The sequence below is a fragment of the Streptomyces sp. NPDC090499 genome, from assembly GCF_044769305.1.
GTDB lineage: Bacteria > Actinomycetota > Actinomycetes > Streptomycetales > Streptomycetaceae > Streptomyces.
The window spans coordinates 1-56,585 of sequence record NZ_JBIVXP010000027.1 but is presented as its reverse complement, the minus strand read 5'-3'; the positions used below and the strand labels follow the sequence as shown (position 1 = coordinate 56,585).

General features: G+C 68.3%; 54 protein-coding genes and 3 pseudogenes (1 of these 57 running past the window's edge). 30 read left to right on the top strand and 27 right to left on the bottom strand.

The window, feature by feature from the left end; translation table 11 throughout:
• Positions 1–94: the end of a hypothetical protein gene (locus ACIQVL_RS47250; protein WP_403478682.1), read on the top strand. 383 nt of this gene lie to the left of the window's left edge; 94 of the gene's 477 nt are visible here — the last part of the coding sequence; the start codon falls outside the window, past its left edge; its stop codon occupies positions 92–94.
• The gene (locus ACIQVL_RS47245; RefSeq protein WP_403478681.1) at positions 91–1,539 is read left to right on the top strand and encodes a UvrD-helicase domain-containing protein; all 1,449 of its coding nucleotides are present in this window, start codon (positions 91–93) and stop codon (positions 1,537–1,539) included. Before ACIQVL_RS47250 ends, ACIQVL_RS47245 begins: the two co-directional genes overlap by 4 nt.
• Before the next feature lie 153 nt (positions 1,540–1,692).
• On the opposite strand, the gene ACIQVL_RS47240 is transcribed toward ACIQVL_RS47245, so the two are convergent.
• The 4 genes from ACIQVL_RS47240 to ACIQVL_RS47225 form a co-directional block, all read right to left on the bottom strand.
• Entirely contained in the window at positions 1,693–2,877 is a 1,185-nt protein-coding gene (locus ACIQVL_RS47240) for an amidohydrolase family protein (protein WP_403478680.1), read from the bottom strand.
• Entirely contained in the window at positions 2,874–4,013 is a 1,140-nt protein-coding gene (locus tag ACIQVL_RS47235) for an MAB_1171c family putative transporter (protein WP_403478712.1), read from the bottom strand. The genes ACIQVL_RS47240 and ACIQVL_RS47235 overlap by 4 nt, the downstream gene beginning before the upstream one ends.
• Before the next feature lie 410 nt (positions 4,014–4,423).
• A complete protein-coding gene (locus ACIQVL_RS47230) occupies positions 4,424–4,936 on the bottom strand; it encodes an ImmA/IrrE family metallo-endopeptidase (protein WP_403478679.1) in 513 nt (170 codons plus the stop codon).
• Positions 4,937–5,181: 245 nt separating this feature from the next.
• Positions 5,182–5,718 carry a helix-turn-helix domain-containing protein gene (locus ACIQVL_RS47225; RefSeq protein ID WP_403478678.1) on the bottom strand — a complete coding sequence of 179 codons (537 nt, stop codon included), beginning with the start codon at positions 5,716–5,718 and terminating at the stop codon, positions 5,182–5,184.
• Between the two features lie 620 nt (positions 5,719–6,338).
• On the opposite strand from ACIQVL_RS47225, the gene ACIQVL_RS47220 reads away from it, so the two are divergent.
• Entirely contained in the window at positions 6,339–7,181 is an 843-nt protein-coding gene (locus ACIQVL_RS47220; RefSeq protein WP_403478677.1) for a hypothetical protein, read from the top strand.
• Positions 7,182–7,189: 8 nt separating this feature from the next.
• On the opposite strand, the gene ACIQVL_RS47215 is transcribed toward ACIQVL_RS47220, so the two are convergent.
• The 7 genes from ACIQVL_RS47215 to ACIQVL_RS47185 form a co-directional block, all read right to left on the bottom strand.
• Positions 7,190–8,584: an aldehyde dehydrogenase family protein gene (locus ACIQVL_RS47215; RefSeq protein WP_403478676.1), complete on the bottom strand. Its 1,395-nt coding sequence runs from the start codon at positions 8,582–8,584 to the stop codon at positions 7,190–7,192.
• Complete coding sequence (locus tag ACIQVL_RS47210) at positions 8,584–9,684, bottom strand: phenazine antibiotic biosynthesis protein (RefSeq protein WP_403478675.1); 1,101 nt, start codon at positions 9,682–9,684, stop codon at positions 8,584–8,586. Before ACIQVL_RS47210 ends, ACIQVL_RS47215 begins: the two co-directional genes overlap by 1 nt.
• Position 9,685: 1 nt before the next feature.
• On the bottom strand, positions 9,686–10,786 hold the full coding sequence (locus ACIQVL_RS47205; RefSeq protein WP_403478674.1) for a LysR family transcriptional regulator: 1,101 nt from the start codon (positions 10,784–10,786) through the stop codon (positions 9,686–9,688).
• A gap of 51 nt (positions 10,787–10,837) precedes the next feature.
• Positions 10,838–11,479 carry a phenazine biosynthesis FMN-dependent oxidase PhzG gene (phzG, locus tag ACIQVL_RS47200; RefSeq protein ID WP_403478673.1) on the bottom strand — a complete coding sequence of 214 codons (642 nt, stop codon included), beginning with the start codon at positions 11,477–11,479 and terminating at the stop codon, positions 10,838–10,840.
• A 68-nt stretch (positions 11,480–11,547) separates the two neighbouring features.
• Complete coding sequence (locus ACIQVL_RS47195; RefSeq protein WP_403478672.1) at positions 11,548–12,357, bottom strand: PhzF family phenazine biosynthesis protein; 810 nt, start codon at positions 12,355–12,357, stop codon at positions 11,548–11,550.
• A gap of 14 nt (positions 12,358–12,371) precedes the next feature.
• Complete coding sequence (locus tag ACIQVL_RS47190; protein WP_403478671.1) at positions 12,372–12,707, bottom strand: hypothetical protein; 336 nt, start codon at positions 12,705–12,707, stop codon at positions 12,372–12,374.
• Entirely contained in the window at positions 12,704–14,392 is a 1,689-nt protein-coding gene (locus ACIQVL_RS47185; RefSeq protein ID WP_403478670.1) for an anthranilate synthase family protein, read from the bottom strand. Before ACIQVL_RS47185 ends, ACIQVL_RS47190 begins: the two co-directional genes overlap by 4 nt.
• Positions 14,393–14,407: 15 nt before the next feature.
• On the opposite strand from ACIQVL_RS47185, the gene ACIQVL_RS47180 reads away from it, so the two are divergent.
• Complete coding sequence (locus ACIQVL_RS47180; protein WP_403478669.1) at positions 14,408–14,587, top strand: hypothetical protein; 180 nt, start codon at positions 14,408–14,410, stop codon at positions 14,585–14,587.
• Between the two features lie 11 nt (positions 14,588–14,598).
• Here ACIQVL_RS47180 and ACIQVL_RS47175 read toward each other — a convergent pair whose 3' ends face one another.
• The 3 genes from ACIQVL_RS47175 to ACIQVL_RS47165 are packed head-to-tail and all read right to left on the bottom strand — an operon-like array spanning position 14,599 to position 16,968.
• Positions 14,599–15,222: an isochorismatase family protein gene (locus tag ACIQVL_RS47175; protein WP_403478668.1), complete on the bottom strand. Its 624-nt coding sequence runs from the start codon at positions 15,220–15,222 to the stop codon at positions 14,599–14,601.
• 38 nt (positions 15,223–15,260) lie between these two features.
• On the bottom strand, positions 15,261–16,424 hold the full coding sequence (locus ACIQVL_RS47170) for a 3-deoxy-7-phosphoheptulonate synthase (RefSeq protein ID WP_403478667.1): 1,164 nt from the start codon (positions 16,422–16,424) through the stop codon (positions 15,261–15,263).
• A gap of 55 nt (positions 16,425–16,479) precedes the next feature.
• Positions 16,480–16,968, bottom strand: coding sequence for a PhzA/PhzB family protein (locus ACIQVL_RS47165; protein ID WP_403478666.1), 489 nt, complete (start codon positions 16,966–16,968; stop codon positions 16,480–16,482).
• A gap of 396 nt (positions 16,969–17,364) precedes the next feature.
• On the opposite strand from ACIQVL_RS47165, the gene ACIQVL_RS47160 reads away from it, so the two are divergent.
• From ACIQVL_RS47160 to ACIQVL_RS47105, 12 genes and pseudogenes are all read left to right on the top strand, one after another.
• A complete protein-coding gene (locus tag ACIQVL_RS47160) occupies positions 17,365–18,006 on the top strand; it encodes a cysteine hydrolase family protein (protein ID WP_403478665.1) in 642 nt (213 codons plus the stop codon).
• Between the two features lie 75 nt (positions 18,007–18,081).
• Positions 18,082–18,963: a diiron oxygenase gene (locus tag ACIQVL_RS47155; RefSeq protein WP_403478664.1), complete on the top strand. Its 882-nt coding sequence runs from the start codon at positions 18,082–18,084 to the stop codon at positions 18,961–18,963.
• On the top strand, positions 18,960–19,205 hold the full coding sequence (locus ACIQVL_RS47150) for an acyl carrier protein (RefSeq protein ID WP_403478663.1): 246 nt from the start codon (positions 18,960–18,962) through the stop codon (positions 19,203–19,205). Before ACIQVL_RS47155 ends, ACIQVL_RS47150 begins: the two co-directional genes overlap by 4 nt.
• Positions 19,202–20,041 carry a hypothetical protein gene (locus tag ACIQVL_RS47145; protein WP_403478662.1) on the top strand — a complete coding sequence of 280 codons (840 nt, stop codon included), beginning with the start codon at positions 19,202–19,204 and terminating at the stop codon, positions 20,039–20,041. Before ACIQVL_RS47150 ends, ACIQVL_RS47145 begins: the two co-directional genes overlap by 4 nt.
• Entirely contained in the window at positions 20,038–20,976 is a 939-nt protein-coding gene (locus ACIQVL_RS47140; protein WP_403478661.1) for a nitronate monooxygenase, read from the top strand. Before ACIQVL_RS47145 ends, ACIQVL_RS47140 begins: the two co-directional genes overlap by 4 nt.
• Before the next feature lie 30 nt (positions 20,977–21,006).
• Positions 21,007–22,008, top strand: coding sequence for a methyltransferase (locus ACIQVL_RS47135; RefSeq protein WP_403478660.1), 1,002 nt, complete (start codon positions 21,007–21,009; stop codon positions 22,006–22,008).
• Complete coding sequence (locus ACIQVL_RS47130) at positions 22,005–22,850, top strand: alpha/beta fold hydrolase (protein ID WP_403478659.1); 846 nt, start codon at positions 22,005–22,007, stop codon at positions 22,848–22,850. The genes ACIQVL_RS47135 and ACIQVL_RS47130 overlap by 4 nt, the downstream gene beginning before the upstream one ends.
• The gene (locus ACIQVL_RS47125) at positions 22,843–23,145 is read left to right on the top strand and encodes a phosphopantetheine-binding protein (RefSeq protein ID WP_403478658.1); all 303 of its coding nucleotides are present in this window, start codon (positions 22,843–22,845) and stop codon (positions 23,143–23,145) included. The genes ACIQVL_RS47130 and ACIQVL_RS47125 overlap by 8 nt, the downstream gene beginning before the upstream one ends.
• Positions 23,073–23,348: pseudogene (locus ACIQVL_RS47120) on the top strand (hypothetical protein); the annotation flags it as partial. The gene ACIQVL_RS47125 and the pseudogene ACIQVL_RS47120, both read left to right, overlap by 73 nt.
• 9 nt (positions 23,349–23,357) lie before the next feature.
• A complete protein-coding gene (locus tag ACIQVL_RS47115) occupies positions 23,358–23,708 on the top strand; it encodes a 4'-phosphopantetheinyl transferase superfamily protein (protein WP_403478714.1) in 351 nt (116 codons plus the stop codon).
• 100 nt (positions 23,709–23,808) lie between these two features.
• Positions 23,809–25,185 (top strand): FAD-binding oxidoreductase, encoded by a 1,377-nt coding sequence (locus ACIQVL_RS47110; RefSeq protein WP_403478657.1) that lies wholly within the window; start codon positions 23,809–23,811, stop codon positions 25,183–25,185.
• A gap of 55 nt (positions 25,186–25,240) precedes the next feature.
• Positions 25,241–26,764 (top strand): MFS transporter, encoded by a 1,524-nt coding sequence (locus ACIQVL_RS47105; protein WP_403478656.1) that lies wholly within the window; start codon positions 25,241–25,243, stop codon positions 26,762–26,764.
• A gap of 29 nt (positions 26,765–26,793) precedes the next feature.
• On the opposite strand, the gene ACIQVL_RS47100 is transcribed toward ACIQVL_RS47105, so the two are convergent.
• Positions 26,794–27,690 (bottom strand): LysR family transcriptional regulator, encoded by an 897-nt coding sequence (locus ACIQVL_RS47100; protein WP_403478655.1) that lies wholly within the window; start codon positions 27,688–27,690, stop codon positions 26,794–26,796.
• 98 nt (positions 27,691–27,788) lie between these two features.
• Between ACIQVL_RS47100 and ACIQVL_RS47095 the strand changes: the two genes are divergently transcribed.
• The 7 genes from ACIQVL_RS47095 to ACIQVL_RS47065 all read left to right on the top strand — a co-directional run bounded on the left by ACIQVL_RS47095 (position 27,789) and on the right by ACIQVL_RS47065 (position 33,447).
• Positions 27,789–28,154 (top strand): YybH family protein, encoded by a 366-nt coding sequence (locus tag ACIQVL_RS47095; RefSeq protein WP_403478654.1) that lies wholly within the window; start codon positions 27,789–27,791, stop codon positions 28,152–28,154.
• 482 nt (positions 28,155–28,636) lie between these two features.
• On the top strand, positions 28,637–28,906 hold the full coding sequence (locus tag ACIQVL_RS47090) for a hypothetical protein (protein WP_403478653.1): 270 nt from the start codon (positions 28,637–28,639) through the stop codon (positions 28,904–28,906).
• A 150-nt stretch (positions 28,907–29,056) separates the two neighbouring features.
• Positions 29,057–29,329, top strand: a complete 273-nt coding sequence (locus tag ACIQVL_RS47085; protein ID WP_403478652.1) for a hypothetical protein — start codon at positions 29,057–29,059, stop codon at positions 29,327–29,329.
• Positions 29,326–30,219, top strand: a complete 894-nt coding sequence (locus tag ACIQVL_RS47080; protein WP_403478651.1) for an IS3 family transposase — start codon at positions 29,326–29,328, stop codon at positions 30,217–30,219. The genes ACIQVL_RS47085 and ACIQVL_RS47080 overlap by 4 nt, the downstream gene beginning before the upstream one ends.
• A gap of 154 nt (positions 30,220–30,373) precedes the next feature.
• Positions 30,374–31,255, top strand: coding sequence for a hypothetical protein (locus ACIQVL_RS47075; RefSeq protein WP_403478650.1), 882 nt, complete (start codon positions 30,374–30,376; stop codon positions 31,253–31,255).
• A 308-nt stretch (positions 31,256–31,563) separates the two neighbouring features.
• On the top strand, positions 31,564–32,505 hold the full coding sequence (locus tag ACIQVL_RS47070) for a HEAT repeat domain-containing protein (RefSeq protein ID WP_403478649.1): 942 nt from the start codon (positions 31,564–31,566) through the stop codon (positions 32,503–32,505).
• 18 nt (positions 32,506–32,523) lie between these two features.
• On the top strand, positions 32,524–33,447 hold the full coding sequence (locus tag ACIQVL_RS47065) for a DUF6924 domain-containing protein (protein ID WP_403478648.1): 924 nt from the start codon (positions 32,524–32,526) through the stop codon (positions 33,445–33,447).
• Between the two features lie 509 nt (positions 33,448–33,956).
• Here the strand turns inward: ACIQVL_RS47065 and ACIQVL_RS47060 are convergent.
• The 3 genes from ACIQVL_RS47060 to ACIQVL_RS47050 form a co-directional block, all read right to left on the bottom strand.
• The gene (locus ACIQVL_RS47060; RefSeq protein WP_403478647.1) at positions 33,957–35,843 is read right to left on the bottom strand and encodes a diguanylate cyclase domain-containing protein; all 1,887 of its coding nucleotides are present in this window, start codon (positions 35,841–35,843) and stop codon (positions 33,957–33,959) included.
• Positions 35,840–36,463, bottom strand: a complete 624-nt coding sequence (locus ACIQVL_RS47055; protein ID WP_403478646.1) for an RNA polymerase sigma factor — start codon at positions 36,461–36,463, stop codon at positions 35,840–35,842. The genes ACIQVL_RS47060 and ACIQVL_RS47055 overlap by 4 nt, the downstream gene beginning before the upstream one ends.
• Before the next feature lie 272 nt (positions 36,464–36,735).
• On the bottom strand, positions 36,736–37,167 hold the full coding sequence (locus ACIQVL_RS47050) for an ATP-binding protein (RefSeq protein WP_403478645.1): 432 nt from the start codon (positions 37,165–37,167) through the stop codon (positions 36,736–36,738).
• A 355-nt stretch (positions 37,168–37,522) separates the two neighbouring features.
• Here ACIQVL_RS47050 and ACIQVL_RS47045 point away from each other — a divergent pair, with 355 nt between their 5' ends.
• Positions 37,523–37,714 (top strand): DUF397 domain-containing protein, encoded by a 192-nt coding sequence (locus tag ACIQVL_RS47045; protein ID WP_403478644.1) that lies wholly within the window; start codon positions 37,523–37,525, stop codon positions 37,712–37,714.
• An 87-nt stretch (positions 37,715–37,801) separates the two neighbouring features.
• A complete protein-coding gene (locus tag ACIQVL_RS47040) occupies positions 37,802–38,236 on the top strand; it encodes a helix-turn-helix domain-containing protein (RefSeq protein ID WP_403478643.1) in 435 nt (144 codons plus the stop codon).
• Between the two features lie 37 nt (positions 38,237–38,273).
• Here the strand turns inward: ACIQVL_RS47040 and istB are convergent, their stop codons facing one another.
• The gene (istB, locus tag ACIQVL_RS47035; RefSeq protein WP_403478642.1) at positions 38,274–39,047 is read right to left on the bottom strand and encodes an IS21-like element helper ATPase IstB; all 774 of its coding nucleotides are present in this window, start codon (positions 39,045–39,047) and stop codon (positions 38,274–38,276) included.
• Positions 39,044–40,237 (bottom strand): annotated as a pseudogene (istA, locus tag ACIQVL_RS47030) (IS21 family transposase); the annotation flags it as partial. The pseudogene istA and the gene istB, both read right to left, overlap by 4 nt.
• Positions 40,238–40,296: 59 nt before the next feature.
• Here istA and ACIQVL_RS47025 point away from each other — a divergent pair.
• The 3 genes from ACIQVL_RS47025 to ACIQVL_RS47015 are packed head-to-tail and all read left to right on the top strand — an operon-like array spanning position 40,297 to position 42,984.
• Positions 40,297–41,256 carry a cupin domain-containing protein gene (locus ACIQVL_RS47025; protein ID WP_403478641.1) on the top strand — a complete coding sequence of 320 codons (960 nt, stop codon included), beginning with the start codon at positions 40,297–40,299 and terminating at the stop codon, positions 41,254–41,256.
• A complete protein-coding gene (locus ACIQVL_RS47020; protein ID WP_403478640.1) occupies positions 41,253–42,167 on the top strand; it encodes an aldo/keto reductase in 915 nt (304 codons plus the stop codon). Before ACIQVL_RS47025 ends, ACIQVL_RS47020 begins: the two co-directional genes overlap by 4 nt.
• Positions 42,148–42,984 (top strand): hypothetical protein, encoded by an 837-nt coding sequence (locus ACIQVL_RS47015; RefSeq protein ID WP_403478639.1) that lies wholly within the window; start codon positions 42,148–42,150, stop codon positions 42,982–42,984. Before ACIQVL_RS47020 ends, ACIQVL_RS47015 begins: the two co-directional genes overlap by 20 nt.
• Before the next feature lie 302 nt (positions 42,985–43,286).
• On the opposite strand, the gene ACIQVL_RS47010 is transcribed toward ACIQVL_RS47015, so the two are convergent.
• From ACIQVL_RS47010 to ACIQVL_RS47000, 3 genes are all read right to left on the bottom strand, one after another.
• Positions 43,287–44,138 carry a hypothetical protein gene (locus ACIQVL_RS47010; protein WP_403478638.1) on the bottom strand — a complete coding sequence of 284 codons (852 nt, stop codon included), beginning with the start codon at positions 44,136–44,138 and terminating at the stop codon, positions 43,287–43,289.
• A gap of 494 nt (positions 44,139–44,632) precedes the next feature.
• Positions 44,633–45,133: a hypothetical protein gene (locus ACIQVL_RS47005; protein ID WP_403478637.1), complete on the bottom strand. Its 501-nt coding sequence runs from the start codon at positions 45,131–45,133 to the stop codon at positions 44,633–44,635.
• Between the two features lie 881 nt (positions 45,134–46,014).
• Positions 46,015–46,203: a hypothetical protein gene (locus tag ACIQVL_RS47000; protein WP_403478636.1), complete on the bottom strand. Its 189-nt coding sequence runs from the start codon at positions 46,201–46,203 to the stop codon at positions 46,015–46,017.
• Between the two features lie 220 nt (positions 46,204–46,423).
• Between ACIQVL_RS47000 and ACIQVL_RS46995 the strand changes: the two genes are divergently transcribed.
• Together ACIQVL_RS46995 and ACIQVL_RS46990 are read left to right on the top strand one after the other, a co-directional pair.
• On the top strand, positions 46,424–47,251 hold the full coding sequence (locus ACIQVL_RS46995; RefSeq protein ID WP_403478635.1) for a hypothetical protein: 828 nt from the start codon (positions 46,424–46,426) through the stop codon (positions 47,249–47,251).
• Positions 47,252–47,271: 20 nt separating this feature from the next.
• Positions 47,272–49,281, top strand: coding sequence for a hypothetical protein (locus ACIQVL_RS46990; protein WP_403478634.1), 2,010 nt, complete (start codon positions 47,272–47,274; stop codon positions 49,279–49,281).
• 196 nt (positions 49,282–49,477) lie between these two features.
• On the opposite strand, the gene ACIQVL_RS46985 is transcribed toward ACIQVL_RS46990, so the two are convergent.
• From ACIQVL_RS46985 to ACIQVL_RS46970, 4 genes and pseudogenes are all read right to left on the bottom strand, one after another.
• A complete protein-coding gene (locus tag ACIQVL_RS46985; RefSeq protein ID WP_403478633.1) occupies positions 49,478–52,738 on the bottom strand; it encodes a hypothetical protein in 3,261 nt (1,086 codons plus the stop codon).
• Between the two features lie 662 nt (positions 52,739–53,400).
• Positions 53,401–53,641 (bottom strand): annotated as a pseudogene (locus ACIQVL_RS46980) (hypothetical protein); the annotation flags it as partial.
• Between the two features lie 26 nt (positions 53,642–53,667).
• Positions 53,668–53,985, bottom strand: a complete 318-nt coding sequence (locus ACIQVL_RS46975; RefSeq protein WP_403478632.1) for a PadR family transcriptional regulator — start codon at positions 53,983–53,985, stop codon at positions 53,668–53,670.
• 339 nt (positions 53,986–54,324) lie between these two features.
• Positions 54,325–56,049 (bottom strand): SIR2 family protein, encoded by a 1,725-nt coding sequence (locus ACIQVL_RS46970; protein WP_403478631.1) that lies wholly within the window; start codon positions 56,047–56,049, stop codon positions 54,325–54,327.
• Positions 56,050–56,585 lie beyond the last annotated feature (536 nt).

Below are 56,585 nucleotides of genomic sequence, written 5' to 3'. Positions count from 1 at the left end.
CGTACGCCAACTCCTCGCCAATACCACCCCCGCGCACCTGCTGTCCGCCGTCGGGCACGCCCTCACCCGCCCCGAAATTGGACCCACCCCATGAACCCCACCGACGAACAGACCGCAGCCGCCGACGCCTTCCACGCCGGCAACCACTTGGCGCTGCAGGCCGGCGCCGGCACCGGCAAGACCACCACCCTCACCCTCCTCGCCCGCACCACCACACGCCGCGGCCGCTACTTCGCCTACAACAGGGCCATCGCCCGCGACGCCATCGCCCGCTTCCCCGGCAACGTCCAGTGCAAGACCACCCACGCCCTCGCCTACGCAGCCCTCGGCCACCGCTACCGCAGCCGCCTCAACGCACCCCGCCGCCCCGCCTGGCAGACCGGACAAGCCCTCGGCATCACCAAATCCGTCCGCATCGACGAACGCGACATCTCCCAACGCGCCCTGTCCAACACCGTCCTGCGCACCGTCACCCGCTTCTGCCACACCGCCGACGAGAAGATCACCCACCACCACGTCCCGAAACTACGCGGCCTCGACGACACCGACCTGCACCGCGAACTCGCCACCCACATCGTGCCTTTCGCCCGCAAAGCCTGGGACGACCTGCAACACCGCGACGACGGCTGCGTCCGCTTCGACCACGACCACTACCTGAAAATGTGGGCCCTCACCCGGCCGGTCCTGCCCGCCGACTTCCTGCTCCTGGACGAAGCCCAGGACACCAACCCCGTCGTCGAACAGATCTTCCTCAACCAACGCAGCCACGCCCAACTCGTCATGGTCGGCGACTCCGCCCAGGCCATCTACCACTGGCGCGGCGCCAAAGACGTCATGACCGGCTTCGACGGCACCCGCCTCACCCTCTCCCAGTCTTTCCGCTTCGGACCCCACCTCGCCGAAGAAGCCAACCACTGGCTCACCCTTGCCGACGCACCCCTGCGCCTGCGCGGCACCGACACCCTCCACACCGAACTCGGTCACCTCACCCAACCCGACGCCGTGCTCTGCCGCACCAACGTCGGCGCCATGGCCCAAGTCATGGAACTGATGACAGCTGGACACCGCGTCGCCCTCGTCGGAGGAGGCGACAGCCTGAGCGCCCTCGCTCACGCCGCCCGCGACCTCAAAGAAGGACGCCGCACCCACCACCCCGAACTGATCCTGTTCCCCTCCTGGGGCGAATTGCAGGACTATGCCGCCCACGACCCGGCCGGACGCGACCTGCAGCCTCTCGTCGGCCTCGTCGACACCCACGGCACTGACGCCATCCTGGCCGCCGTCGCCCAACTCGTCGACGAACAGCACGCCCAGACCACCGTCTCCACCGCCCACAAAGCCAAAGGACGTGAATGGCCCCGCGTGAAAATCGCCGACGACTTCACCCCACCCAGCCACAACGACCAGCCAGAGACTGCGTCGGCACCTACACTCCAGCCAATCAGCGACAGCGAGGCCCGCCTCGCCTACGTAGCCGTCACCCGCACCCGCCGACGCCTCGACATTGGCGGACTGGCATGGGCACACAACAAGGAGTGAGACTAACCGCCCCATCCTGAACCGGACCCCGGAATAAGCCCTGAACCTTGCTGGTTAGCGCCGCAGGTTCCACGATGAGGCGACGGAGGGTGTCACAACACGACGCCACCTTGTGCTGGGCACGGGGCCCGTCGCATGGTCAACCGCCGCCCTTCAATTCTTGACAGGGCGGCCCGCCGCGAACACGTGCTTGATCCGCCGGAGGGCGTCCAACTCGGTCAAGGGGTTGCCGTCGACGACGATGACGTCGGCGCGCATGCCCTTGGCGAGGACACCCGTGTCGGTCAGGTCTAGGGCATGGGCGGGATTGACGGTGGCCATGTCGAGGATCTCGGTGTGGTCGAAACCAAGCGAGGAGAAGAATTCGAGCATGCCGACGTAGTCGCCGAACTGCGCTCCCGGTACGCCCGCGTCGGTGCCGGCGATGAAGCGAACACCTGCCTTCCGCATTTCTTGGATGACTTCAACCATTGCCTTTGCACGTTCAGGCCCCATTTGATCGAGGAACAACTGCCAGTCCCCGGAGACACAGCGGCAGACAGCTATGTCGCTTTCGACGATGCGACGGCTGATCTCGGGGTCGTAGACGATGCCCTCCGGAGTACGCCAGGAGCAGTGTTCGAGGGTTCGGACGCCGGCGGCCACGCAATGTGCAATGGTCTCGGTTCCATGCGCGTGTGCGGCCACCCCGAGCCCATGGCGTTCGGCCTCCTCGACGATCAGGTGCAGTTGGTCGGGGGTGAACTGCGCCTCCCACATGCGGGGTCCGCTCGGGGTGAGCGCGCCGCCTGAGGCCATCACCTTGATCAGGTCGGCTCCGGCCGCGGCGTTGCGGGCTACCTGTGTCCGGATATCGTCATCCGACGTGACTTCACCGCCGAGAAAGCCGCAATGACCGCCGTGTGAGGTCAGCGGTGCAGTCGCGGCAACAATACGCGGCCCGATCACCGCACCGGATTCGATGGATGCGCGCAACGCCACGGTCAGTGCGTCACGGTCGCCGAGGTCTCGTACGGTCGTCACGCCGGCGGTCAGTAACTGTGCGGCGTGCTCGGCCATAGCGGTAGCCAACTCGTCCTGTTTGGCCGTGGTTACTGCGCCGACCGGGTCCGGACCTGCGTCGAAGGCGAGGTGGACATGGCAGTCGATCATTCCGGGCATGGCTGTAGTCCCGGGGCATCGGAGCCGTGGCACCTCTGCGTCGACCGATGCGTCCAACTCGGCAGCGGCACCCACTGCGGCGACAGTGCCGGAATCGATGAGCACGGCTCCGTCAGCGATCACCTGATCTGCGGGTCCGACGATGATACGGTCCGCGGTGATCAGTACCTTGTTCACGATTTCCTCTCGCGTAGGGCATGGGATACAGCGATGAGCTCACGAGCGTCGGCGTCGAGACTGTTACTGGTGGGCGACGCGATGCGAGCGGGGGGACGATCAGTGTCGGGGGAAAGCGGCCCTGCGTTCAGCTGTAGTGCCTTGGCGATGTGCCCTGCGAGTCGTTCTGCCGGGCCACGGGCGAGGTCAGCATCGGGTGCGACACGTATCAGATAGGGACTCAGCCTCATCAGCCCGTCCCGGCACTCGATGAGCCGACGATAGAACTGCTGCTCGTAGCTACGGCGTACTCGGAGTCGATGGCATTTGGAACCGGCGGGTGACCGGACCAGGACGATCTCCGGGTAGGCGGTTACCAGGGCTGTCCACAAGGGGGTGAGCTCGTGATACATGCGGCGGTGGCGCACGGCGGAGCGCATGCGGGTGATCAGATGGACGCCAGCCGAGTAGCACAGTCCGAAGAGAACGATACCCATAGCCCAGTCGGAGATCGACCAGTTCACCGTGTTGAACGTTTCATGGGACCCGGGTTCGCGGATACGTAGAACTACCAGGATTATTCTGTTCACAGAAGTGACTGTCAGTCCGAGAAGTCCCAGAGCCATAGCCTGCAGGCCGAGTCCGAGATGCCTGGAAACCTTCCGCGTGAATCGCAGGGCCCATAGTCCGGAAGTCGGGTACGCGTAGACGAAATAGGCATTTCCGACAAGATAGAAGGAGGCGATGGACGGCTCCGCCATGTCTGGGGTGCTCAATGAATGGCCGCGCATCGCCGGAGGTGTAGCGATCATGGTGATGGTCAGAGCGGCCAGGATGCCGGCGAGGATACCGGCATTGATGCGCTGATACCTACGATATCCGGCATCTTCCCCACGGGCGCAGGACGCGAAGAACAGGATGAGTGTGAACAGGCCGGACATATAGATTCCGTTGAAAACGACCTTGCCGAGGCCGACTGCTGTGGCCGCATCGATCGCACTGTCCGCTTCGGGGAAGCTGAGTATTTCACCGGCCATCAGCATGAGCAGGCAGGCGACAAGGAGGCGTAACACCTGGTCGTGCGGGGTGCGTGCCAGGTCGAGGCCCTTCCATAGCACCCCGATGCCCAACAAGATGATCAGAGGAACTTGGAACATCACACCCACCCTCGATGGGTATGCCAAATCAAGCGCCCGAGCGCGAGATCTAGGATCTCACGAGTGCTGGGGAGGCGTAATCGCGGCCCGCTCTCTGCCGCCTGCGTGATTGGCGTCATTGGTTTTTCTTTCTTTCGGGAAATCGTAGAGGTAAGTGCGATGAGAGTCGCATGAGATTAGAAAGGGGGTGGTTATCGTCGTGAAAAGGACGCGTTCTTGGATTGATGCTGGAGGAGGCACCTAAGGTGTTGGCCGGAGGATTTTCTGTGATGCCTACAGGGCTTGCTGATGGGGGAATGTGCGTACAGTGAGAGGTGAGTGTAAAAAATCCATCCGAAGGAGAGGGTGTGGGCTGCCGGATCTTCTGCATGTAGGGAAAAATCGGGCCAGGGCGGCGGTTTATCGCACGCTCAAATCCATTCTTGCAGGCCGCCGAGAGCTGTTCCCAGGCGATGCGCCGGGCTGTCCTCAGGGTGTCTATTTCGGCCGTCAAAGGCCCAGATTAGCTCCATGATGGTCGCGGCGACCAACTCCGCTTCGCACTCCTCGCTTTCCTCGTAGACAGTTCGCTGGAGCGCATTGCGTACGGCAGCGGCTGACAGGTGAGGCATCATCCCCTCAAAGAGCTCTCCGTCCAACTTGCTGCCGTGATGTTCTGCAAGGATGTGTCCCAGCTCATGTGCGATTATGTGATTCTGGTGGGTTGTGCTGGTTTCCTGCTGGTAAAAGATGTAGTCGGTCTCGCCGGTGGCAACCCATAAACCGGAGGGGCCGAGAGTGGGGAATCGATGAGCGAACAAGCGGATAGAGCGGCCGCGGTGATCCCCGATGAGCCTGCAAAGACTCACTACCTCCAGAGGGGGGCGAGCCCCGAGAGTCCGAAGTTCCCGCTTGCACCATCTGCGTAACTGCCGTTCGTTCACCGCGCTCACCTCCTTGCGTGCCTATGACATCGAACAATGAGATACGTGAGTAGACCAGGGGTGTTTAGGTCATGATCGGCGTTGAGGCTGTCCGGCATGCGGACTCTCGTGGCTTCGGGCGTCTTCGATGTGCCGCCTGCTGCCAGACCGAAGAGTGCGCCTTCGGGGTCTGAGAGACAGAAGGAGCCCGTCCCGGGTTCACGCCTGTAGCACGGACGCCTGCCTGGCGGCGCGCGGCACATGAGTCATGTGAGGTGTGGTCTTCGCGCGCTGGCCTCTGCCTCGTCTGTCCAGGGCTCCGGTGATGCCGGTCGAGATTCCTTGGGCGATGCAGCCCTTTGCTCGGGGGGGCTGTCCGTTGGGTCCGTGGGCAGCCCTTCAAGTTCGCGCACCCGCTCGATGACTTCACCGATCGACTTAAGGCTCTTGGCCGAGAGTCCGGCAGTGCGTAGGGCGATCTGCTGCACTTGCGCGTTGCGCAGGGCGGTGAGCAGGGACAACTCGGCGTTCACCATCTCGGTGACCTGATCGTCGAAGAAGTACGCCGGAGGCACGCCGAAGAACTTGGCGAGGCCCTCCAGGTGCCGGAGGGTCGGATTGTCACGCTGCCCTCTGCGCAGGAGCCAGATGTAGCTTCCCGAGATCGGAACTCCGGTAGCCGTGATGGCGCGCGCCACCTCTTCGACGCTGTAGGGGGCGCCGCCGGCCGCCTTCATCTTGTCGAACAGGTGATTGAGCTTGTGGCCCAGGTTGTTGCTGGGGTCGTGCTCGCGGTCGGTCATGGGTGGCCTCCCTTACTGGAGGCATACCTTACGTCACACCGGTGTGCTATGTGATCGATCGTCAGATCCAACACTAGTTGACCGAGTGAAGAAGGGAGGCTAGCGTTGGCCGGAAGTTTGACTGGTATGTGCTCGGTTGGGTCGGCCGTCCAACGACAGTAGGTCGAAGGTGACGGCCTGATGGGTTTGTCGAGCAATCGGTGAAGGCACGGAGGGGTCGTGAAGTCTGATCCGGCAGCATGGCTGACGCCCGCGGGATCTGCGCTTCTGCTGCACTCGGCCGATTTCTGTGAATGCGCTGTGTTTCCCTCCCTGGATTCATAAATCTTGCGTTCGTGATTTCATGCGAAAGAGTGGAAATTTTCCCTGAAAGGGCACCTTGTTTCATGAAAGACACGGCAATCGGGAAGACGGACTCCAGTATACGAGAAAGCGCTAGGCCTGCGGGAAAGGTAAAACCCTGGGAGATCCTCCAGGATTCGTTACCCGTCGAACGTGTACCAATCGAAAAGCTCCTCCCCGCCGACTCGCCAAGGCTGTTCGGGGAGAGCGTCGAGCACACGCGGCTACTCTCACAGTCCGACGCTGATCTCCCTCCGATCCTCGTCCACCGCTCTACCATGCGGGTTATCGACGGGATGCATCGAATGCATGCGGCGGCACTCCGGGGAGAGAACGACATCGCCGTTCGTTTCCTCGACGGAAGCACATCCGATGTCTTCGTCGTTGCTGTTCAGATGAACACCAAGCACGGGCTGCCACTCACCAGAGCCGAGCGCAATTCGGCGGCAACGCGCATCATCCAATCGCATCCGAACTGGTCAGACCGCATGATCGCCGCGTTCGCAGGCCTTTCGCCAAAGACGGTAGGTGCCATTCGGCGCCGACTCGGTGACCATCTTCCGCAATCGTCCGTACGGATCGGGCACGATGGCCGGGTCAGGCCGGTTGACACTGTGCATGTGCGAGCCTCCGTCGAGGAGTTCATGAGGGCTGATCCCCAGGCGGCGCTGAGTCGGGTAGCCGAAGAACTAGGAGTCTCGCGCGCTACCGCCCGTGATGTGCGCAGGCGCATGGCCGAGAGCGCGGCGCGTCGGGAGTTGGAGACGGCGGCCCCCGACCAGCCCGGCCTGGAAACAGACAAGGCCGTCGGCCAGCCCGACCAATCCAAGGGCAGGACCACAGACAGCGCCAGGGGCAAAGAGCATGCACAGACGCCCGCGAACTTCGCGGCGGACTTGCTGCCTGCCCTGAGACGGGACCCCTCCATCCGCTTCACCGACCAGGGACGGCTGTTGCTGCGGCTGTTGGGGGCGGCGACTCTCGGCCCGGACGAATGGGAACAGCTCATCGAAGGCGTACCGGCCCACTGCGTCGGCATGGTGGCGAGCGTCGCGCGTGCATGCGGCGAGGCCTGGCTCAGCGTGGCCCAACGGATGGACGGGCGCTCTAGCCGGCCGTGAGCCGGGGCTCAGCCATCACGCACGACGGCTTTAGTCCGCATCAGGAAGTCCGCCAGATAACCGTCGTGCGGCAGCCCTGGGCGCATCCAGTGTGTCGCCACATCGCCGGTGTACAGGTTGGCGACGGTCGGCTCCGCTAGGAGCTGGTCGAGCAGATCGTCCCGGCGGGTGAGGGCAGTTAGCACCAAGCTGTCGCGCAGAGGGACCACGCCCTCTTCCGCCCGCCACGGCGCCACCCACACACAGGGGAACGGCAGCTCAGCACCGAGCTCAGGTGCCCCCGAGCTGTCCAGTTGGTGCACCGCGGGGCGCAGCACCGCACCGCCGTCGCTCAGTTCGTCCACCACCGTGTCGGCGCCGAGCCAGGGCCGGGCCCCGCCCGCGCGGCCGCGCAGATAATCGGCGATCGCCCGTGCGGTGCTCACTGGCTGCACAGGCAGCACCGCTCGCGGATGCTCCGGTGGCAGGCTCGGCAGCGCGGCGAGCCGCTCGGTCAACGCCTCGCACAGCGGCGCCGGATCGCCCTCGATCAGCACAGCCGTTGCGTTCACGCAGCCGACACCCGCTCGGCCGGCCACCGAGTCGACGATGGTGTCGAGGTGGTCGCGCCAGTCGACGTCGGCGGTGATCAGCACTTTGGAGCGGCCGGGCCCCTGTAGTAGGACGTGACGATCGTTGCCGTAGGCGCGCACCACATCGTCCCCGCCGTACACCAGGGCGAGATCAGCGCCGCGTACCAGAGCGCTGGCGCGCTCGTGGTCGGTGGGCAGAAACACCACGTCATCGCCGAAGCCCGCCCTGCGCAGTGCCGTGACAAGGCGGTGCGGAGTGAAGGGCTCACGGCGCGACGGGCGGACGGCGACCCGGTAGCCGAGGGCCAGCGCCTCGGGCCACAGACTGTGTGTTCCGGGATGATTGCCCGCTGAGTGGACAGCGAACACCTCCCCTTTGCGCGTCCACGCGGCCCTACCGGTGCGGGTCAGCGGATCACAGAGGTCGGACACTGCCCCCGCCGGACGGGCGAGCGCGAGAGTTTCCTGCACGGCACGTAGCCGGTCTGCCACCCGGCCGACGGCCTCGGTGACCTCACTGATCGGTACTCCTCCGGTCCGGGCGACCAGGTACCGATAGGTATCTGCAGTCAGTCCGTCCAGCTCGGCGGTGGCGAAGAGCCCGGCGGCGACGATAATCCTGCGCACGCGCTCGTCTACTGGCGCAGGGCGTGACCGGCGCAAAGCTGACAGCGAGCGGTTGACGAAAGGCGCGGGCACCAGGCTGAGTTCGGCGACCGCGGTGCCCGACACGTCGGTGACCTCCCGGCGGTTTCGGGCCCGGAAAGCCCCTTTGGGGCCGAGCGCGTCGAGTTGCCGAACGCCCACCAGGGGCACACCGGCCTCCGCCATCAGTACACCCCCTCGATCACGTCCTCGTCCTCGAACCGGGCCACGGGCGCGATGTCCGCAACCGAGTCCCCGATTCCGCCCTCGGGAGGCCGGACACGGGTGGCGAGATCACGTTCCAGGTTGTTGGGTAGGAAGAACGACCGGCTGATGTGCCGGGCCAGGACCTGGCCGCGTTCGCTGTATGCGACCGGCCGACGGGTCTGCGGATCCACGACCGAGAACGTAATGAACGGGCTCAACCCGTCGAAGACGCACGGGTCGTCCCCGCCAAGGCCCGGTCGCTCGGAGGCGAAGCCCACAACCATCGTGCCGCCGTAGTTGCCGGTGAACACCGTCTCCGGGAAGACCTCTGTGCGGTAGAAGTCCCGTGCATCGTGGTCCAGCTGGGTGCCGCCCCAGCGGATCGCCCGCACCTTCTCGCGTACCAGGTCCACCAGGTCGTCACGGCGCGTCAGCCGCTCAAGCAAGGGCGGGGTGATGGTCAGCACACCGATGTCCTGCGTCCGCAGTACATGCGCCGCCTGGTCGATCAGGTGCTCCGCGTACGCGTCGGCCTCGGCTTGCCGTCCCTCGGCAATGAGCCGCTTGACCCAGCGAGGGTCGAGGTCGACAGAGAAGCCGTACGCGCCGTGTGTCGCGGCCGAGCGGCGGAAGAACTCGCCCACGATGTGCGGGCCGCTGGGGACGATCCCCAGCCAGGCGGCGCCGCGCGGGAAACCGTGGGCGTCCAGCCGGTCGTTGCTCCAGTCCAGCAGGGAGCGCAGCCAGTCGCCGAGGAGCACGACGCGCTTGGGCGCACCAGTAGTGCCGCCACTTTCGAACACGCCCACCACGTCAGGTCGTTCACCGTAGCCGCGGGGAATCAGACGCTGCACAGGGACCGTGCGTAACTCAGCTGTCACGTCGGGAAAGCGCGTCAGATCGTCGAAGGAGGTGATGTCGGTACGGGGGTCGAAGTCCAGGGTCTTGGCCCGTTCCAGCCAGTATGGCGAACCAGTCTCCGGGCCGAAGTGCCACTCCAGGGCGGCATGAAGGAACTCCTCGGGGTCGGGCTTGACACCGGGAGGCGGGGCAAGGGACTTCCAGGTGACGGAGGACATGTCATTTCCCATCGGGGACCGTGGCGGACGTCGGGAGGAGAGAGCGACTCGAACAGTGGGGCGCCGGGGGAGAGGCCGGCGCCGGTACGGCGTCGGCGGAGGACGACGAGCCACACCGCGCTGGCAAGGGGTATTCGGGTGTCGGCCGTCCCGTTTGACTCGCCTGCCGTCTGGGCCCCGCAGGCCTGATGAAGGTTTCCGGGCTTTCCTGGTCCGCCGGTGTCGGCAGATTGGCACAGGCGTAGCTGACGAAGGCGCGGGCCGCCGGTCCCGTCGGTCCGTCGGCCCGCCAGGCGAGCGCCATACGGCCGTGCAGCTCAGGTGCATGGATCGGGAGGACGCGCAGCTCGCGCGGATACGCGGCGGCCACCGAGGCGGGAAGTACCACCGGGCCGAGCCCCAAGAAGGCGAGCCGGACGAGCATTCCGATGTCGCTCACCTCGAAGGCCATCCGAGGCTCGAACCCCGCCGACAGGCAGGCCCGGTCGAGACAGGTCCGGACACTGGTACCGGGCGGCAGACACGCAAAGGAACGATCCCGCAGCTCCTCCAGACCGATCCGGATCCGGCCGACCAGCGTGTCGTCCGGAGCAACGGCCACCACCAGCGGTTCGTCGGTGATGACATGCAACCGCAGCCCTTCCGGATCCGGCCCGGTCAGGGACACCAGAATCGCGTCCCACCGCCCATGCTGGACCCCCTCGAGCAACCGGTCCGCGTTCTCCTCCTCCAGCGCGATGCGCACCTCCTGATGACGGGCGTGGAAGCCGGCCATCAACCCCGGCACGTCCACCGACAGACAGGAGCGAACTACCCCGACCGAAACAAGCCCGCGCATCAGCCCGGTGAACTCGTCCACCACGAGCCGGGCCGCCTGTGCTCCCTCGAGCGCGGTCCGGGCATGGGCCAAGACCGCGGCGCCGACCTCCGTCAGCCGCACCGTGCGCCCCGTCCGGTCGAGTAACTCCTGACCGAGCTCCTGCTCCAGACGGCGCACCTGCGCGCTGACGCCGGGCTGTGTCACGTACAGCCGGGCTGCGGCCTTCGTGAAACTGCCTTCCTCCGCCACTGCGACGAAATACTCCAGTTGGCGTAACTCCACGGCCTTTCGTTTCCTTTCCCCGTCACTGCAGTCCCTTACCGGTCAGCCGTCTCAAGGCTGCAGTCGGCTGGTCCGCCAGCCGTCTGCCGACCGGTCGTAGCGCAGACGGCGATGCAGCCGATCGGGGCTGGCGGACCAGAACTCCACCGCCGCGATGGACAGCAGATAGCCGACGAACCTGGCGGGTCGGCGCAGCGGGACGCCCAGGGACTCCAGTGCTTCGGCGCGCTTGCGTAACGTCGTCACGTCATCGAGCTGGGCACTTTGTTCTGACGCCGTCGACATGGCGTGCAACGGTGTGGGCCGCGCTGCCCACAGGGCGTCGCAGACGTCCTCTGGCAGTGCGGTGACAGGCCCGGACAGCACAATCTGCTGACCAGTCTCGCGCCAGTACAGCACTCCTGACGCCCAGCCGGTGGCGGCTATCTCCCGGCCCTTCTGGCTAGTTGTGTGGCTGGTGAATTCGATTCCCTCGTCGGTGATGCGAGTTATGGCGACGATGCGATTTGAAGCCCGTCCTGCCAGGTCCGCAGTGGCCAGAGCGAGCGCTTTAGGCTCCCGCACACCGAGCCGCTCGGCCTCGGTGAGCCAATGCCGCACCAGTGGTATCGGCTCGTGCGGTGGCTCCTCGTACTCAGGGAAGGGGACATGGGTCCCGGCGGTCAGGGTTTCGAACTTGCTGCTGCCGGCCATCGCGGCTCCTCTGCTGTACAGATCGGGTGCTGGGCGGGGCGACGACAGAGCGCGGACGACGATCGAGTCTAGATCCGGAGGGTGCCGTCGGCCACGATCACGCCGTGCCCGCCAACCCGCACGGAGGAGACCCGTTCCCCGCTGCCCTCGGCCATCGCGTACATGAGCGAGGGGCGGCCCATCTCCACGCCTTGCTGGATCGTGACGTCCTTGCCATAAGGAACCAGAGCATGACGGGCCAAGTGGATGGCTATCGGGCCCGCGGCGGAACCGGTGGCCGCGTCCTCGACGACGCCGTAGGCGGGCGAGAACATCCGGCTGCGCCACGAAGTGCCGCTGCCCGCCAAGCAGTTGGCGGCCATGTCGGGGAACCGGGACAGAGCCCGGTGGTCCGGGCGGAGCGCGGACAACTCAGCCACGCTCTCCAGGCCGACCAGCAAATGGCGGGGGCCGTTGTGGTAGATCTCCACGGGAAGCGCGCAGGAGCGAACCCCGAGCGCGGCCAGGACTTCGTCCCTGTGGGCGTAGGGCTGCCACGTGGGCACCGGCTGACGCATGTCGGCGCGGACGCAGCCGCCTTCGTCGGTCAACTCGAAGGGGATGACCCCCATCGCGGTCTCGATCCTCAACCGCTCGCGGCCGAGCGCGATGGCCGTGCCGAGCAGCGGATGTCCCGCGAACGGCAGCTCGTTGACGGGCGTGAAGACACGCACACGGACATCGCCGTCAGCTTCAGCTGGGAGAACGAACGTCGACTCGGACAGGTTCATCTCCCGTGCGATCCGCTGCATCTGATCTGCCGAAAGGTCGGCACAGTCGAAGAAAACCGCCACGGGATTGCCACGCAGGGGTTCGGTGCTGAAGGCATCCACGACCATATAACGGTGCACTGTCACTTCCCTTCCGCGGACTGATCAGTGGTTTGGGGGACGGAGGGACCTCCCTCCGCCGCGGCTGCGACGGTGAAGCGCTCGCGTACGGCCGGAGGGCAGCCGATCAAGAGCGCTGCCTGGTTGGGCGGCAGGAGGCTCACGCCCGGCCGGTCGTCAGCCTCCCAGAGCATCACGGCCCCCCAGCGGTTGTGCTCGCGGTCGGCCAGCCAGTACTTCAGTCGCAGGCCGGGCACCTCGCGCCAGGCGTCGACGACATGCTCCGACAGGTGAGTGATGAGGGAGTCGATGGTCTGCCCGGTACCCTCCAGGTCCCACCAGCAGATGTCGATCCTCACCGGCTCGCCACCCCCCGTACCGCTGCTGCGAGGATCCGGGGGCCATTGACGGTGAGCACGGACTCCGCGTGGAACTGCATGGAGACGAAGTGCGGGCCGCGCAAGGCGTGCACCTCGCCGGTGTTCTCGTCCCTGCTCACCGCTACCGGGCCCACGCCGGGCACATCGCGCTTGCTGTCCTCGCTGAGGGCGGCGAACGAGTTGTAGAACCCGACCCGTTCCGCCGTACCGAACAGGTCGATCTGGTGTTGCACTCCCTGATGGGGCCGGGCCCTGCGGTGCAGCTGGAAGCCGAGCCGGGCACTGAGCAGTTGGTGACTCAGGCATACGGCTACAAGAGGCGCTCTGCGTTCCAGCAGAGCGTCCACCTCCGAGCGCAACTGGTTGATGCGCGGGTCGTCGGTGGCCGTCGGATCACCGGGGCCAGGGCCAAGCAGCACCACGTCGTACCCGGCATGGGCATGGAAATCGTCGTGACGCCGTACGTCGACCTCGGCGCCCAGTGAGCGCAGCTGGTGGCCCAACATGGCGGTGAAGTTGTCCTCGGCATCAACGACGAGCAGGGACAGCCCGGCCAGGTCAACACCTGGCGAGCGGCCGTCGACGGGCTCGGGCTCCTGGCCGAGCCAGAAGCCCGAAAGGCCCTCGTTGCGCTGGGTGAGTAGGGCACGGACCTCAGGGTGCGCGGCGAAGGCAGGGTTCTCGTCTGGGGCCTGGAGCGCTGCGAGCAGGCCGGCGGCCTTGGCCCGGGTCTCTGCGGCCTCGGTGGCCGGGGCAGAGTGGCGCACCACCGTGGCGCCCACCGGGATGCTCACCCGCCCGGTGGTGTCGAGATGGGCGGTCCGCAGCAGGATCGTCGAATCCAGGGTGCGTTGCCCAGCGGTGTTCCGCCCGATCAGTGCCGCGACGCCCGCGTAATAGCCGCGCCCTTCGGGTTCGTAGCGTGCGATGACCTGTGCCGCGCTCTGCAGCGGGCTGCCGGTGACAGTCGGGGCGAACAGCGTCTCGCGCAGAATCTCCCGCACATCCCGGTCACTGCGGCCCTCGATGAGATATTCGGTGTGGGCGAGGTGGGCCATCTCTTTCAGGTACGGGCCGGTGACTCGGCCGCCGCCCTTGCAGATGCGCCCCATCATCTTCAGTTCCTCATCGAGCACCATGTACAGCTCGTCGGTCTCCTTGCGGTCCGCAAGGAACTTTGTCACCCCTTGCAGCGTCGGTCCGGTCGCCGAGTAACGGTAGGTGCCGCTGATCGGGTTCATCACCGCCGTGGCGCCGTCGAAGGACACATGCCGTTCCGGACTCGCCCCGACCAGGGTGTGCCCGGCCGCGTGCACGAGGAATGTCCAGTAGACGCCGCGCTCGCGAAGCAGCAGCCTGCGGAACAAGGAGAGGGCGCTGAGCGGCGAGTAGCCGCCGATGTCCGCTGTGTACGTGCGTCGTAGCACGAAATTGGCGCCGGCTCCGCTGCCGATCTCGTCACGGATGACTTGGCCCACCTTGCGCGCGTACTCCTCGTCGTCGAGGTCGAAGCCGCCGCCGCTGAGTGGGGTCGGCACGTCGGGCAGCCGGTCAAGCAGCTCGGAGACGGGCAGCGCCGATTGTGCGGAGACGTTCAGCGCGACGAGCGGCACGCCGTCGTCCGGGGCCGCGAAACCGCGTTCGGCGAGCTGGCGGTAAGGCACCAGTACCACTGTGTCGTGGGCCGGGCCCGCCGGTTCGGCGGACCGGGCGTCGTCGAACGGTATCTCGGCCAGAGTCCTGGGCAGGGACACCTCGCCGGTCAGAACGTCGACGGTGTCCGCCCCCGGGTGCTGCCGTCGGTACAGCAGCGCGTACGCTTCCTCGGCGCCGGCCAGGATGCGGTCAAGCTGGTCTAGAGTGCGCGTGCTCATGCGAACACCTGCTCAGCGAGCAGTACACGGCCGGTGTTCTCGGCCGTGTACGACAGCGCCTGCCGGTGGTGCTCCTCGGTAAAGTCGCCGACCGCGTCGGCGACCAGGAACGGCTGGATGTCATGGGTGAAGGCGTCCAGCGCCGTGGCGGCGATCCCGACGTGCGCATAGACCCCGCACAGCAGGATCTGGTCTCGGCCCCATTCCTGCATCCGTTCCAGCAGGGGCGAGCGGAAGAAGGCGCTGTAGCGCCACTTGGTGAGCACCAGGTCACCTTGTGCCGGGGCGAGTTCGGCCGCCACCGCGCGGTCCTCCTGGTCGGCACGCATGCCCGGTCCCCAGAAGTCCCGCAGAAGTCCACGGTCGACGTCGCTCATCCGGCCCGGTTGCGCGGTGTATGCGACCGGTATCCCGAGTCGGGCACAGCGTTCCCGTAACTGGGCAGTGCGGTCCACGAGTTCAGTCCGCATCTGCTCGGGGAACGGTGCGAGGAAGTACTGCTGCATGTCGTGGATGAGCAACAGGGCACGGCGGGCGTCCGGCAGCCACGGGACAGCGGCGGGCGGCAGATCGTCCTTGGTGGGCAGCCGATACAGGGTGATGGACGGCAGTGCGGTCATCGGGGTCGCTCTTCCTTTCCACATCGTCGGCGAGACCGTCAGCGGTGCGCCGTCCAGGCCGCCACGACGCGATGTGCCTGGCTGGCGTTGAGCCTTGGATCACACAGGCTGGACTGCGGGGCGTCGAAGGCGTCGCGCAGGTCGTCGACGCATTCGCGGACGTCGTCGGGGGTCGTCTCAAGGTGCAGCCCACCGGCGGTGCCGCCTGCCGCCTGGACGGTCTCCCGGAACCCGGTGACCTCGCGCTCCACGGCACTGACCAGCCGCGTCTTGCGCCCGGCGGGACCGGTGACCGTGTTGCCGTGCAACGGATCGCACAGCCAGATCACCGGATGGCCGGCGGCGCGCACGGCCTGCACCAGACGTGTCAGCACTGTACGGACGGTGTCCGCGCCGAGACGGGCGATCAAGGTGAGCCGTCCGGGCACTCGGTCCGGGTCCAGACGTGTGCACAGTTCGATGAGGTCGTACGGTTCCGCGTCCGGGCCGACCTTACAGGCCACCGGATTGACTACCGACGACAGCAGCTCCACATGGGCCCCGTCCGGCTGCCGGGTGCGCTCTCCGATCCACGGCCAATGGGTGGAACCGAGATAGTGACGCCCGTCCGGCAGCTGGCGCAGCAAGGGGAGTTCGTAGTCGAGCAGCAGGGCCTCGTGGCTGGTCCACAGCCGCCGGTGCGGTTCCGGGCTGCCCCGGTCCAGCTCGGCCATGACGGCGGTGGCTGCCGTGTGGCAGGAGAGTATGCGCGACGGATCGGGGCGGCGCGCCTCGGGAGTCGGATCAGGACCGTTGACGAGGTGGCCGCGGTATACCGGCAGCGCCCGGTCCTCTACCACCTCGACGGTGCCCGAGCGGGGTTTGGCGAACTGGCCGCCGAGCCGCCCGACCCGGACGACGGGCTGGCCCGTGCCCTCAGCCATGGCACGGGCGAGAGCGTCGATGAGGGATGACTTTCGGCGCACATGGTGCGCGGTGCACTGCGCAGGATCTTCAGCGCAGTCGCCGGCCTGGACGATCTGTGCCCGGCCCTGGGCCACCTCCGCCAGCAGGTGGCGCAGGGCAGTGAGGTCCTCAGGGCGCACCAGTGCAGGGCGGCCGGCCAAGGCCTGCCGGACACGGCTGACCACGGCGAGGTCGGGCCATTCCGGCTGCTGGAGGGCCTTGGACCGCTGGACACGCGTGGCTGTGTTCTCGTTCACGCTGGAGTGTTCCTCCCGGAACGGGGCGCGCCGGTCCGCGCGCCGAGCGGATCCGTCAGGTGGGTATGCCGACGCGTTTGATTTCGGGGACCGGGATGCCCAGAGCGCGGAACTGCTCACAAGGGTTCATGAATTCACGCTGCAGCTTGATCTTCCCGTTCTCGAACTGGAACGAATGAATGAAGTGATTGGTGTAGAAGCCTTCCGGATATCCGGAATAGACAATTTTCCCGGCGCCGTCGCACTCCACCCAGAAACGGTCCGGGTCCTGGGTTTCGAATACCTCGATGTTGTACCAGCGCCAGTCGGGGAAGCAGCGCAGCGACCAGCGGGCATGCTCTGCCAGGCGGTCACGTCCCCGGATGGCGATCGGCTCGCCCTGGTCACTCGTCCACAGCCCGCCGACGCCGTCCTCGGCGAACAGCAGATGACGCCTGAGCCGGTCCTGGCCAGTGGTGTTCATGTACTGCTCGACGATGGCCCGGTTGCGTGCTCGCGCGTCGTCCGAGGCGGCGGTCTCCTGTGGGCGGATGGTTTCAGGCATACGGGTTCCCTTCGGCTCGTGCAGGTGGTTTCGGGCACGCTCGGCGAACACCCCAGCCGGAGGCGAGGCGGCGAGCAAGGAAGAAGAGAGAGGCGCACCAAGCGGTCGACATCCGAATCGGATGAGGGGTGAGCGTAGCCGGATTCGCTGTCACGGCGAGAGGCGGGCAAGGAGGGGCAACTGAGGAATTTCCTCAGTTGCCACCAGACGAGAATAGGAACCCCACGTTCCAGATTTCCCCTGGGTTGCCCCACGCTCTCCCCGCCACAGGCCAGCTGACGAGGGCACATAACCAACGCTTCTGCGTCGGATAGCAAGCTGCTGTTGGACCCCGCCCAGGGCCCGAACCACGATGAGGACCTAGCCAACAACAGAGGCCACGAGGAAACACGTCCTGTGTCTGAGCGCCCGAACCCCCGCACCAGCGCCCTGCTTACCATCGATGTCCAGAACGACTTCACCAGGTCCGAGTCGCCGCACGCCATCCCCGGCACTGACGAACTGATCCCCGTCATGGCCGACCTCGTCGCCGCCTATCGCTCCCGTGGGCTGCCCGTGATCCACGTAGTGCGGCTGTACGAGCCGGACGGCTCCAATGCTGAACTCTCCCGCCGGGCCGTTCTCGCCGCCGGTGCACGGATCGTGCTGCCCGGCACCGAGGGCAGCCAGCTGCGCGAAGAACTCGCGCCCGGTCCCGTCGAGCTGGACCACGCTGCGCTACTGGCGGGCAAGCTCCAGCCGGTCGGCGACGCCGAGTGGCTGATGTACAAACCCCGATGGGGTGCCTTCTACGAGACTCCGCTCGCTGACCACCTGCGGGCTCTGGACGTCGACACGGTCGCGGTGATCGGGGCCAACTTCCCCAACTGCCCGCGCACCACGATGTACGAGGCCAGCGAGCGGGACTTCCACGTGGTGGCCGTCTCCGACGCCATCTCCCGTTCCTACCCGCAGGGGATGGAGGAATGCGCCGGCATGGGCGCGCTCATCCTCACCGCGTCGGAGTTCACCGCGTGGCTGTCCGCCATGGAGCAGTGACCCCCACCCCGGAGCCAGCCGTCCCCATACCCGACGGTCCACGCACCGCTGTTCGCCCGAGGAAAGGAACCGCCGATGGCGACCACCAGCATCAGTCCCGTGAACCTCAGCCTCAGCCGGCTGGAAGCCATGGCGGAGTCGGGCTACTACAACCCCTACACCATCTTCGACTGGCCCGACTCCCTGCCCGAGGACAAGCCGTGGATGAGCGAGGACCTGGTCACGCTCGCCGGTACACAAGCATGGGGCGAACTGACCCGCCAGCAGCAACTGGCGCTGACCCGGCACGAGGCCGTCCACTTCTTCAGCCTCAACGTGCACGGCATCCGGGAACTGCTCAGCGAGGTGGTGTTGCGTATCCACACCCGCGTGTACGAGCAGGCGTCGGAGTTCCTGCACCACTTCATCGGTGAGGAGAACGAGCACATGTGGTTCTTCTCGACGTTCTGCCTGCGCTATGGACACAAGATCTACCCGCCCCAGCCCGTCCTCGGCTCGAACGCGACCGAGGACCTGGGGGAGAGCGCCCAGGAACTGGCCATCTTCGCCCGGATCCTGATCTTCGAAGAGATCGTGGACCACTTCAACGCCCACATGGCCACCGACCAAGCCCTGCCGGAGATCGCCCGCGAACTCAACCGCGTGCACCACCAGGACGAGAGCCGGCACGTCGCATTCGGACGGCAGATCTTCACCCAGCTCCTGGAGCAGGTGAAGGAGAACCGGCCCCAGGACGTCCCCGTACTCGCCCGCTACCTCGACAACTACCTCGACTACAGCGTCCGCAGCCTCTACAACCCGGCGGTCTACCGTGACGCCGGACTCCCCGATCCCCTCGGGCTGCGCCGCCGCCTTCTGGCGGACCCGGGGCGTGCACAGGCCCACGACCAGATCCTCAACCGCACGCGCAAGTTCCTCGACCGCAACGGCCTCACGCCCACGGAGGCGCACGCATGAGCGACATCCTGGACCAGGTACGGTCCTTCATCACCGAACGCAACCCCGACGTGGGCTCCTTGGGCCTGGACGACGATCTGATCGACAGCAGGGCGATCGACTCGCTCGCCTTCGTCGACTTCGTCTTCCTGCTGGAGGAACTCGGCGGCAGGCCCATCGACCCCGAAGGGCTGGACGTGGACGACTTCCGGACCCTGCGCACGATACGCGCGCGCTTCCTCGACACGGCGGTGAGCACATGAGGGACGGTAACCACGACGGCGGTCAGGGTCTCGATGTACTGGGTCCGGACGAATTAGGCCTGCTGCGTGCGCTTGACGCACACCTGCTGTCCTGGGCGGACGAACTCGGCGCAGTGGAACAGAGGTACCCGTTCCTCATGACGCCGTCCGATCTGGACGCCATCGACTACTACGACAACTTCCCCCACCTCGGCCTTGCGGTTGCGCAGGCCGATCCCGAGCAACTGGAGAAGGCACTGGCGGGCGTGGACCGTCCGGTGACCGTGCTGCCCGCTCCGGTGCTCCGTGAGATCCGCTACCAACTCCCCTCGGCGGCCTGCTACGGCGTGTGGTTCGCGCTGCGCGGTGCGACCCTGTCGGCCGGGGGCTCGCTGTTCACCACGGTCGCCACCTGCTTTCGCAACGAGGACCACTACGAAGGGCTACGCCGGCTGCTGGGTTTCTCGATGCGTGAGATCGTCTTTGCCGGGCAGGCGGAGGGCGCCCAGGCGCATCTGACCCGGTCGAAGGAGCGCGTCCTTAGCCTGGCGGACCGGCTGGGCCTGAAGATGACGACCGAGACGGCCACCGACCCGTTCTTCGACCGGAACGGCTCCCGAGCCCGGATGCAGATGCTGTTCCCGGTCAAAGAGGAGTTCGTGGTGGACGGCCTCGCCATCGGGTCCGTCAACTACCACCGCAACTTCTTCGGCGAGCGCTGCGACTTCCGGCTCGACGACGACACCGCCGCGCACACCAGCTGCCTCGCCTTCGGGCTGGAACGATGGGTGCATGTACTGGCGAAGCGACATGGCAGCGCTGGTGCGGCAGCGGACGCCGTACGGGAACTGACGTGAACGCGGCCGAGGCACTCGGCGTCCGATACCCGCTGCTGCAGTCGGGGATGGGAGGAGTGGCCGGGCCCGAACTCGCCGCCGCGGTCTCCAACGTCGGCGCGGCCGGCTGCTTCGGAGGATACAAACTCGACGGAACCGCCCTCGCCGCCGCGCTCGACCAGCTGCTCACCCTGACGGGCGCCCCGGTCGGCATCAACCTCATCCCCGAAGTCGTCGGCGATGAGAAGCTCCGCCGACAGGTCGAGGAGATCCTCGCCGGCACGCCCGACCGCGTCTATCTGTCGTTCTTCGGGCTGCCCGCACCTGACGTGCTGCGCCGGGTGCGGGATGCCGGGCGGCTCAGCGCGGTGCAGGTAGGCGCCGTCGAGGACGCACGGGCCGCGGCCGAGTACACCCAGTTGGTCATCGTGCAGGGCGAAGAGGCCGGAGGCCATCTGCTCGGCCAGCGCGGCCGCGATGACCTGATCGAGGCCGTGCGCAAGGAACTGCGCGACATCGCTGTCGTTGCGGCGGGCGGCATCGGCGGACGGGCGGACGCCGACCGGGCCTTCGCCGCGGGCGCCGACGGGATCTGCGTCGGCACCGCCTTCGTCCCCGTCGCCGAGTCCCGCGCCCATCCCGCGTTCAAGGACGCCGTCATCGCGGCCGGCCCCGGCGACACGGTGATCACCGATGTGTACCGGATCGGCTGGCCGGGCAGGCGTCACCGCGCGCTGCGCACAGCCGCCACCGAACAACCAGGGCGCCCCGCGCGGTTCATCGGCCGCACAGAAGTGGGCGGCAAACCACACCTGGTACCCCGGTACAGCTCCGCCGTGCCCACTGTCACGACGACCGGCGAGATCGCGGAGATGGCGCAGTACTGCGGTCTGTCCTGCGCGAGCGTCACCACCCGCACGACCGCCGCCACAGTGGTCCAGTCCCTGGTCGGCTGAGCCGACCCGCACCCTAGGAGTCACCGCCAAGTGGATGTGGCATTCAATCTCCTGACCCGGCACGCCTTCGGACAGTGGCAGGGGCAGTGTCTGTTCACGCTCGCCGAACTGCGGGTCTTCGACACCCTGGCCCACGGACCGCTGAGCGCACCACGTCTCGCCGAGCGGTGCGGCACTGACCCCGGGGTCACCGAACGTGTCCTCGATGCCGGGACGGCCCTCGGTCTGCTCACCAAGACCGATGGCGCCTACGCCAACAGCCGCAGCGCCGCCCGCTTCCTCGTGACGGAATCGGCCGAGAGCCTGGCCCACTGGGTACGCGCCATGGGCCAGTGGGCGGGCCCCTGGTCCCGGTTGACCGAGGTCGTCCGCACCGGGCTCAGCCAGACACCGGCTGACACCGGCGGCGCCGTACAACGCGACTTCATCCTCGGCATGCACGAATTCGCCCGCAGAACCGCGTCCGGACTGCCCGGCCTCGCCGGCCTGAAGGATCCGCGGCATCTCGTCGATGTCGGCGGTGGCGCCGGCACCTACTCCCTCGCCTTCTGCGCCGCCTACCCGGACCTGCGTGCCACCGTCCTCGACCTGGCGGACGTGCTGCCCGTCCTGGCGGAGACGGCCGCTCACGCGGGGCTGGCGGACCGGGTCACCGGGCAGGTGACCGACTACCGGACCGACGCCTTCGGAACCGGCGCGGACGCCGTGCTGTTCAGCAACGTGCTGCACCAGGAACCCGAAGACGTCGTCATCAGCATGCTGCGCCGGGGCGCGGCCGCGCTCGGCGATCCAGACACGGGACGGGTCCTGGTGCACGGGCACTTCCTCAGCGAAGACCACACAGCACCGCTGTTCAGCACCCTGCACAATCTCTCCGCCGTCCTGCTGTGGGGGGCAGGGCGCAGCTACACGGCCGGGGAGATGCGGGAGCTGATGCGACGGGCGGGGCTCGACTCGTCGGAGCCGCAGCAGGTCCCCGATTCCACCACTCAGCTCATTGTCGGCACTGCCGTCCCGGAGGAACTGCGATGACCACGCTTTCACGCAGCCCCAAAGGCGGCCTCGTCAAGGTCGCCGATGGTGTCGAACTGCACTACGAGACCAGGGGCAGCGGCCCCGACGTCGTCCTGCTCAACAACTTCTTCATGGACAGCAGCTCCTGGCGGGCCTACACCGCAGATCTGGAGGAGAGCTGTCGGCTCATTGCCTACGACCTGCGTGGCCAGGGCGCCTCGGTGCGCACCGGCGGGCAGGTGGTCTGGCAGGACCACGTGGACGATCTGGCGGGACTGCTGGACGGGCTCGGGGTGGAGCGGGCATTTCTGGTCGGTACGTCGTTCTCCGCACTGCTGGCCCGGGACTTCGCCCTCGCGCACCCCGACCGGGTGCACGGCCTCATACTGGCGGGGCCCGCGCTGAGCCCGTGGGGGGAGCGGCGGCACCGGCGGATCGTCCGGTCGTGGATCACCGCCCTGGACGGGGTGGGGCTGGCCGCCCTGTACGACCAGATGTACCCCCTGGTCGCCGGGGACAAGGCCGCAGAGAAGGCAGGCACGGTCGGCTTCCTCGGGCGCAAGCAGAGCTTCCTCTCCCTGAACACACCCGACGAGGTCCGCCAGGGGCTGGAGGCATCCCTCGCCGCGCCGGCCGACCCGCAGCTTCTCACCCAGTTGCACCAGCCGGTGCAACTGTTCGTCGGGGACGACGACTTCGCACTCGGGCCGAGCGCGGTCGAGGAACTTGTCAAGCTGCTGCCGGACGCACGGGCCGTTGTCGTACCGGGCGCGGGCCATCTGCCGTTCCTGGAGTATCCGGACCGCTTCCAGCACGAGACGGCGGCGTTCGTCGCGAGGATCACCGAGGGCGATGTCTGAGGCCGCCACCGTGCACACCATCCGCGCGTTGCTCGCCACCGTCGTGTGCGACGAGGACCTGGTGGCGGACATCGCGGACACCGACGGCCTGCGTGAGTCCGGGGTGTCCTCGCAGGAGCTGATCGACCTGCTGGCCGTCCTGGAGGAGCAGTTCGCCTGCGAGTGGGACGACACCACCGCCCCGGAGACCCTGCGCAGCATCGCGTCGCTGGGTGCCTACATCTGCGCCCGCACGGGCCGGCCGTCCGGCGGAGCACTGGCCACGGCGGCCAGAACATCGAAGGAAGTCCACTGACATCGTCCGGCCTCTTCCTCGAGGTAGTCCGAACAGCCCCACCGTACGGCCCCGGTCAGCAGCATCTGGCCGGCCGCAGGGCCGCCGCGGCGGCCCTGCGGCGAGCCGGTGCCCCGTCCGTGCTGGTGGGACGCGCGGCCGGCGGGGCGCCCGTCTTCCCACCCGGGTTCACCGGCTCCATCAGCCACACACCGAGGCTGGCGGTCGCTGCGGTGGTTCCCGGCGCCCGGGGGGTCGGCGTCGATCTGGAGACCGCACTGCCGGACCGACGTACTGCCCGGATCCTGCTGACCGAGCAGGAGCGGATCGAGTTGTGGCCGGCTGGCGACCTGGCGACCCTGCGGTTCCTCTTCACCGTCAAGGAGGCCGGTTTCAAAGCGTTGTCCGACTGCCGGGCGGCGCACGGTGGTCTGTTCTGGCGGGTCCGTCTCCTCTCGCGGGACGGCAGGCTGTGGGCGCGGGCCGGGCATGCGCAGGCCGGGATCACCGGTGGTGTGCATCGCTGGGGCGCCTTTGCACTGGCCGTCCGGACCGGTGAGGACGAGATACATCAGAAGCAATAGTTCTCATTGTTAGAGAAACTAGTAGTTGGACGTGGGGTGGCGTCGATGGCCATGCTTTTTGCGCACGTCGGACCATGCCACGACGAATGGACACGCACCTATGACGCCCCAGCTCGCCGCCCGTATCGCCGGACCGGTCTTCGTGCCGGGTGACGACGGCTACGACGAGGAGCGCACCGGTTACCAGACCCTGAACCCGCACCGTCCGTCGGTCGTCGTAGCCGCTACCAGCGCCGAGGATGTACGCGTCGCGGTGGAGTACGCGGCCGAGCGGGGACTGCCGGTTGCGGTGCAGGCCACCGGGCACGCCCCGGCCCCCTTCGCGGACGGCTGTGTTCTCATCACCACCGGCAGGATGACGGGCGTGCACGTCGACCCGGCCGCGCGCACCGCGCGGTTCGAGGCCGGCGTGCGCTGGCAGCACATCGTGGACGCGGCCGCACCGCACGGCCTCGCCCCGCTCAGCGGCAGCGCCCCCGGCGTCGGCGCCGTTTCCTACACACTGGGCGGAGGCCTGGGGCTGCTGGCGCGCCGCTACGGCTACGCGGCCGATCACGTGCGCTCGATCGACCTGGTCACCGCCGACGGCAAGTCGGTCACCGTCACAGCCGACAGCCACCCTGACCTGTTCTGGGCTCTGCGCGGCGGCCGCGACAACTTCGGTGTCGTCACCGCCCTGGAAATCGGCCTCTTCCCGGTCGCCCGACTGTACGGCGGCGGCCTGTATTTCCCGGGCGAGCGCGCCCAGGAAATCCTGGAGGCCTATCGCGACTGGACCGCCACCGTACCCGACGAGACCACCTCGTCGATCGCGCTCGTCCCCCTGCCGCATCTGCCGCATCTGCCCGAGCCGATCCGCGGCAAGTACGTGGTACACGTCCGCATCGCCCACTGCGGTGACTCGGCATCCGGCGCGGACCTGGTCGCCCCGCTGCGCGCCCTGGGCCCGCGCCTGCTCGACACGGTCGGCGAACTGCCGTATGCCAAGTCCGGCCTCATCCACAGCGATCCGCCGAACCCGATGGCGTACGTCGCCTCCAACGTGCTGCTGCGCGAGTTCGGCGCGGACACCGCAGGCCGACTGCTCGAACTGGCCGGTCCGGGCGCGCCGCGGACGGCGATCGTGGAGGTCCGCCATCTCGGCGGTGCCCTCTCGGCCGAACCCGCCGTGCCGAACGCGGTCGGCCACCGTGACGCCGCTTACCTGGTGGGCGTGCTGTTCCGCGTCCCGGAAGGCGACAGCCCGGCGCCCCTCGAAGCCGCCCGCGACCGGGTGCTGTCGGCGCTGGAGCCGCTGACCGTCGGCCGTGGCCTGAACTTCCTCTACGCAGCGGACCCGGGCGTCGTACGCGCCGCCTACGACGCGGACGCCTACGCGCGGCTGCGCGAACTGAAGGCGGTCCACGATCCCGGCAACCGCTTCCGGGCCAACCTCAACATCCCTCCCGCCGACGGTCCGTCGGCGCCGCAGGACTGACGGACTGATGCGAAAGGAGCGGGCCGTGGAAAAGAAGTGGTGGACCCTGCTGGCCGTGTGCGGCGGCACGTTCATGCTCTTGCTGGACACAACCATCGTCAACGTGGCCCTGCCCGCCATCCAGCGGGGGCTCGGGGCCGATTTCACCGACGTGCAGTGGGTCGTCGACGCTTACGCCCTCACCCTGGCCGTGCTGCTGCTCACAGCGGGCTCCCTGGCCGACCGCTTCGGCCGCCGGCTGTTCTACGTGCTCGGCGCGGTGGTGTTCACCGCGGGTTCGCTGTTGTGCGGTCTCGCCCAGACGCCGGCGATGCTGATCCTCTCCCGGGCCCTGCAGGGCGTCGGAGCCTCGGTGATGTTCGCCACCGGACTCGCTCTGCTCGGCGGGGCCTTCGAGGGGAAACAGCGCGGTACCGCGTTCGGGATCTGGGGCATGGTCACCGGCCTCGCGTCGGCACTCGGCCCCGTCGTGGGCGGTCTGCTGACCAGCGGGGTGAGCTGGCGCGCCATCTTCCTGGTCAACTTGCCGATCGGCGCTGCTGTGGTGGCAATCATGATCTGGCGTGTGGACGAGCTGCCGCGCGGCCGGGCCAGGAAACAGGACAAGGCGGGTTTTGCCCTTTTCACCGTCGGGCTGACGGGTCTGGTCTACGGGCTGATCCGGGCGGGCGAGACCAGCTGGGGAGATACCGGGACGCTGGCCTCCCTGACCAGTGGTGTGCTGCTTCTGGCCGCTTTCCTGATCACCGAGTCCGTTGTCGCCGAGCCAATGCTCGACCTGCGGCTGTTCCGGATTCCCACCTTCGTGGGCGGGTCGGTGGCGGCCCTGGCCATGAACGGCTCGATGTTCACGATGTTCCTGTTCGTGGCTCTCTATTTCCAGGACGTCCTCGGCTACTCGGCACTTGAGACGGGCGTCCGGCTGCTCATCCCGTCGGCAGCCATGCTGGTCTCCTCGTTCCTGGGGGGACGCCTCACGGGCCGGGTGCCGGTGCGTTACCCCATCGGGCTGGGTCTGGTGGTGGTCGGTCTCGGGCTCTTCCTCATGGGCGGCATCTCGATCAGCACCGGCTGGGAGCACTTCATCCCCGGCTCCATCGTGGCGGGGCTCGGCGCGGGCCTGGTGAACCCGCCCCTCGCGTCGACCGCCGTCGGGGTGGTCGTTCAAAGCAGGTCGGGCATGGCGTCCGGCATCAACAGCACGTTCCGGCAGGTCGGTTACAGCGCCAGCGTGGCCGTTCTCGGCTCCGTATTCGCGACCATCATCAGCAACCGGCTGCGTGACGGGCTGACCGGCACCGAACTGGGCGGCCGAGCTGGCGAGCTGTCGGCCCAGGTGCGGGCGGGCGACCTGGACACGGCGGTGGCCTCGACGCCAGAACGGTTCCACGCTCAGGTGGACCAGATGGCCACCTCGGGGTTCGTCTCCGGCATCGGCATGCTGATCACCATCACGGCTTGTATCGCCCTGGCCGGCGGTGTCGTCAGTCTGCTGTTGATCAGGGAGCGGGACTTTGCGGCTGCCCAGGAGCAGCTCAGTCCCCGGCCGGACGTCAGCGAGGGGGCGGCCGCCGGCTGACGGCGGTGAGGGAGCCGTACGGGCCCGCCTCAGGCCGACAGTTCCAACTCCGTGGCGAAGGCCTGTCGGCAATGAACGAGCAACTGGTCCAAGGCAGGGTTCTTCGCAGGCGGCCAGACCAGGCAGAGCAGAGCCGGGGCGTCGACGTCGTCGATGAGACGGCCTGTCAGCCACGGTGCGTGGCGTTCCGCCATGGACTCCGAGAGGATCGCGACGCCGAGACCGCGGATCGCCAGATCAGCGACCGCAGTGGGCGCGCTGGCCTGGAACTCCACCGCGCAGCGCACCCCGCGCCGGGCACAGGCTTCGTCGAACACCGCCCGTACGCCTGTGCCTTCGGGCAGGCACACCAGCGGGTGTCCGGAGAGTTCGGCCAGAGTCGTCCGGGGCTGCCTGGCCAGCGGATGGTCTGCGGGCACGGCGGCGACGAGGCGTTCGCTGGCGAGTTCGAGGAAGTCCCACTCCTCGGGCGGCTGCTCACGGCAGCCCACCAGGACGAGATCGACCGTGCCGGCCCGGAGCCGGTCGAGCAGTCGGTCGGAGGTGTCCTCCAGGAGGGTGATCTCCACGCCGGGGTGGCTGCGGTGGAAGTCGGCGAGCGCTGCGAAGAGGGGAGCGACGGTGCATGCCGTCACCATGCCGACCACGATCCTGCCGCGGACCAGGCCGTTCACCTCGTCCACTGCCTGGCGCACCGCATGGGCCGACGCGAGGACCGCCCGGGCGTGCCGCAGGGCCGCGGCGCCGGCCGGGGTGAGGCCGGCGGTCCGGCCGGACCGGTCGATGAGGGGTGCGCCGAGTTCCCGCTCAAGCTGCTTGATCTGAGCGCTCACCCCCGACTGGCTGATGTGCACCCGCTCGGCCGCCCGTGTGAAGTTGGCTTCCTCGGCGACGGCGACGAAGTATTCCAGTTGCCTCAGCTCCATGTCTGTAGATTCTAGCTCCCAGAAGATCCATCTGTTGGACTTCTGATTGGTGGGCGGCCACGCTGGGAACTGCCGGAGCCCGACATCAGGAGGAGACCATGCCGGAGTACGAGAAGGCCATGAGCCCCGAAGACATCACCCGCTTGTTCGTCGAACGGTCCAACGCGGGTGACGCGGCCGGGATCGCCGCACTCTACGAAGAAGACGCGGTCGTGGCCTATCCGCCTGGCGACCAGACGGTGGGCCGGGAGGCAATCCGTGCGCTGTGGGAGAAGGTGCTGGCCAACCGTCCCCACTTTGAACCAGAACAACCGCTGCCGACGCTGATCAGCGGCGACATCGCCCTCACCTCGACCCCGCCGAAAGACGGAGCCGGCGCCCGGGCGCAGGTCGTCCGACGCCAGCCCGACGGAAGCTGGCTGCGCCTGCTCGACCAGCCCGAGTTCGTCCCGCCCACCCGATGACCCCTCGCCGTGAGTTCGCGAAGCGGGAAGCCCATCGTCTCCTGGCTTTCCTTCTTCTCCGGCCGGCTCCTCACCGATCCGCCGTGGTGACGGGCCAGACGCCTACTCAGCGAACGTTGTCTCCCTCTCAAGGTGACCCCGTTGTCGAGGTCATGCTGCTCCGCGGCCGGGTCGCTCGCCTGTAGCAGCCGTACCCGCGTGCAGTTCCTCGGGCGCCAGCCGCCGGATCCGGTCGTGCAGTCGCCGCTCCTCTTGTCCGGTCCGCAAGCGTTCCACGGCCAGTCCGGCGTCAGGATGCGGTGTGCCAGGATCACCGTGGAGGAGGTGCGGCTTGGTGAGCTCGCTGCGGGTGGACGTGCTGGCGTACGAGGCGCCGTGCGAGCGGTGCTCCTTTTCCCTGTGGTGGGTGTTCGGGCTGCTGCCGTCGTACCGGCCGCGCGGCGAGGAATTCACCCACCACGGACTTTCCCAAGGCGGTCGACATGGCGCGCCGCATCCTGGCCGCGCCGGACGGTGACACGGCAGATATCGCGGCACAGTTGCACGACCGTCCCGCGTGGCAGCGGGGGCGCAGCTTCAATCCGAACCGGTGCGGTGTTTGCGGGCACCATGCCGACTGGCACGTTTTCGACGGGATCCTCAACCGTGCCTGCCATGGGGGCTGGATCCATGCCGCCGCGGGCCGTGTCCCTGTCCTTGAGTGGCGTGCGATCAGGGGCCGCGGGCAGGGGATCTATTGGCCGTACTGCTGACCTTCCGTGGCCTCCCCGGCAGCGAGGGAGGCCGGGCGGTTCGTGAGGTGCGTTCGGCGGGCCGTGCGCCGGGCGGCGTGAACGGCCGTGGTGAGACGGTGCCGGGCACAGCGGGGCACCCACCAGGCCAGTTAGTTGGCGCCGGGGTGGGTGACCTCGCTCGGCGGGGCGGAGGCAAGGATCTCCAGCAGGGTCTCGCCGCCGCATTCGCTGCAGCGGCGGATGTCCGTGTCGGGGGTGAACTGCAGGGTCAAGAAGGCCCGCGCTCAGGAGGGCGGGCCCGGTGCCCTGCCGGCCGGGCAAGGTGTGGATGACCGGGACGAGGAACTTCGGCGGCTGCGGAAGCTGACCTCCGAGCAGGCGAAGACGATCGAGATCCTGAAAAAAGCGACCGCCTTCTTCGCGAAGGACAGCGACCGGTGAACGCGATATGCCGGTTCATCCACGCGGAGACGGCGAACTACCCGGTCACGCTGCTGTGCAGGGCCATGAAGACAGCCCGGTCCACGTACTACGCGTGGATGGCCGGGCACCAGGCCCGCGAAGTGCGGCGGCAGGCCGACAGGGCCCTGGCGCACGAGATCACGGTGATCCATCTTGCGTCTCGGAAGAGCTACGGCGTCCCGCGCGTGACCGCCGCTCTGCGCCGGCACGGCCGGGTGGTCAATCACAAGCGAGTCGCACGGATCATGCGCGAGCACCGGATCGCCGGGAACAGCCGGCGCACCGGGCGCCGCAGCCTGACCAAGGCCGACACCAAAGCGGCACCGTCAGCGGATCTGATCGGCCGGGACTTCAACGCTACCCGCCCCGGCACGAAGATCGTCGGGGACATCACCTACATCCCCACCGCCGAGGGATGGCTCTACCTCGCGTCATGGCTGGATCTGGCCACGCGCGAGGTGATCGGCTACTCGATGGCCGACCACCACCGCGCCGAACTCGTCGTCGACGCCCTTGACATGGCCGCCGCGCTGGGACGTCTGGAACCCGGCTGTGTGATCCACAGCGACCGCGGATCGGAATACACCTCCTCCCAACTCCGCACGCGAATAGCCCAGTTGCAGTGCCGGCAGAGCATGGGCAGGACCGGGAGCTGTTTCGACAATGCGGCCGCGGAAAGCTTCTGGGCCGTCCTGAAAGGGGAGATCGGCACCCGCTTCTGGCCCGACCGGGCCACCGCCCGCGCCGACATCTTCGACTTCGTCGAGACCTTCTACAACAGACGCCGCCTGCGCAAACACATCCACTGGGGCTACCTCACACCCAACGAGACACGCCTGCGCCACCAAGATCAGGCCCTCGCGGCCTAGCGACAACGTGTCCGGGATCACGGGGAAACTTCACCGCGGACCCTAGCCCCGTCCACCGACACCCTCGGACGGCGGCCGACAGCTTGGCGAACTGCCTCTAACCGGCCCTACAGGGGAACGGCTGTTGTCAGTGGTGCCTGGCATGGTTCGGATCATGTTCGACGGACTTCATGACATCGACTGGGCGTCGATGGAGCACGCGTACGGCTCGGCCGAGGAGGTGCCGGCGCTGCTGCGGGCGCTGCGCTCCTCGGATGCCGGGGAGCGCAGCACGGCCCTCGATCGCTTCTACGGTGCGGTTCACCATCAGGGCGACGTGTACCCGTCCACGGCAGCCAGCCTGCCCTTCTTGTTCGAGCTGGCCGTAGACCGTGCCACGCCCGAGCGGGCCGCCGTCGTCGCATTGCTGGTCAGTATCGGCCGGGAGTCCCTGGAGCGGGGCCTCGAGGACGACGGCACCGAGATCGAGTACGACCCGCCGACGGGCTGCGGGCAGGCCGTCGCTTTCCTGCGTGAGCGGGGCGCGGAGTTCGCCGAACTCGCCCGTGACGCAGACCCGGACGTACGCCTGGCCGCGGTTGCCGGCCTCGGGCTCTTCCTTGACGACGCTGACCGGGCCGCCGCGGTGCTGCGCGAGCGGCTGGCCGCCGAGCAGGGTAGCGCGGTGCGGCTGCGGATCGTGGAGGCGGCGGCCATCCTGGCCCTGCGCCTGCCGGCGGCCGCGCACGAGGTGATGGACTGGCTTGCCGGTCTCGCTGCCGACCCCGCCTGGGGCCCGGTAGCCCGGCTCGCGGCCTTGATCCAGCGGGCCCGCTGCGCGCCGGATGCTATCGGCGAGGACGTCGTGCCGGCCGCCGTCGGCCTGCTGCGCGAGAGCGCCCGGGTCCTGCCTGTGCGGCCCATCGCGCCGGGCCCGAACCGTCCGGTCACATCCGCGGACACCATTGCGCCCCAGGTCGTCGCCGCCTTCGAGGATCTCGGACCGGCGCACGCGCGTGTTCGCACCCACCACCACACTGCTGTGGACGTTCCATGAAGTGCTGGGTGCCAGGGTGCTGGAGCGCACCGCGGTGCTGGCAGAGCAGCTGTGCAGCCCCGATCCCGGCTCGCGCCTGGACGCGGTGCGTATGAGCGGGGAGCTGATGCGGACCTGGCGTGGGGACCACACCCGCCTTCTCCTGCTCGTTGCTGACCAGCTCTCCACAACCGACGAGGAGGTCGCCGCCGAGGCTGCGGCCGTCCTGGAAGCCTGCCACCCGATCGCCGCCCCGGCCCGGGAGGCACTCGCCGCGCGTATCGACGCTCACCGCGCGGTGCACGGCCCCACCGTGTGGGCCGCACCGGATGCGCTGCTGCGGCAGGAGCCACCAGGACGCCGTCCGGGCCCTGGCGCGGCTGGGCGACGCTCGCGCGCTGCCGAGTCTGCTGGCCGGCCTGGACAGCGACGTCGATGCCTGGCGGGCGATCCAGGTCGCCGGGCATCTGCCGCAGGTTGCTAGCGAGTTGGTGCCCAGGCTCTGCGACCACCTGCGCCGGATCGACCTCTCCCAGCAGCGGACCGAGATGAGCGCCAACGCGATCCTCTCCGCCCTGGCCACGCTCGGCGACCCGGCCGCAGTCACTGCGGTGGTGGACGCCCTCGGTACTGCGATACGCCATGAGCAGCACGGCATCACGCGATCAGCGCTGAAGGTGCTGGCGGCGTTCGGCCGGGCAGCGGCCGGCGCACGGGACACGATCCGGCCGCTGACCACCGCCAGCGACGCACACGTACGCCCCGCCGCCCTCACCGCCCTGTGGGCCGTGGGCAGTGACGTGGCCGAGGTCATGCCACTTCTGCTGGGCCTCCTCAACGACCGCATCACCTTCCGCATCAATGACGCGGCGGATCTGCTCGGCGAGATAGGCCCGCCCGCTTCCGCCGCCCTTCCGCGCCTGCGCAACCTGCTGACGCACGACTACGAATGGGTGCGGGTCCACTGCGCGGCCGCGCTCTGGGAGATCGGCGGCGAGGCGGAGGCACCGGCCGTCCTGGACACCGTGCTGCAGGCCATGGCCAAGAACCCCGCCACGGCCAACCACGTCGTGGCCTGCCTGGACCGCATGGGTCCTCTCGCAGCACCGGCACTGCCCCTGCTCCGCGAGCAACTGGCCCTGCCCCGGCGCGGCGGAAGGTTCCAGAGCATCGACCACGACGAGGAACTCCAGCGCATCGGCCGTACCCTCATCGCCCGCCTCGCCACACCCGATGAGGTCGCCGCCCCCGTCGCCGGCGACCTCATCTGACACCGCCCAAGGAGAGACATGTCCTTTCCCGAGCTCCCTCAGCCGGCGCCCGGCGAGGTGCTGCTGGTCTGCACGTGCTACGAGGACGGCAGAGCTCTGTGGGGCGGGCTCCTCGACGAGATCGCAGCCCGCCGGGAAGACGACGGGCTCGTCCTCGAGGGCAGCGGGGTGCGGCTGCGTATGGTCGAGGACAGCGCGTGGGACTTCCTGCATGGGGGAAACATCCCGGCGCTTGTTCCCGGCAGCGGTCCCGTGCCGCCGGTCGTCGTTATGGCGGACATCCCGGTGGTGTACGGCGGGGACGGCCCGCTGCTGGTGGACCTGGCGGCGATACCCGGCCGTGGCGTCCGGATCCCGTCGGCGCGCCTCGGCGAGATCCTCGCCGACCTGCTGGACGGTGCACTCGCCTTCGACGATCTGGTGCGCGACATGGACCGGTGCGGCATGTACCAGGGCGACGGCGGCCGGCCGGCTTTCCCCACGCCCACGTCGACACCGCCGGGGCGGTCCTTCCCGCCTCTTCCCTCCACCGCCGCGGCCCTGCTGGTCCGCACCTGCTTCGACGACGAGGCCGGCTGGCAGGCCCTGCTCGGCGAACTGGGCGGGACGGACGCGGACGGCTGGGTCGGCGCGGACCTGGACCCGGACGAGATCGATGTGGAGCACTTCCCGTTGACGGCGCTGGTCGTCGACGACCCTGCCTTCGAGGGCCTCCAGCCGGGCCAGGTCCCGGCACTCGTCCCGCCCGAGGAGCACACCACTCTGGTCGCGCTCGCCGACGCCCGGACCTTTGCCGAGCCCGGACGACCGCTGACCGTCGTTGACCTGTACGACAGCCCGGGACGGCAGGCCGTCCTTCCCTGCCGTGAGGTCGGATCCATGGCGTGCAACCTGGAAATCGCCAACATGGACTTCTACGAGTTCGTTGCCGAGGCCCAATGATCCCGCTGGCAAGGTGCGGTTCTCTCCGGAGACGGGGGCCGGCACGCTCTGCACCCACATTCCCTTGATGACGGGACGGCGGCGGACGTCCGGCTCTTCAGGCGCTGGCCGCCGGCACCTTGCGCGTCGCCGGCGATGTTCTGCCCGCCGCGGTGGCCCGGGTGGACGCGGCGACCGCCGTGTGGCCTGCCGCGCTCGGGCTGATCTGCCCGTCGGGCGCCCTGGCCGACGCGGGCGCCTTCGCTGACGCCGCCGGGGCCCCGGCGCGACCGCTTGCGGCCGATCTGCTTCAAGCGCCCCGGGTTCTCGCCAGGCTCCAAGACGCCCAGCTGTCACTCAGAGTGGCCACGCCACAGAAGCTGTGCCAGAACCGCTACCCGTGAACAGAGCCAGTTCCTGTTGCCCAGGAAGAGGGGTGCCGCCGCTCCCCCGAAGCGGCGGCACCCTTCCGTGCGAGGAGGACCGGCTCCCCTCCGGTGTTCTCCTCGCGGTCTGTTTCCCTGCAGCGTTCAGCCGGTGCGGGAGAGCCGTACGGTCTTGCGGAGTGTCTTGGTGAAGTGCATGTCCTGGTCGGCCGTGTCGAGGAGCTGTTCTGCCGTCATCCCGGTACGGGCCCAGCCGCGCCCTACGCTGGCGGACAGCTGAAGGGTGAGCTCACTGATCCGCACCGGGTGGGCGAGCACGGCCCGTACGCGTGGTTCCAGTTCCTCGACCTGCTGGTACGTCCGTCCCACTGCCATGAGGACGAATTCGTCTCCGCCGACCCGCGCCACCAGGTCACCGGGGCGCGTCATCAGTGTGGTCAGCCGCTGGACCACCTCCACCAGCACGGCGTCGCCCGCCTCCGGTCCGTGCGCGGCGTTGAGCTGGGTGAAGTCGTCAAGGCCGACCGACAGCAGCGCCAGGGACGCGGTGGCACCGTCCGCCCCGGTTGCGTACAGGCGGTTCAGTTCGGAGCGGAGAGCCGGCCCGGTCACGGCACCGGTGAGGGGGTCACGGGCCAGCCCGGGATGGCCGTCGATCCGGTCGGGGCGGCGCAGACCGAAGGTGATCAGCAGGCGGGCGGCAGCCGTGGTGTGCGTGCCGGGGCCGCGATGACGTGCCGCGCCGTCGCCGGAGGTCGGGGCCGTGGTCACCGATGTCGTCACATAGGAGCCGTCACGGCGGGCGAGCCTGATCCGGCAGACGTCCCGGCTCAGGGACGCCCGCAGCCAGGTGGCGAGGTCGTCGGGGTGGACCAGGTCCTCCAGTGAGAACTCGCGCAGGGCGCTCGGTGCGCGATCCAGCAGCCGGCACAAGGAGTCGTTGACGTGGAGGAGACGGCTGGGTTGTCCGGGCGGCAGTTCTGCCAGGGCCATCGGCCAGGGCGCATGTGCCATTGCCCGGCGCGCCCGGGCTTCGCTGACCTGCAGTGCGTCGTTCTGCTGTTCCAGGCGGACCTGCGCCCGCTCGGCGGCGGCGCGCAGCCGCGCGGCCGTCAGGGCCAGTCCCGCCTCACGGGCGTACAGGGCGAGGGCCTCTCGCTCCCAGGGACCCGGCAGCAGGCCGCTGCGCGGCAGATCCACCGACAGCACGCCCATGAGGGTGCCGGTGTCGGTGCGGACCTCGGCCAGGAGCCGGTCCTCGTAGTGCCAGGTACCCGGTGCCGGATCCCCGCCCGATCCGGCCCGCCAGGCCGGTACCCCGTCCCCGTCGGCGGTCCAGCCGATCTGGTGCGAGACGAACACGACGTCTCCCCAGCGCTCGCCCATCGACAGCCGCGTGTCCCAGGCTGCCCGCGGTCCCACCCGGCCGGTCATGAACGCTTCGGCGGTCTCGTCGCCGGCCACCGACACGACGGCCAGATCCCCGTCGGGGCGCACCAGGTTGAAACAGGCCACCCCGTAGTCGAGGTCGCGCACGGCCCCGTCGGAGATCGCCTTGAGGGTGTGCGCCAGACTCTTGGCCTCATGAAGCCGGGCGCAGCAGCCGCGCAGACGGGCCAGACGGGCGGCCGGCTCCTCCCAGCCACTGGCGGGGGAGCGCGCCGCGCCGACGATGTTGCTGGTGGCGCGTCGGCGCTGGAGGGCCTGCAACTCATAGGAGGCGTCGACGACCCCGGAGCGGGCCGCCACCGACAGCCATCGAGCAGCACGTTCCCAGTCCTGCCTGTCCGAGTACTCCATGCCGAGCGCGTAGGCGTCGGCCCCGATCTCCGCCCGCCGGGTGTCCTCGTCGGCGCGCGCATCGTCGGGGCCGTCGCAGGTGTCCTGTTGCTCGGTCGCCGCCCGGAAGCCGGCAAGGAGCTCGGCGTCGCTGAACACCGGACGTGGGGCGCCCAGTTGTGTCAGGAGTTCCTCGATCCGGGCCTCTGCGGGGCGGGTGCCGCCGGAGGGCGCGGTGGGGTCGTGCGTCATCGGGATGCCCCTTGGTCGAGTGAGGCGGGTGCTCCTGGGCCGGGAGAGGAGGGTGGCAGAGGGTCCAGGGCCAGGAGGTAGCCCTGGAGCTCGGGCATGGATCTCAGTTCGCGTACAGCCGCCGAGGTCAGCTTCTTCAGCCCGTCCACGCCGATGCCCATCAGCGCGGCCGCACTGCCCCGGTCCAGTCCGTCGATGTAGCGCAAGGTCACTGCCTGGCGCTGGCGTTCTGTCAGCCGGGCCAGTGCCATCTGGAGGTCGACACGGGCGTTCGCGCGGTCGCTCTCGGGCAGGTCGTCATCGCGGCCCTGGTCGAGCCTCTCGTACAAGAACGCGTCCCCCGGCAGGTCCGCCGCGCGTCCGGCCTCCTCGTACCAGTCGGCGATCCGGCGCCGGGCGATCACGAAGAGAGGCGCGATCTCATCCGCGTATCCCTGCCAGGAACGGCGGAAGTAGGCCGCCCACACTTGCTGGCAGATGTCCGCCGCGACGGTCTCGTCACGGACCCGGCGGCCCACGTAGCCGGCCAGACGAGGGTGCTGGGCGCGGTAGAGGGCCAGCCGCGGATCCCCCGTCACCGGGTCCGGCTCCGCCACCTGCGGTCCCGCTGCGCGGGCCATGCTTCCATGCGCCCGGTCTCCCCTCGCTCGGATGCCTTCACCCAACAGGTCACCCGGCAGCCGCCAAACGGGTACCTGAGTCCCAACAGCCGCGGGGAAGAGTCGAGATTCCTGTGCGGGACGGAGAACCGCTCAAGGACGCCGTACTGTTCGGCCCGGACGCGTGGGCGGCTGGACGCACGCGGCGTGTCTCCCACTACGTCGCGCTTCTGGAGCCGCGCGAGGACCTCGACCGAGCGGGCTCGCGGCCTGGTCGGCCGAGGAGTCAGGAATCAGGAGTGAGGGGTGGTGATGCGAGCCCAGACGATCTTTCCGCCGGAGTGGGTCCTGGCGTAGCCCCACTGGCTGGTCAGGGCATCGACGATGACCAGTCCCCGGCCCGTCGGGGCCAGGTGTTCCGGTGAAAGGCACGAAGGGGGAGCGGGGCTGGGATCGGTGACGGCGCAGACCACGGTGCCGCCGGTGTGAGCCATGCCGAGCCAGGCCTTGGCCTGTTCGCCGCGCTTGGGCAGCGCGTGCTGCACGGCGTTGACGGTGAGTTCGTTGACCACGTTCGTCAGGTCGTCGGCGTAGGCGCACAGGCCCCAGCCGGCGATGGTCTCGCGGGTGAAACGGCGGATGCCCTGGACGCTTTCGGGGTCCCGGCTGAATGCATGGGCTGCGAAATCGGCCGTGCTGATACCCAGCGCAAGTCCCCAGTCCAACGGCTCGGAGTATGCCAGAAGGGTATTTCCCGGTCCGTGAGTGGCAGGTGAAAAGCGGATAGCTGGTTCGGCCGCCCGGACCGGTGTTGTCGCCGCGTGTGCCGGCACTGTTCATCCCCCCGAAGACGTCCAGTTCAAGGGCCGCGGATCTGTGCCCTGACTGGTTAGTATCTGCCGCGCCCCATCCCGGATGCAATTGCATCGGTGACTTGCATCCGAACGGGACGGGATGGGAACTCTTGTACTTGGCAAGAGGATCGGCATGGGGCAGGGATGAGCAGAATTCGGGCAGAATCGAAAGGGGGCGGTCACGGTGCGGGTAGTCAACGGTGTCCCGGTCGGTGCACTGTGCGGTGTGACGTGGCTGAAAAGCCGTCACAGTACGGCGGACGGCAACTGTGTCGAAGTGGCCCTGCTGGCGGGAGGCGACGTGGCCATGCGCAACTCCCGGGACCCGCACGGACCTGCGCTGGTGTACACGCAGGCTGAGATGGCCGCCTTCATCGCGGGGGTGAAGGAAGGTGAGTTCGACGTAATCGCCAGCTAACGCCAGGCAGAAACAGCCCAATTGGGGGCATGCCCGGTGGCATCCTGCGAGACTGACGCTCGTCGTCCGTCCGTCACAGGAGACCCAATGCCCGCGTCCACCCGCCTGGTTGATGCCCCCATGCTGGAGTACTACCTCGCTGTCTCCGCCCGCAGCCCGGTCGCGGTGCGCCTGGTGTTGGGCCATCTGCTGCGCACGCTGCGCAAGGGGGCCGGGATCGACGCGGAGACGGCGGGCCGTGTCATCCGCGGCTCGGAAGCCAAGATCTCCCGGATGGAACGCGCTCTGGTCACCTGCAAGCCGGACGATGTGCGCGACCTGCTCACCCTCTACGGGGTCACCGACTCCCAACTGCTGGTCAGTTTCGAGGAGATGGTGCGCATCTCACGCCAGCCCGGCTGGTGGCACCGCTTCGACGGGGTGCTGCCCGACTGGGCCGGGAAGCTAATCGGCCTGCAGGAGGCCGCTTCCGCCATCCGTACCTACGAGGTTGTGGACGTTCACGTATTTCCCCGGGGCTGAGCTCACGTAATTCCCCAGCCCCGGACGCCGATGGCGGCTACTTGACTGACGGCTTGGTGGGCTTGTCGGTGGGGTTCTTGGGGCGCTTGTTGGGGCGGTAGCTGGGGCCGTTCATGATGACCTGGTGGCTGGTGTTGATGAGCCGGTTGAGGAGGGACTCGGCGACGACGGGGTTGGGGAAGAGGGGATACCAGTCGCTGGGCGCCCGGTTGCTCGTGATGATCAGGGACCGCCCCTGCCGCTCGGAGACGAGTTCGTAGAGGTCGTCGGCGTGAGCGGCGGAGAGCTGGCGCATGGCGAAGTCGTCGAGAATGAGCACGTCGGGCCGTACCAGTTCACGGATCCGCTTCTCCCAGGTGCGGTCCGCATGGCCGCCTGCGAGCTCGGCGAGGATCCGGCTGGTCTTGGCGAAGCGGACGTGGGCGCCCTGCCGGACGGCGAGGTGGCCCAGCGCCTGGGCGATATGCGTCTTTCCGACCCCGACCGGGCCGAACAGAATGACGGACTCGCCCGCATGCAGCCAGCGCAGGGCGCCCAGGTCGCGGATCTGGGCGGCGGGCAGTTTCGAGGAGGCGGTGAAGTCGAACTCCTCCAGGGTGACCTGCTGCTCGAACTTGGCCCGCTGGAGCCTGCGTTGGAAGGCGACGGTCTCGCGGCGGGTGATCTCGTCCTGGCAGAGGATCTGGAGGAAGTCGAGGTGGCCGAGCTCGCCGCCGTGGGCCTGGGCGAGGCGAGCGTCGAGGGTCTCCAGCATCCCTGACAGCCGCAGGGACTTGAGGGACTCGCGCAGGGCGGTGTCCATCATGCTCATCGTGCCGCCACCTCGTCTTCGCCGTGGACCTGGTCGTCGCGGGTGTCCTCCGCCGTGTCCGATGGGGTGACGGAGCCGAACAGTCCTTGCGGGCCGTGGAGGAAGGCCGCGGCTCCGGCGTCTCCGCTGGTCTCGGGCTCGGGATCGGTCTCGGTGCCGGCGATGAGGATGCCCTTGATGGTGCGGTAGGACGGGTCGCCGACCGTGATCGCTCTCGCGCAGGCGGCCTCCAGCCGTGTGTCGCTGTACTTCTTCCGCAGTCCGAGAACCCCCTGGGCGGCGCGGAGCCGGTAGAGGGCGTTGACCTCCAGGAGCAGGTCGACGACCTCGCGGCAGGCGTCACCGATCTCGGACGCCTGGGTGCGGCACCAGATGGGTGTCTTCATCTGGAAGGCGATCTTCTCCGGTGGGTAGTCGCTTTTGTCGGTGCGTTTGCCCTGCTCAAGTGCCGCGTGGGTCTTGACCAGACTGCCGTCGAGGAAGACCTGCACCATGGTCGCGGTGGAGCGGACGTCGACCTTGCGGCCGATCAGTTTCCAGGGCACGGAGTAGAGGGTGCGGCCGACCTTGATGTGGATGTCCGGGCCAACGGTGGCCGTCGACCAGCGGGCCAGGGTGAACGGGGTGGGCGGCAGCGGCAGCAGGGCGGCGGCCTCGACCGCACCGAACACAGCCATCGGCGCCGCCCCGCCCAGCGGCCGGCACTTGCGTTGCCCGGCGACCTGCTGGCTCCAGGTGACGGCCTCGGTCTGCATGTGCTCGATCGAGGTGAACTCCCGCCCGCGCCAGAAGGAGTCGCGGACGTAGGGCATGGGCCGCTCCACCCTGGGCTTGTCCTTCGGCTTCGATGCCCTTGCCGGGTCCACCAACGCCCCGTAGTGGGTGGCGAGTTCGGCATACGCCTTGTTGATTTTCGGGTCGTAGAGGTCGGGCTTGTCGACGCCGGTCTTCAGGTTGTCCGGCACCAGACGGCGCGGGACGCCGTCGAAGTAGCGGAAGGCCGCGACGTGTGCCTCGGTCCACGCGTGCTGGTCCAGGTGCAGGACCGGCCGCACGAACATGTGCCGTGAGCAGGGCAGCACCATCACGAACGCCCAGACGCGGTGCCGTTTTCCGGTGCGGGGATTGGTCCACTGGCCCAGGAAGCCGTAGTCGATCTGGGCTTCCTCGCCCGGCTCGACTGGCCCGCGACGGCGACACGCTTGCCCCGCACCGGTACGCGACGGCCGTCACCACCCGCCGCTCCACGGTGTGGCAGCGCGTCCACCCGGCCGAACTGCACCAGCGGCTCGCCGAGGGCGCCTCCCTCGTCATCGACCAGGTCGACCACCTGCACGAGCCGGTCGGCGACCTCGCCGCCGAACTCGAGAGCTGGCTGCGGGCGCCCGTGCAGGTCAACCTGTACGCGTCCTGGACGGCCGCAGAAGGGTTCGGCACCCAGTGGGATGACCACGACGTCGTCGTGGTGCAGGCCGAGGGCGCCAAGCGGTGGCGGCTGTTCGGCCCCACGCGCCACATGCCGCTGCACCGGGACATCGCCGACCCGGAACCGCCACCCGACGAACCCGTCGCCGAACTGGTCATGCGGCCGGGCGACCTGCTGTATCTGCCGCGCGGCTGGTGGCACGCCGTCACCGCGGACCAGGACACCCACTCCCTGCACCTGACCTGCGGTATCACCCCGCCGCACACCGGCGCCCGCCTGCTGAACTGGCTCGCCGACCAGCTCCTCGCCTCCGACACCTTCCGCCGCGACCTGCCCCTGCACGCCGACCAGGCGACCAAGGCCCGCTTCCTCGCCGCACTCGGCAAGGAAACCGCCACCGCGCTTGAGGACCCGTACCTGCTCGACCGCTACGCCGCTGCCCAGGACGCCGCCGACATGGGCCGCATGCGGCCCTGCCTGCCGCACCTGACCACCGTGCCCGCCGATGCCAGTCTGCGGGTGCGGCTGACGACCGGCCGGGCCACGGTCACCGCGGTGACCGTGGCCGGTGAAGACCTGGTCCGCATCACCGGCGCAGGACAGGAGATCGACGCTGCATCCGCGGCCGCACCCCTGCTCCACCGGCTCCTGGAGACCGGCTGGCACCACCTCGGCGACCTCGCCGACACTGCAGACGTGCCCCTGGCCGATGCGGCCGCCCTCGTCGCCGAACTGGTCGCGGCCCAGGTGGCAACCGTCCGCACCAAGAAGGAGGACGCGTGACCGCCTCCCTCGGGCTGGGCACCTACCGGATTCCCGGTGAGGAACTGGCCGCCGCAGCCCGGCGAGCGGCCGCCTCCCCCTCTGTCTGGACCGACACCGCCCCCAACTACGCCGCCGGCCGGGCACAGACCCTCCTGGCCCCCGTCCTGGCCGCTCATCCGGCCCTGCAGGTCTCCACGAAAGCCGGGTACTTCACCGCCGCCACCGGGACCGACGCGGTGCAGGCCGGTGTCCTCACCGAGGACCAGGCCGCGGCCGGGCACAGCCTCACCCCCCAGTACGTGCGCTGGCAGACCAGCCGCAACCGCGAACAGCTCGGGCGCGAGCGACTGGACCTGGCCCTGCTGCACAACCCCGAACATGCCCACCCCGGCGACCGCCCGGCGCTGCACCGGGCGATCCGGGACGCGTTCGCCGTCCTGGAAGAGGAGACAGCAGCCGGACACATCGCCGCGTACGGCGTCGCCACCTGGACGGGCCTGGAACAGGAAGCGTTTACAGTGGCGGAACTGCTCGCCCTGGCCGGCGAAGCCGCCGGCGGCCGTCACCACCTGGCCGCCGTCCAGATGCCGGTCAGCCTGGTGATGATGACACCGCTCACGCAGGCCCTGCACGGCCGTGGCCCGCTCCCGGCCGCCGCCGGCGCAGGGCTGCGGGCGATGGCCTCGGCGCCGCTGCACGGCGGCGAGCTGTCCCACATCGTCGGCCGGGACCTCGCCGACCTCATCCGGCCGGGCCTGACGCCCGCACAGGCGTGCGTTCTGGCGGTCGCGTCATGCCCAGGGGTGACGGACGTCCTGGTGGCCGCCTCCGGTGCGTCACACTGGAAGGAGGCGGCCGACGCGGTCGACCAACCGCCCCTGACCGTGGCCAAGTTGCGGGAGATCACCGGTGTACTCGCCGCCCCCTGACCCGGACACCGAGCGCCGCATGCGCGCCCACCACGCCCATGCCGCCCATGCCCTGGACGCGCGGACCGAGCCGGGCATCACGTTCTGGGGGTGGGCCGGGCGCACCCTGGGCGCCCCGGCCCGCACCGCCGACGGCCGGCCGGCGTGGCTGCGCCTGGTGTCCGCGCCGCAGGACAAGGCCTCGGGGAAGCTGTGGGACGGTGCCCTGGACGCCCAGCACGCCTTCGGCGACCTCGACGGGCACCGGCCCGCCCTCCTGGCCGTCCACGACGCCGTCGACGACGGCACCGCCTACCGGGCCGAGCTGTCGGCGCGCATGGACGAGCCGGTCCTGTCCGACGACCCGATCCTCCGGCACGAACTCTCGTTGCCGGCGGCTTGGTGGACCGACCTCACCGGGACACTGGCGAAGGTGGCAGCCGCCACCACCGACCGCGTCGCCGTACGCCAGCGGTACATGGACCGGGCGATCCCCGAGTTCGTGGGCATCCCAGCCCCGGCTGTCACCGCCTGGACCGCCTCCCACGGCGACGTGCACTGGGCGAACCTCACCGCCCCGCCGCTACGGATCCTGGACTGGGAAGGCTGGGGCTTGGCACCGGAAGGCTTCGACGGGGCCACCCTCTACGCTTACACACTGCTCCAGCCCGACACCGCCACCCGCGTCCGTACGGCCTTCCCCGTCCTGGGCAGCCGGGCCGGCTTCGCCGCAGAAGCGACGGTGTGCGCCCAACTGCTCCAGACAGTGAGCCGCGGGGACAACCCCACTCTCGAAAGACCGCTGCGGAACTGGTCCGAAGAACTCCGCCGCCGCTGATCTATGGAGCTCACACACTTCTTCCAGGGCAGGGCCTCAGTTTCGGAGATCACGAACAGGACTGTGATCTTCCTAGCTGTAAAGGCGGCGGCGCGCGGGGTGATCGGAGGGGGCACCCGCACGGCGAACTGGGCACGCCATCGAAAGGCAGCTCGTACATCTCCGGGCGGGGGAGGGGTGCGTCAACTTCGTCCGGTTCTGCCCAAGTCGGCGCTCCGCACGAGACCAGCTCGGGGCCGGGTGAAGAAGGCAGGGTGGGGATGACATTCGGGGACAGCATGGAGGCTTGTGCGGGAGCAGGGTTATTCGCGGGGGACTGCCCAGACGGCGGCGACGATGATGGATCCGGGCAGAAGGAGTGAGGCTTCGCCGAGTGTGTAGACCAGCCAGGCCGGCAGAGCGGCCCAGTGGGTGTAGGGGATGCCGACGGCGATGCCGCTTGCGACGGCGAGGATGCCACCTATGTAGAGAGTCGTCCAGGATGCTATGTGCACGCGCCGGTTGAGCAGGACTTCGTCGCGCCACTGAGTTGCTGTCTGTCCGGTGGGCAGTGTGGAAGGAGCTGTGGGCAGAGGCTTGCGCCAGAAGTAGAAGACTGCGGTGCAGGCGAGGGCGCCGCTGCCCCAAATCAGGGCGTCGGCCCATCCGGCGGCATTGTGGCGCAGGATGGAGTTGGTGAAGCCGCTTGCGGACACGGTGACCATGAGCGTGGAGAACTGGGCTGCGAACTGGATGAGTCCGCGGAAGAAGCCGACCGTGCCGTGGGTGTTGCGGCCGTAGGCGGGTAGCAGCCAGGCGAGGGCCACGATCACCACGACGGCATCTCCGGCGAGGATCGCGCCTGAGAACAGCTGTTCTGTGATGCCTCGGGTGCACACCAGTTCGCCGGAGGTGAGTGCGTAGAGGTAGGACGCGGTGGCCAGTCCCACGAAGCAGGGCAGCATGAGTCTTAAGGCGCGGGAGGCGTGGCCGTCCCCCTGGGTCGGGTTTCGCTCGCCTATGACGACGACGATGCCGGCGAAGACGAAGCCGGCCATGATGCCGCAGAAGGCGCTCATGGCACTGGCGGAGCCGATGGAGCTCCAGTCGATTCCGCCGGCTCCGCTGCTGCAGGTGTCGGGCTTGAACGCGGCAAGCCTCTCAAGAGAAGTCATGGCCGCTGATGCTGACAGCGTGTCATTGATCGCGGGCGGGGGTTGACAGGATCGTGTCCTGCTTGTTGGCGCACTCGGGGCGCATGGCAACAGCGCGCAGACAGGCGGCCTCGCGCCTGCGCTGAGGAGCCGCCGGTTGTGCACTTGGTCCGATCGTCCTGTGTCCGGCTGTTGTCGCAGTGCCTTCACGAGTGCCGCAAGAGTCGCCCAGGCGCCGCCTGTGCCGGTCTTGCAGGTTTGGCTCGTTGGATGTCAGGCATGGGGGGTGGCGATGCGCGCCCAGACGATCTTTCCGCCGGAACACTCTGCACCGTGCGCTCGCTCGACTCCGTGAGGAGTTGCAGTACCGAGACCCTGGTTCTGCTGCGGCGTCCGCAACCGAGCGCCGATGCCCGACGGGTGGCCGACGGGCCCGATGATGCGCGGGATGCACCGCATCATCCCCGGCACGGGACGGTGCTCACCAACCGGTGGGTGTCCCCTGCCTACCACTGTTATGCCTGATCTCGCAGGGCCTCCAGCTCCGCGCGCAGCGCCGCGTTCTCTGCCATCAGCTCGGCCTTGCTGCGCCTGTCTGCGGGCGGCCTCCGGGCGGAATGACCGGGTCTTTGAGAGCGGTCTTTTTGCGGAGGTTCAGCGACTGGTCCGAGAGGTTCGAAGGCGACGATCACGGCTGGGTCCAGCCCGCACTCTGAACATCGCTCTTTGTCGCAGACCCCGCCATCGGGTCGTGGGCTGTTCTGGATACGGATCGCCTCGATGACGTGGCCGCAGTACAAGCGCAGCCGCCACCTCTGCAGCTCCCATGGAGGAGTTGGAGGTCCCAGGAGCTGGCGTATCTTCTTCCGCTGCTCCTCTGACCAGGCAGGAGCCTTGGCGAGCTGACGCTGGACCCACTCATGGACCTGTACAGCCTCGTGCTGGCGGCGATGATCGGCCTTGGTCAGTTGGTAGTCCGCCAGGGGCACGCCATGGCGCAGATACTCGACTTCCATTTCAAGGAGGGTAAGGAGACGAGGCCCCTTCTGGGGAGGAGTCCTTCGGGGAGGCACTCCTTCGGATGACTCGGTGTCACAGAGTTGTGCAGGATCGAAGTACAGCGACCGTCGGCCCTCGCGGCGCCCCCGCTGCCGAGCAAGCATTGACTCGTACGACCTGCCGGACAGGCTGGCAAGCCGCTGCCCGTCGGCCAGGACGGCGGCCGTCCGGTGCGTTGTCGTCAGCGGCCGGACGCGCCGCCCGTCCGGGGCCGGGCAACCTGCACGGTCAGCTCGGCGCGCAGATCGCGGCCCGCACCGGCCGCGGCCTGTGCCTGCAGCTCCGCGAGTTCGTCGTCACCGAGGCCGTCGACCTAGGCGGTCGTGCGCCGGTACTTGGCCTCTTCCTCGTCGTGCAACTGCTGCTCGTACCAGTCGAGTCCCGGTTCGGCGGCGATCCGGGGGCGGCAGGCTTCGTCCTGCTGGCGCCGCTCGTCGGCCCGCTCGACGACCTCGCACGGGTAGACGGTCGGCGGCCGGGCTCGGCCTGGATGCGGCGGCGGGCAGCGCGTCGGCGGTGGGCTGACCGGCGCCGACGTGGCGGCGGAAAGCCGTCAGCAGCTGCTCGCTGGGCAGCCACCGGCCGTGCAGCACCTTGTGGAGGGCGCTGCACGTCAGCCGGCCCGCTGCCTCGGGCGCGGCGACGAGGGTCCGCAGGGACGGGGTGCCGGCCGTGACGCGCACCCGCTCCATGGCCCGGCCTAGTCCGGCCAGGATGGTGACCCGGCCCGGCCGCCCGGCACGTGCGGGGCGCGGGGTTGCCTTGGCACCGGCCGCGCTCGCCGCCGCGGCCCTGTCTGCGGCCGTGACCAGCTCGGCCCGGTGGGCCGTCAGCCTGCTCAGCGGATCAGCTTGTGGAAGAAGTACACCGAGGCCGCGAAGGCTCCGCCCCCGGCGAGGCCGGCTGCCGCAAGGGTGCCGTCGTTCAGGACGGTCAGCACACCGGCGCCGATCGCGGTGAGCACGCCGAACAGGAGGATGAGAGCGGCGCGTTGGTCGAGCAGCGGGTCGCGGTCGTGGTTGCGCACATCGGCTCCGTGGAGGAAGGAGGAAATGCCGGCGGCTTGGGTGCTGCCGGGTCTGGTTGCTGATGCTGTAGCTGATACATCCCGGGACCCCCTCGCGTGATCCATGTCACAAGGGTGGTGCCCGGGAAAGGCGAGGGGAGAAGGGCGGCACGGCCCTATGAGGTGGGTGTGAGGCAAACCCAGGAAACCGACGAGCCGGCCGCAGCGCGAAGGAGTGCACATGTCTGACGAGGCAGCGGGCACTCCCCGGCACTCCGACTCGCCCCTGGACGGCGAAGCCGGACTGCTCCTCTTGGACGGCGAACTCGCCTGCTGGGAAGGGCTCACCGAATCAGGAGTCCCCGACGAGAGCGAGGACGGCCGCGCTGCCCGCCGCGCCCAGGACGCCCAAGTCGTCGAGATCCTGCGCGGACAGAACTTTGCCGGCCCCCTGCTCGACAGGTTCGCCGGCCAGTTGATGGAGTACGCCTGGCCCGTCCTGCTCGACTGGACCTACACCGGAGAGATCTTCCGCAAGGCCCGTCGCGCCGGGTGCCCGGTCCCCGAACCCCTGATCATCCCGAACTGGAACCAGGACGACCGCTACGAGGTGGTGGCCGACTCCGTCCTCGGCGGCCTGGACACCTTCCGCAACAACGCCCTGGCGGGCGGCAGATGGAGTCCCGCCAAAGGCGCTTCGCTGAAGACCTACTACGTGGGCTCCTGCGTCTTCGCCTTCCGCAAGGTCTACGAGGCATGGAGCAGGCAGTACACCAATGCGCGGCGCGCGCAGACCTATACCGGGTCCGACGACGACCCCGTGGTGGCTCTTCCCGACCAGCGCGCCGCGGACCCCTGTCACACCGCCGTCGTCCACGACACGATCGACCGCATCCTGCCGCTGCTGACCACCCGCGAACTGCGTGCGGCCGTGGCCTGGCGCGGGGCGGGCTGTACGCAGGAGGAAGCCGCCGAGCGCGCCGGACTGACCGTGAAGGCGTTCGAGGGGCGTCTCGCCCGCGTACGTACCAAGGTCCGCGACCAGCACACCGAAGGGGGAGCTCGATGACCGCGCAGACAGGAGGAGCCATGGACGCCAACCAGGCGGCCAGCAGCTACGACGCCTTCGACGCCCTGCTGGAAGCCTCCAGCCTGGGAGCCCCGCGTGCGCGGGCGGTGCGCCAGCGCACGCCCGCCGCCATCCGCGACCTGCTCACCTCCCGCCTCGCCGCCCGAGGCCTCACAACCCCGGACACTGCCGGGCAGCCCGCACCGCATCGGGTCACCCAGGCCGCGCAGCCCCCGTCGCCGCAGGCCAGGAAAGGACGTGATCTTCCATACGCGTTGCCAGTAGGCAGCAGGTCACACCATGTTATGCAATTCAAGGGATATTCCCGTACCGGAAAACTGGATCTTTTCTCTCGCCGTGGCTGCGCTTCGGTGGCTGAACTGGAGCGAAGCATTACTGGCCTGGTGGGCAGCTTTTTCGGACGCATGCTGCTGCAGAGTCTTTTGTGGCGCTCGACGGAAACGGTTGCCGGAGCATCAATGAAAACGGGGTGGTCCACGCAACTCTACTTCACTGAACCGGGCGGCAGTTGCAGCATGCTTGGGCGTTATGGCGTGGGAACTAAACTTGACCTGGCATCAGCTCTCGTTCCCGCGAATACCTGGCATTTTGATGTTACGCCCGGAGCCCTTCTCGGGAACGGAAAGTTCCTGAATGCCAACAAATATGCCCGTGTAGAATCCGGTTGGCCGCACTCGTATGGACAGAGTGTCTTCAATGACGCCTGGACGCGGGCGTGCAGCGACGTGGCACAGCACCTTTCGACGGTCCCCGATACGGCTTTGCTGACTGGTTCCGGGTATTGCATGGCTTGGGTGCACGTATTTGACCCCTGCGCGTGCGTGATGAGCGCACAGACCCGGCGGGGCATCGCCCCGGCAGCACGGCATGTGCCCGGCGCGGTCATGCGGACGCAGTGTGATGCGTGCGGGCCAAGGGCCGGGTCTGCCGCGGCGTACGCCCTCCGGGCGGCTGTCTCCCTCCATGACACCCAAGGCAGTAAGGGAAGCAGTCGCCAGGCTGAGGAGAAGAGCAAAGGCGAGAGTGGAAGGCACTGGCAAGATCACCTTCTCGCCGCCTGCGGGCGGGGAGCACCGGGCAGAGCAGCTGCTGGGTGGGAAAGCGGATGGGAACAGCTTGTGTACCGGTTGATTGGATGGTCGGCTGCACCATGCGACTGTCCGACGGCAGAGACAAGGTGGCGTGACATGCGCGCCTCGCGGGAAGAACGGCAGGCATCGAAAGTAACAAGCCCCCAATGCAGCTGGTCTCATGAACCCAGCGAGTTCTGGTCCACTTCCCGCCGAGTTCCGGGAAGGTTCCCCGTCGATTTGGAGGCCTGTATGGAAGCCTGGTTTGGCGGCAATATCCGAGGACCCGTCCCTGGAATTGTCGCCGCCACCCACACGGCAGAACTTCTGCGATCCGAGCTGATCGAAAGGCTGGAAGAACAGGCTGCTGATCCGCTCTCTCTGGCACTGGAACCGCTGTGGACTGCCTTTCCCCTTCAGTCGGGTATGAAATGCTGCGCAGGGAAAACACAGGAATCATCCACGGGTCAAGAAGTCAGCAGACTGCTCCTTCCGACAGACAGTTACCGGACTGTTTTTTCGGTCGATTCTGCCTGCAGCCACTGCCACCCCTACACGGTGCTTGCTATTGAGGGGGTGTCGAAAGAGCGGACGGCATGGACTTTTTCCGGTCCGCTCGCCGCAGGAAAGGAGAGGGGTCCGGGAGGGCTCGTGCTTGCATGCGCGGCGGACCACGAGGCCATCGTTGAAACAGAGCCCTGCGGTTGCATTCGTGTGAGCCGAAGTGATGGCGAAATCGTGCTGCGGATGAATCTGTCAGATCTTGCGCAGTTCCTGGACGTGGCGCGCGAAGACGCGGACTCTACAAACGAGCACGACCGTCTGGGACGTCCCGCGCACAGCATGCGGGAGAACACCGACGACCAGAACGCACTTCACCGCATGCCGTCCGGCGACGCTCTCCTTGTGGAATGGCTGAACGATGCACACCGCCACTGACCTGACTGCGGCAGCTGGTCGAATCCCGCAAGACTCAAAGACCCGACCGGGGCGCACAGTCGCAGGGAGTCATGCGAACAAGTATCCTCAACCGCCAAGCGAGGATGAGACTGTGCGATACGCGGAGATGGTCCCTGCTGCCGGTGGCCGCCGACAGTACGCAGATCCGTGAGCGTTTCGCCTCAAGAATGGTCGGTCAGTTCCCATACACGTCGTCGATTGCTCCGGCGTTGATCAGGGCAGTGCGCAGTGCGTTGTGTTCGGGGGTGTCCCGGACGGGGGAGCTGGCGTAAAGCGCGGTGGCATGGCGGACGGTCCGGGTACGCCGGTAGCCGTCCAGGGGCCCGTGGTCGAGGGTTGCGGCGGCGATGAGCTGGGCGGCGGGGGAGTGCGGGCTGCGGGCGGCGCGTTCGGCGATGCGGTAGGCGTCTTCCAGGTCGGGCTGCTGGCTGAGGGTGGCGGCGGTGAGCTCGAGCCAGGTGCTCTCCTCGAGGATGTCGGCGAAGGCGAAGCGCCCCACCCCGCGCAGGGCCGCAGGCGCAAGACGGGCCTCCAGTACGGCACGCCACAGGGCCGCGGCCTGCTCGGCCACGTCGCTGCTTGCCATGTGAGCGGTGTAGGTGGCGAGCCGGGACAGCATCGTGCTGACGGCCTCGGCCCCGCCTGGGCAGGCGGCCAGATGGGCGAGGAACTGCCCTGCGGGGCCGAGGGGTTCGGTGTCGTCCAACAGTGCGAGGAAGACTTTGTCGAGGGCATCTTCGGCCTGCGGCACACACAGGGCATGCCACAGGCCGGTGCGCTCCAGCCGGGCCAGCAGCGCAGCATCGGGACGCCCGTGGGTAAGCCAGACGCGTGCGGGGCGCCAGACGTGGTCCAGGGACAGGAGCGTGTCGGCCTGGCAGGTGGTCCAGACAGGGGCATGGCGGTGGAGCTGGGCGAGGCAGAACCCGATGACGGCGAGGGCCTGGTCGTCCGGCTCGGCGCTCAGGAGTTCCTCCAGCGTCGACGTCAGTGGTTCGGGCAGCTCTTTCCTGGTCTGCCGCACCTGGTGGAAGCCCCAGGCGGCCAGGGACAGCAGGGCGCTGGCGCCGGGCGCCGTCACGGCCGCAGTCAGCGGCGAGGAGGTGTCCAGACGCGGTGTGCTCCAGCCGGTAACCAGGCCGCGCAGCCACGTCACGGCGTCCGCCTCCACCTTTCGCAGCGACATGCCGTTGTCCCAGGCGTAGTGCAGGAGGTTGGATACGACCAGCTGCAGCTGTTCCGCCTCCGGCCCGTCGCCTTCCTGCGGGCGTACGGCGAAGGCGGCCTCGGCGACGGGGACCAGCGAGCTGGATTCCAGGCGGCCGCTGCCGGCGGCGAGGTGGAGGGCGTTGAAGTAGGAGGCCTGCAGCGCAGGGCGCGCGGCGGCCGCCGCGATCACGGCCGGGTCGGCGGCCCAGGCCTGCGGGTCCTGGGCCACGAGCTCGCCCAGCAGCCCGGCACGATCTTCGTCAGCATAGTGTTCGTTGGTGACGGGGGCTTCGGCGAGCGCGGTGACTGCGGCAGCTGTCCCCTCGGCCCGGGCCTGTGCGGTGAAGGTCTCCAGAGGGAGCCCTCCGTAGGCCTCCACCCAGGTGCTGGTCTTCACGACCGGATCGGGCCGGCCGGGCGGCGGCCCGTATTTCTCCTCCATCAGGTCCAGTACCGGCTGCCACGGTGCCCGCACCGTGGCGGGCAGTACCGGTGACAGCCCCCGCACGATCCGCCACGGGCTGGGCACCGGCCCGGGAAAAGCATCGGCCCACGCACGCATCTCCGCCGCGTCGGGCGGAGCGCCCAGGGTTTCTGCCAGCGCCGCCTCCATCTGCGTCCGGAACTCGGGCGGGCAGTGGGCGTCCAGCAGGGCGAGGAAGTCGGCGAGGTCGGCGTTCGGCCATCTCCCGCCTCCCGCCTGCCGTGCGGCAGCGATGGCGGTCTGCCACCAGTCGGCCGAAGCCTCGGACTGCAGGCTGTCGTGGGGCCAGGACTCGGTCAGGTGCGTAGCCAGCAGCCGTGCCCGATGTTCGGTGGCGGGCAGCTTGCCGTGCACGCCCCGCAGCCGTTGTGCGACAGGCACGCCCAGCCGTGCCTCGGCCAGGGCGAGATCGAGCACGGCCCGCATCAGCGTCACGACGATCGCACGCGGCGGGTCGGCCACCGTGACCGTGCCGAGTTCGTTGACCAGTTCGGCCTGCAACGACGTGTCCGGGTCGCCGAGATGGCCGGCGAGAACACCGGCGAGTGCGGAGCGGATGATTCCCCCGAGCCGGTCCGGGCCTGTGCGCAGCCGGCCACCGGGGTGCGCGGTAGCGAGGAGTTCCCGTAGCAGCTGCCCGCTCTCCCACGACTCGCGCGTGGTGAAGTCGCGGTCTTGCAGGATGTTCTCCGCCACGGCAACCCACTGTCCCGTCCGCTCGGAGACGGGAACACCGACGGCCCAGTACGCGGCCTGGACCCGGACGAACTGCTCCGGCTGGGAGCGCACCAGACCGGCCAGCACGGAGGCCGCCGCCATACCCGCCTCGCCGAGAAGGGCGACCGCCTGCGACAGGGCACCGGGCCCCTGTGCACGGATCGCCTCCAGGTTCTCCTTGACCCAGGCGCACACCTGCTGCGGGTCCTCGGCCAGCAGTCGCCGCAGGTATGGCCCGGCCGGCCAGCGTGTCTGCTCGGGCAGCAGCCGGGCCATCGGCAGCAGGTCGAGCCAGTGCGCGCTCACAGCGGCCTGGAAGAAGTACACCCCTGCCCGCGGGTCGGTCATTCTTTCGACCTCGTCCGCGTCCTGCTGCACCGGGTTTTCCAGCCGGGCCAGCTCCCGCAGCCGCTCCGCCCGCTCGGGCAGGGTGAGGAAGAGCTGTTCCATGGCGGCCGTGATGTCGTCGAACTGGCGGCGTGTCCCGTCGGCCCCGCTGTCGGAGCCGTGCAGGACACCGGAGGCGGAGCTGTAGAAGGCGCTCCAGCTGCGGGCCGCTTCCGTCTCGGCCAGTCCCATCTCCTGCCGGGTCTGTTCGGCTACCAGACGCCCGATCTGCCGGGTGCGGAACCCGCCGCGGTCCTCCTGCTCGGCACGCAGTTCCTCGACCGCAGCGGCAAGGATGTTCAGATCCGCAGCCTCCACCTCGTGCTGCCGGCGCCAGGCATCCGTCACGGCTCCGGCGGCCTCAGCGACTGCCTTGGTGGCACTGCGCAGTCCGGGGAATTCCTCGCCCGCGATACTCAGGACGCTGTCCAGTGCGCCCCGCAGACACGACTGTGCCACTTCATACGGCGCATGGAACGCGTCGGTGTTGTTCAGGACGTGGGCGGCGTCCCGCATCAGGTTCAGGGCCCGCCGGCCCTTGTCGCCTTGAGCCTGCAGGGCTGAGACGAGCTCCGGGCGTATCGCGCACGCGGCCAGCGACGGCCCGGCCTGCTGTGCAGGGGCAAGGGGATCAGACACCGGCTCACCGTAGCCTCCGGCCCGAGCGTGACGCCTTGCTGGACCAGCGTCGCGGCCCGGACGATCCAGGGGATTCCGGGAACGGACCCGGCTGCCCGACCTTGCTCTTCAACCCCGGGCACCCGTCTTGCGTGAGGATCGTCAGACGATGTGCGCTTTTGCCTACGCCGCGGCGGGCGGCTACGGGTGCCGGGAGCCGTCGTGCCTCGGTGCGAGTTCGATGCCGCGAATTCTGCGGAGCCAGCTGACAAACAGCCGGAGTGTGATTCCGCACCCGGCGCACCATCCCCAGCCCTCGGTGACCAGGGCATGGAAACCGTCCTCGTGCTGGATGTACAGGATCTGCGTACCGACGGCCAGTGCAATGAGCGTGTGTGCGCGCGACTCCACTGACAGCAGCCAGTCCACAGGCCTCCACACTGGTGCAGCAAGGTCGCGAAGCCGCATCCGCAGCGCCGCCCAGAGGAAGCCGATTGCGTAGTGCATCCTGCGGCGTGAAGAGAGGACGATGCCGTTCCCGGGGTCGCCGGCGAGGACTGCGGCCCACTCTTCCCGGAGGTGCGCCCTCCGCTCTCCCGCGAGGAAGGAAGCGAAGGCCAGAGTTTGAAGTCCGGCCCTGCCGCTCGGACCGTCTGTGCTTGTCGGGGACTCGGGCTCCTCCTCGGCCCCTGGCAGAGCAGAGCGGGAGCGCAGAGCAGTGAAGAGCAGACCGACGGCGGCGATCAGGATTGCGGCAGCCGTTAGGACGCCGAATATCCAGCCGGCCGTGAGCATGGTCTGGGCGAACGCCGGCGCGGGGTCGAGCATCTTCAGGATGAAGCCGACGAGCAGGAGGACCGCTGCCGCTGTGCCGAAGAGGACTGGTGCCAGTACGGCGGTAACGGCAATTGCTCCGGCGCCGGCGGTACCAGTGCGTTGCTCTTCTGTGCTCACGTCGGGCCTCCTTCGGCTGCGGCGTGCAGTCCAAAGAGTCGAGGCTTACGTTCCCGGGCCTGGCTGGCTGCACGCTGGCCGAGGGCGGTGAGTTCGTAGTAGTACCGCTTCGGGCGTCCTGGGTGCTCAGCTGTTTCCTCATACCGGGTGGCCCACCCGGCGTCGAGCAGGCGCTCAAGGATGGGATACACGGTCCCGGACCCGAGGTCGGCTTCCTCGCAGATCTTCAGACCCCACGCAGGGTCGTCGGCAGTGGACGCCAGCAACACTTTGATCACTTCAAGTGTTGGGCGCGTAAGGCGAATTGAGGCCATGTCACGAGTGAAGCACCGTACCCACCGTATGTCGAGTACGACAGTCGAGCGGGTTGGGTTCTCGTTGCGGAGCAGACGGAGACGCTGATAACCCCCTGTCCCTATGGCTTCGGGCCTCGAACGGCGTCTCGGATTCCGAGGGAGAGGCACGCCTCCTTTATGGGGTTCACAGCAGGAGAGCTGCTGGTCCCAGGGCGGCAAGAGGGGGCCTGGTCGCTGCACGGAGGGTGTAAGGCGGGGGAGGGACACGGACAGCGCCCGCCCCGTTGGCGGGCCCGCTGCGAGCGCCAGAGGGCGAGCGCTCCAGCCCGGTAGCAGATGCCCGGGCCCTGGCATCTGCTACCGGGATCCCAGCTGGGTCGTCTTGGTTCTGAGCGTGGTTGCGGTTGCTTTCCTGGCCTGCTGGAGCCGGTCAAGGTCGCCGCCGAGGAGGCCCGCGAGGATCAGAGGGTGGTTGTCGCCGTAGCGGTCGATCTCTTTCTTCAGCCAGGTGGAGGGGGCCGGGGTGTGCAAGTTGGAGAATCCCCTCGGACGGATGTGAGGCTGGCTGAATCCCAGCTCGGCATCGTGCTGCACGAGCAGGCGCAAGTACTCGAAGCGTTCCCAGGCGTCGAGGTACGCGGTCTCGCTGAGAGCGACGTGCTGGGTGAAGACGGGGTGCAGCTGGGTGTGGAGGCGTTCGGAGGCGGCCTTGCCGATGCCAAACGTTTCCTGGGGGCTGAGAAGTGCGGCCGCGCTGTAGGTCTTCCCGCTGAACTCGTTGTGGGCGGTGGGTTCGTGCAGGACGCGGACGAGGGTGGCCCAGCGTTCCGCGGCCAAGGCGGCGATGCCTGCCGCGTAGACCATCATGGTGGCCGGGGCCTGGACTAGTCTGATCAGGGCGGTGTCTCCGTCCCGGATGAGCGGCGCACCCAGGTGCTCGATGCTGGGGAGCCACCAGCGGTCGGTGCTGTTGGTGCCCCAGTAGGCCGTCGTGGCGACCAGAGCGAGGAGAAGCTCCGCCTCGGCTTCCAGGGTGTCGAGCCGGCGGCCGTGCTCGGTCTGGGTGTCTGCGGAGGTGTCATAGGCCCCCCAGGGGCCGCTGGTGCGCAGAGGAAGGGACGCGACGCGGCTGATCTCGCGCCGGAGAGTGTCGTGCAGGGAGATGGCCTGCCCGGTGCCGGACAGAGCGCGTTTGGCGACAGCGACGGCCACCTCGATGCTCGCCGGGTGCTGCCGGGCCGTATCGACGAGCGCGTCGACGGCGTCGGCAGCCTGGGCGAAGAAGGTGTCGGCATCCGTCTGGACGTAGGTGGTACCCCGATGGATGAGGAGCTCGCGGGCGACTTCGGACAGCTCACGAGGGTCGGTCCAATACGAGGCGAAGAACCGAGTGGTGCTCCGGGAAAGGGCATTGCGCAGGGCAGGGTCCCAGGTGGCCGACCAGCCAGAGATGACCAGTCCGTAGTCGGCGAAGACACGGTCCAGCAGGGCGTCGACGTCGGGGGCGTAGCGATCGAGTTCCTCAGGAGTGTTGAGCATGCTCGTGGGGGTGAGGTAGTCCCCATGGAGATGCACGACAAGGCACTTGATCGTGTGCAGCGGAGCCAGGCCGGCAGCTCCGTCAGAGCCGGCGACAACGGTGGGCTCGACACCCGCCTCGCGCAAGGCGGTCTCTATGAGCCGGTCGAAGTTCGTCGTCAGCACGATACGCACGTGCCCCGCGGCGACCAGGCGGGCGACTGCACGATGCGCGACCGTAGGCCGCTTACGGCCCTCTTCACGCTCTTGTTCATCAGGCTCGAAGTATGAACGCAGCATCGCCTGCCGCTCGAACGGCGTGTTCGTGAGCTCAGCCAGGAGACCGTCATAGGTGGCGGCACGGCCATAGCGCTCCTGGTACCAGATATGAGGCTCTCCGATCCCGCTCACACCCTCAGCAGCCGCCAGACGCTCGATGAGGCGCCGCTGGACATCCCACGCCGACGGCATACCCGCCGCAATCGAGGCGCCAGCCCCGAGCAAGACCGCGTATCCACCCGGCGTATCACGCATGGCGAACGCAAGCTTTAGATACGGCTCCACAACACACCTCCAGGCCCGCACGCATGACGACATGACAGAACAGCACCGCCACACAGCGGTCCTCCCACACCCCACCTTACTGTCACACTGACGAGAACTGGAACACGCCCCGACAACACCCACGCACAAACCGGCGCCGTCAGGCGCCCCCCCCACACACACAACACCAAGGCGCCGACAGGCGCCCGGCCCTCCAAAACCCCACCCCACCAACCCACATGACACCACCACACCTGACAAACCATCACCAACCGGAGCGCACCAGCGCTCCGACAAAAACCACGCTCCTCCAAAGAACCCAAAAAGGCCGCGCCAGCGGCCAACATAAAAACAAAAACAATTTTGCCGCCAGGCAAAATACATTACCCCCTCCATCCACCCACAACCCAGAATTTGCCGCCAGGCAAATTCACACGCTAAAACCAGGGCCGCGCCAGCGGCCCGGCATAAACCACAAAAGAATTTGCCGCCAGGCAAATTCCGGGGCGAGGAATTCCGCCAGGAATTCCCAAAGGGGCTTTATGCCCCTCCGCCCC

Bases quoted from the DNA above. Each gene is read 5' to 3' on its own strand.
- ACIQVL_RS47060 (WP_403478647.1), bottom strand. From the start codon at position 35,843: ATGACGCACGACCCCACCGCGCCCTCCGGCGGCACCCGCCCCGCAGAG.
- ACIQVL_RS47150 (WP_403478663.1), top strand. From the start codon at position 18,960: ATGAGCGACATCCTGGACCAGGTACGGTCCTTCATCACCGAACGCAAC.
- ACIQVL_RS47125 (WP_403478658.1), top strand. From the start codon at position 22,843: ATGTCTGAGGCCGCCACCGTGCACACCATCCGCGCGTTGCTCGCCACC.
- ACIQVL_RS46990 (WP_403478634.1), top strand. From the start codon at position 47,272: ATGGACGCCAACCAGGCGGCCAGCAGCTACGACGCCTTCGACGCCCTG.
- ACIQVL_RS47010 (WP_403478638.1), bottom strand. From the start codon at position 44,138: ATGACTTCTCTTGAGAGGCTTGCCGCGTTCAAGCCCGACACCTGCAGC.
- ACIQVL_RS47130 (WP_403478659.1), top strand. From the start codon at position 22,005: ATGACCACGCTTTCACGCAGCCCCAAAGGCGGCCTCGTCAAGGTCGCC.
- ACIQVL_RS47220 (WP_403478677.1), top strand. From the start codon at position 6,339: ATGCGGGTTATCGACGGGATGCATCGAATGCATGCGGCGGCACTCCGG.
- ACIQVL_RS47145 (WP_403478662.1), top strand. From the start codon at position 19,202: ATGAGGGACGGTAACCACGACGGCGGTCAGGGTCTCGATGTACTGGGT.
- ACIQVL_RS47040 (WP_403478643.1), top strand. From the start codon at position 37,802: ATGCCCGCGTCCACCCGCCTGGTTGATGCCCCCATGCTGGAGTACTAC.
- ACIQVL_RS47195 (WP_403478672.1), bottom strand. From the start codon at position 12,357: ATGGTCGTGGATGCCTTCAGCACCGAACCCCTGCGTGGCAATCCCGTG.
- ACIQVL_RS47065 (WP_403478648.1), top strand. From the start codon at position 32,524: ATGTCCTTTCCCGAGCTCCCTCAGCCGGCGCCCGGCGAGGTGCTGCTG.
- ACIQVL_RS47175 (WP_403478668.1), bottom strand. From the start codon at position 15,222: ATGACCGCACTGCCGTCCATCACCCTGTATCGGCTGCCCACCAAGGAC.
- ACIQVL_RS47090 (WP_403478653.1), top strand. From the start codon at position 28,637: ATGGCGCGCCGCATCCTGGCCGCGCCGGACGGTGACACGGCAGATATC.
- ACIQVL_RS46995 (WP_403478635.1), top strand. From the start codon at position 46,424: ATGTCTGACGAGGCAGCGGGCACTCCCCGGCACTCCGACTCGCCCCTG.
- ACIQVL_RS47235 (WP_403478712.1), bottom strand. From the start codon at position 4,013: ATGTTCCAAGTTCCTCTGATCATCTTGTTGGGCATCGGGGTGCTATGG.
- ACIQVL_RS47110 (WP_403478657.1), top strand. From the start codon at position 23,809: ATGACGCCCCAGCTCGCCGCCCGTATCGCCGGACCGGTCTTCGTGCCG.
- ACIQVL_RS47095 (WP_403478654.1), top strand. From the start codon at position 27,789: ATGCCGGAGTACGAGAAGGCCATGAGCCCCGAAGACATCACCCGCTTG.
- istB (WP_403478642.1), bottom strand. From the start codon at position 39,047: ATGAGCATGATGGACACCGCCCTGCGCGAGTCCCTCAAGTCCCTGCGG.
- ACIQVL_RS47055 (WP_403478646.1), bottom strand. From the start codon at position 36,463: ATGGCCCGCGCAGCGGGACCGCAGGTGGCGGAGCCGGACCCGGTGACG.
- ACIQVL_RS47075 (WP_403478650.1), top strand. From the start codon at position 30,374: ATGTTCGACGGACTTCATGACATCGACTGGGCGTCGATGGAGCACGCG.
- ACIQVL_RS47005 (WP_403478637.1), bottom strand. From the start codon at position 45,133: ATGGAAGTCGAGTATCTGCGCCATGGCGTGCCCCTGGCGGACTACCAA.
- ACIQVL_RS47070 (WP_403478649.1), top strand. From the start codon at position 31,564: ATGCGCTGCTGCGGCAGGAGCCACCAGGACGCCGTCCGGGCCCTGGCG.
- ACIQVL_RS47155 (WP_403478664.1), top strand. From the start codon at position 18,082: ATGGCGACCACCAGCATCAGTCCCGTGAACCTCAGCCTCAGCCGGCTG.
- ACIQVL_RS47100 (WP_403478655.1), bottom strand. From the start codon at position 27,690: ATGGAGCTGAGGCAACTGGAATACTTCGTCGCCGTCGCCGAGGAAGCC.
- ACIQVL_RS47165 (WP_403478666.1), bottom strand. From the start codon at position 16,968: ATGCCTGAAACCATCCGCCCACAGGAGACCGCCGCCTCGGACGACGCG.
- ACIQVL_RS47210 (WP_403478675.1), bottom strand. From the start codon at position 9,684: ATGTCCTCCGTCACCTGGAAGTCCCTTGCCCCGCCTCCCGGTGTCAAG.
- ACIQVL_RS46975 (WP_403478632.1), bottom strand. From the start codon at position 53,985: ATGGCCTCAATTCGCCTTACGCGCCCAACACTTGAAGTGATCAAAGTG.
- phzG (WP_403478673.1), bottom strand. From the start codon at position 11,479: ATGGCCGGCAGCAGCAAGTTCGAAACCCTGACCGCCGGGACCCATGTC.
- ACIQVL_RS47245 (WP_403478681.1), top strand. From the start codon at position 91: ATGAACCCCACCGACGAACAGACCGCAGCCGCCGACGCCTTCCACGCC.
- ACIQVL_RS47215 (WP_403478676.1), bottom strand. From the start codon at position 8,584: ATGGCGGAGGCCGGTGTGCCCCTGGTGGGCGTTCGGCAACTCGACGCG.
- ACIQVL_RS47225 (WP_403478678.1), bottom strand. From the start codon at position 5,718: ATGACCGACCGCGAGCACGACCCCAGCAACAACCTGGGCCACAAGCTC.